The following is a 57,671-nucleotide window of genomic DNA, read 5'->3' as shown; positions in this document are numbered from 1 at the left end:
AAGTTCAATGCAGGTGTAGAGTTATCCATACCATCTACAAGTTGCATAAAACGGGTATTGGCAAAAGAAGCAAAACCTCTAGTGTTTACAGACTTGAACGTTAAACTGTTCGTATTAACGTCAACTCCTTTCAAATTCTCTAACCCTCCATAAAAATCGGCTGCGGTAGTATTCTTAATTTCAGAAATACCAATTCGCTCTACCGTAACAGGAGATTCAAAAATACGCTCAGGGGTTCTAGATGCAGATATTACCACCTCATCTAAAAACGTTTGAGATTCATTCAAGGTTATTGTAATTTTTTGGTTGGCACTTGTAATACTTTCCGTAGTACTTGTATATCCAATACTGGACACCTCTATCTTAAAAGGTGGCACCTCGGATGTAGCCAAATTAAAATTACCATCAAAATCTGTCACTGTTCCAATGGTTTTGCCGACAATAACAATATTCGCACCCGGAATAGGTGCATTGTTTTGATCAACAACATTACCACTGATATTGGTCTGGGAATACCCTAGAGTACCCATAATCATCAATGCTAAAAGAAGTATTGCTCTCATTCTTAATAATAGTTTAAAATTAGTTGAGGGTTAAGATACAGATAATTTCACATGGATAATAATAATATGAAAAAAATTATGCATGCATAGTATTATTTTAATAATTAAACTGTTCATTTATTGGGATATACGTAATTAACTTTTGAATAACATGTTATAACATCATCATCAAAATTTAGCTATTACCGTATAAATTGGAGATTTAACCCTAACCAAAAAAAGGGACATGAAATAAATCATGCCCCTTTTATAACTCTGTAAAAAATTTTTTCTATTCTACCGTAACCGATTTTGCCAAGTTTCTTGGTTGATCCACATTACAGCCTCTCATAACCGCTATATGGTAAGAAAGTAGTTGCAAAGGAATTGTCGTCAACAAAGGAGTTAAACTTTCTAAAGTTTCAGGAACCTCTATCACGTGATCGGCCAAATCTTTTACCTGCTCATCACCTTCGGTAACGATCGCTATAATTTTACCTTTCCTAGATTTAATTTCTTGAATGTTGCTTACCACCTTTTCATAATGTCCTTTCTTTGTGGCGATAACAAAAACAGGCATTTGTTCATCTATTAATGCAATAGGTCCATGTTTCATTTCTGCCGCCGGATACCCTTCTGCATGAATGTAACTTATTTCCTTTAACTTTAAAGCTCCCTCTAAAGCAACGGGAAAATTATACCCTCTTCCTAAATAAAGGCAATTAGTAGACTCTTTATAAACATCTGCGATAATTTCTATAAGCGCATTTGATTCTAAGGATTTTTCTACTTTATTTGGTATAGTTTCCAATTCAGATAAATACTCTCGATATTTTGTTTCAGAGAATGAACCCTTTGCCTTGGCCAATTTTAAAGCCATTAAAGTAAGAACCGTAATCTGGGTAGTAAACGCTTTTGTAGAAGCCACTCCTATTTCCGGTCCGGCATGGGTATATGCACCTGCATCTGTTTCCCTAGCAATAGAAGAACCCACAACGTTACAAACACCAAATACGAAAGCTCCTTTTTCTTTCGCCAATTTAATAGCTGCCAAAGTATCCGCAGTTTCACCAGATTGTGAAATTGCAATTAGCACGTCCTTATCTGTAATAACAGGATTTCTATATCTAAATTCCGATGCGTATTCTACCTCAACCGGAATTCTTGCCAAATCTTCAAAAATGTATTCAGCAACTAGACCGGCATGCCATGAAGTACCGCACGCTACTATTATAATTCTATTTGCATTCAAGAATTTTTCCATGTTAAGGTCAATTCCCGCCATTCTTATTAAACCTTGATCAGCAAGCAAACGACCTCTATATGTATCCTTTATTGCCCTAGGCTGCTCATAGATTTCTTTCAACATAAAGTGATCGTAACCACCTTTCTCAATTTCCTCAAGGTTCATTTGAAGCTCCAAAATTCTTGGATAAGCAACTGCATCATCCTTAATTTTTCTAAGCTTAATTTCTTTACCCAATCTAATAATTGCCATTTCTTCATCTTCAAGATAAACGGCATTATTGGTAAACTCAATAAAAGGAGAAGCATCTGAAGCTATAAAAAATTCACCTTCACCTATACCTATAGCCAAAGGACTACCTAATTTGGCTACCACAATTTCATCTGGCTTTTCTTTATCAAATACGGCGATTGCATATGCCCCTACTACTTGATTCAATGCAATTTGAACAGCCTTGCCAAGCTTAACATCTTCCGTTTTCTTAACCTCTTCAATCAAATTGATCAAAACCTCGGTATCCGTATCCGATTGAAACGTATACCCACGTTTGGTCAATTCTTGCTTAATAGCCTCATAATTTTCAATGATACCATTATGTATAATAACAAGATTACCTGAGTTTGAGTAATGTGGATGGGAATTAACATCATTTGGCACACCATGGGTTGCCCAACGTGTATGACCAATACCAATACTACCCGCCTGAGATATTTCTTTAGCTTTATTCTTTAAGTCTTCTACCTTACCTTTTGTTTTAGATAGATTGATTTGATTACCATCATAAAGTGCGATACCTGCACTATCATAACCACGGTATTCCAATCTTTGAAGTCCTTTTATAACGATAGGAAATGCCTCCCTATGACCTATGTAACCAACAATTCCGCACATATTTCTATTTCTATTTCTATTTGAAAAATTTAATTTGAAACCTCTTAGTTATTTCAAAGAATAAACTTCAAGATTTATGCCTTTTAGGTTATACAACGCTAATATTAAAGAAGTGGTATGTAAATAACTTGATAAATAACAAAAACCACCACGCTATTACTTATTGTGCCTTCGTATAAGATATTTCCAATTTCAACCTTTTGTCAAAATTAGGATCTGTAGCATTAATATTACCACCAAACAAAATTGTACTTAGCGGGGTTACCGTGGAAGTTATAGGTAGTCTTTCAATACCATCAACTATTTCCGGGTCAGAAACTTTAGCATCTGCAATATTCCAATTTTGAATATTTGTTGCAAGCGTGAGCCCTAAAGTAGCATTTGTAGAATCTCTTAAAATAATATCATTGATGTGATCCGTAATTTTTACCGAATACCTTACCCCTTTATCATTAGATTTTTGAATGATACCGTCATAATTAGGGTAAAACCCGAACAAATCAGGAATACCGGTTTGCGGCGATGCAGGGTCAGTTGCAATATCTATTAATGGAATTTTGTTTTCGGTATTGTATAAAAATAATCTTGGGGGCTCTAAGGTACTACCTGCGGCATCCAACTGATCTCTATCTATATAAAATACCAAATTAGCTTCATTGATAACCCAATTCTCACTTTTAATCTGCTCTATAATTTCCTCGCCACCACCTTCTTCAAATAAATTTATTTCAGCATATGTGCCAGGACCACCTTTTAAATATATTCTAGATGAATTTTCACCACTATCCAAAACATCTAAAATCTGAGGACCATAATTTTCTGTAATAATTGTATTGACGGCATTACCAGAAATAACCCCTGTAGTACTTCTCGACAATAGCGTAAACACGAAATCTTTTTCTAATGTATTGTTCGGGTTATCATCGCTAACATCATCAGAAGTACCATTGGTATCATAACTTGTGTAAGTATAGGTCATGGTAATATTGGCAGCGCTTAAATCTAGCATTAAAAAAACATCATTTGCACTGCTTTCTTGAACCGATAAATGCAGCCCTCTTATAAATTCAGTAAAGTTAGCTTGGCTAATTAATTCAGAACTCCCTTCCTTGTCCAAAATATTAGTTTGAAAAAACTCATTATTCAATTTTACCCTAATACCTGGTTGTAATTTTGTGTTCGTTTCCGCTTCATTTACATCTTCTGTAGATTCATCGTCTTCATTCTGAATTAAAAATTCCTCATCGATTATTTCTACATCTCCCTGAAACAATGGAGTACCTGTAACAAAATCTGGCGAGAAAACCTCATCAGAATAATATTGCTGCGATTCTTGAAAACTGGTATTTGGATCTAAATCGCTTAAAAAGAAAGTAGAACGCTCAACTTTAAGATTAAAAGCAGGAAGCGGTGATTTAGCTACATTGTCATAATTAACACCATCAATATAAATACTATCCAACGCTACCTTTTCCGCAAAATTATTGGCGAATATGGTCTTCCCATTATTATCATTGATGCCATCCCTATCGGCATCAACACTGGTTTCATCACGAGGATCTGTATTGGACGCCGTCTCTACAGAATTCAACACTCCGTCACCATCATTATCATTATCACTGTCAGGAACTTTATCGTATACATCTATTACACCGTCACCATCGCTATCCAAAGAACCGCTACTTGTTAAATAAGGAATATATAAATACACCTCTTTTACCGTTTCGTTTTCTTGAATAGTAGTAATAGACTCATCGGCTGTACCGGTAAGATTTTCCTTTGCTTGAGAAAAAGCCCCAAAGGATGGATTTATAGTGCTTAAAAATATCTGTGAAGTAATTGAAGCCTCTGTTCTACCAAATACCGGATCGTTATAGACACCTAACTGATATATGTTCAATTTATTTGTTTGAACCGCCTCAATATTCTTATTAAAAGCAAAAACATCATATACCTCTTTACCTGTTGTAAAAGGCTCATTACCAACAACACCTGAACCAACAGTAGTTAAATCTTGCTCACAAGAAACCAAAAGACCCAATATCAATAACAACCCTAAAAACTTAGGGATAACGGACTTAGCAATAAAATTCATTCAGATTATTTTAAAACTTCGGTGTTATAAAAATTAGCATACGCCTCTTCAAACTCTTGAACAGGTACATATGACAACACTGGTTTTTCTTGGTTGGTAATATGATCTTCCAATTCTGCCGGAATATCTTCAGAAGCTAAAATAACGGCATCAGAATAATCAACCGCTACCTTTAACAAATTATTATAAGTTGGGTCACCCAATGATGCTATCTCCTCCTCCGGTATACCGTCAAAAGAAATTCTCTTTACCATATCATTATCCAAAGAACCTTCAAAAGTTTTACCGTAAACCGATAATACTATTTTACTGTCCGCAAAAAGTGGCTCATCTGAGTAGTACTTTTTTAAATACAATGGTAATAAACTTGCCATCCAACCATGAACATGAATGATATCCGGTGACCAGTTTAATTTCTTAACTGTCTCCATAACACCCTTTGCAAAGAATATGGCACGCTGATCGTTATCCGGAAAAAGATTTCCTTGTTTATCCGTAAATGTAGCTTTACGCTTAAAGTACTCTTCGTTATCGATAAAGTAAACTTGGATTCTTTCTTTTGGAATAGATGCTACCTTAATGATCAATGGCATATCCATATCATTAATGACCAGGTTCATACCTGAAAGTCTAATTACCTCGTGTAATTGATGCCTTCTCTCATTGATATTCCCATATCTAGGCATGAAAATCCTAATTTGACCACCATTGCTGTTGACCATTCTAGGGGTTTCATAAGACATTAGGGAAACTTCATTTTCGGGTAAGTAAGGAACTAATTCAGAAGATACAAATAATATCTTTTTACCATTCATAAAGGTTATATTTTATTTTTCACTGAAACGCAATTGCAAAATTACAAAAAATATAGAGATTAGCAGTAATTATAGTAAGTTTGCTTGCTAATGAACTTTTCAATGCCGGTAATAAAGACCAAAACCAAGCTAACAGAAGAACTTAATAAATTAAGCCATAAACAAGACCTAGGTCTTGTACCTACTATGGGGGCGCTTCACCAAGGGCACGCATCGCTCATTAAAAAAGCGGTTCAACAAAACCCTAATGTAGTAGTCAGCATTTTTGTCAACCCAACACAGTTTAACAACAAAGAGGATTTAGACAAATACCCAAAAACTCTGGATTCCGATATTGAGTTAATATCCAGTATTTCAGATAAGATTATTGTTTTTGCACCAGATGTAGACGAAATTTATCCTGATACGGTCATTCCAAAAATTTTTGATTTTGAAGGTCTTGACAAGGTTATGGAAGGTGAATTTAGAGATGATCATTTTAACGGTGTAGGTACTATAGTTGAAGAACTGCTAAATATCGTAAAACCAACAAGGGCCTATTTTGGTGAAAAGGATTTTCAACAACTACGCATCATTCAAAAACTTACCGAAATACAGAACATACCCGTAGAAATAATAGGTTGTGAGATTGTTAGGGAAGAACACGGTCTGGCAATGAGCTCAAGAAACGAAAGGTTAAGCAAAAACATTCGACAAAAAGCCGCATTTATTTATACAACCTTAAAAACTGCCAAAGTTAAATTTGGCATGGAAAATGCAATAGCAGTTAAGGAATGGGTTATTAATGAGTTCAAAAAAGTTGATGATTTTGAATTGGAATATTTTGACATTACTGATGTTGAAACTTTGACCCCGGTACAGAATAAAATAAAAAATGTAAAATACAGGGCATTTATTGCCGTTTATGTTGAAGACGTAAGGCTAATAGACAACATAGCCCTAAATTAAATTAAGATATGCAAATAGAAGTAGTTAAATCAAAAATACATCGTGTAAAAGTTACCGGTGCCGATCTTAATTATGTTGGCAGTATTACTATTGATGAAGATTTAATGGATGCCGCAAATTTTATTCGTGGCGAAAAAGTACAAATTGTCAATAACAATAATGGTGAAAGGCTAGAGACCTATATCATTCCCGGCCCACGAAAAAGTGGAGAAATTACATTAAACGGTGCGGCGGCAAGAAAAGTAGCCGTAGGCGATATTCTAATTTTAATTTCTTATACTTGGATGGATATTGAAGATGCCAAGAAATTTAATCCTTCGTTGGTTTTCCCTAATGAAGAAAACAATCTTTTGACCTAAAGTTGACAAATTCACTAAAAAAAAATCTTAAGATCATACTCCCAATTGCATTGGGAGTTTTTTTAGTTTGGTATTCTTACCATTCAACCACTCCTGAAAATAGAAAGCAAATAATTTTTTACATAAAAGAAGCCAATCCGCTCTACGTTTCACTTTCTATTCTTTTAGGTATTTTAGGTCACATTTCTAGAGCGGTAAGATGGAATTATCTACTAGAACCATTGGGGTACAAACCAAAACTCACTAATAATATTTTAATAATACTAACTTCATACTTTGCCAATCTAGGCATACCAAGAACTGGTGAAATACTAAGAGCTACCGCACTTACTACCTATGAAAATGTACCTTTTGAAAAAGGTTTTGGTACCATAGTAACAGAAAGGGTAATTGATGTTATGATGTTGCTCATTGTAGTAACAATTGCATTTTTATTACAAACAGATGTCATTATGGGTATTCTACAAGAACGTGGTTTTAATGCAACCGGACTCATATTTCTTGCATTAGGTGGAATAGCTTTATTCTTTGCTTTTATTTTCTTCATTAAAAAATCTAAAAACGCATTTGCCCAAAAAATAAAGACGTTTGTAAAAGGTCTTCTTGATGGGGTGTTCAGTATTTTTAAAATGAAAAATAAATGGATGTTCATTTTTCATACCCTATTCATTTGGGCATGCTATATTGGTATGCTTTGGATTATAAAATTTACCGTTCCAGAAACCATATCACTTACCCTTAGCCAACTCTTGGTAGCCTTTGTGGCCGGGGCTTTTGCCATGGCAACCACCAACGGTGGCATAGGTCTTTATCCCATTGCCGTAAGTAGCGCTCTTGCCATCTTTGGTATCAGTGCAGTATCGGGTGATGCCTTTGGATGGATAATATGGATAGCCCAGACTCTTATGATAGTTGTTTTTGGTGCAATATCTTTTCTTTTATTACCGTTATTGAACAGTAGTAAGTAGTTCATTTCAACTAACAATTGCCTTTTATGCGTTATATATCTTTATTATTCGCACTTTTATTTGGGATAACCTCCTATGCACAAGTGACACAAGAAATTTTTGAATCGTTTAAACTTCAAGAACGAAGAGATGTAAATTACTACTTTCCAGAGAATATGGATGAAACCAAAAAGTATCCTTTGATCATTGTACTTGATGGTGAATATCTTTTTGAGCAAGTAGTGGCAAATTCTAAATTCTACAGTAGATTTCATGGAATGCCAGAAAGTATAGTGGTTGGCATTAACCAAAGTGAAAATGACCTAAGATATGAAGATTGTGCATTTGACCCAGATAACGGTCTGCCATCTGAAAAAGGAAAAAGTTTTTATGAATTTATTGGTATGGAACTTATTCCTTACCTAGACCTTAATTACAGCACAGCACCTTTTAAAATGATTGTGGGTTATGATATCACCGCCAACTTTATGAACTATTGGTTGTTCAAAGACAATTCTATTTTTGATGGTTATGTTAGTATTTCACCTACTCTAGCCCCGGAAATGGAAAGTAGGGTACCCATGCGTTTGGGTGTCATTGAAGACCAAATATTCTATCAGCTAATTGTTGAAGGTGAAGCCAGCAACGACAAGCAGCGAATTTTAGCAATGGACAAAGACCTTAAAGCCGTCAGCAAAGAATCTTTACACTATTTCTTTGATGAGTATTCTAATGCGGATCATATTTCTGTTGCTACCTATGGCATTGGAAAAGCTTTTGACAATATCTTTGGAATGTTCAAGCCTATTAGCCCAAAGGAATACAAAACTCAAATATTAACTAGCGAAGAGCCGGTTTACGACTATTTAGAAAATAAATACCAAGGTATTGTAGATATGTTCGGTTTTAGCAAGCCGGTTGAATTAAACGATATTATGGCGATTTACGCGGCATCTAGAAAGAAAGAAGATTTTGAGTCGTTAAAACCTCTATCTGACCTTTGCAAAAAAGAATACCCAGAAACCATGTTGGGTTTTTATTTTGAAGCTGAGTACTATGAGCAACTTGGCGAACCCAAGAAAGCCCTGAGAACATTTGAAAAGTCTTTTCAAATGGAAGAAATAGATTTTTTAACTAAAGAAATGGCCCTTGAAAAAATGGATGCACTGAAAGCCGATTTCGGTTTTTAAAGATTATTATATTAAATAAACGGCTAGTCCCAAATTAGCCCAACCTACTTAATTATGATTAAAATTGACGCAATGTACTTCGTGTTCTCCGGAGTGCTTTTTACTTACTTTGGCTTAAAAGGAGAATTCAATTTAGCCTATAATGGTATAGCCCTATTTATGGCGTGGGCATCTTTTTTCCTCGCCTTTAGTGCTTTTAAAAAAGAGAAATCTGGTGAAAATTAAACCATAATTTCTTTCTAAAACCATATCATTTCAAACTTCTTGCTACCTTTAGCTTTCATTGATAAAAGCTAAGGATGGCCAAAACTAAAACTGCATTTTTTTGTCAAAACTGTGGTACTCAATATGCTAAATGGGTAGGACAGTGTTCTGCATGCAAACAATGGAATACCGTTGTTGAAGAGGTGGTTCAAAAAGAAGAAAAAACCAGTTGGAAAACCTCGCCACAAACAGCCAAAAAAATTTCAAAACCTCTTTTGGTAAACGAAATTAGCATTGAGAAAGAAGTGCGCCTAAATACCTTTGACCTAGAATTTAACAGAGTTCTTGGTGGTGGTCTTGTTCCTGGGGCATTAGTTTTGCTGGGCGGGGAACCTGGTGTGGGCAAAAGTACATTACTACTTCAAATTGCATTAAAACTGCCGTACAAAACGCTTTACGTTTCTGGTGAAGAAAGCCAAAAACAAATTAAAATGCGTGCCGATAGAATTCACCCTAGTAGCGAAACTTGCTTTATTCTTACGGAAACAAAAACACAGAACATCTTTAAACAAATTGCAGCTACGGAACCGGATATTGTGGTCATTGATTCTATACAAACACTCCACTCTGATTATATTGAATCTGCTGCAGGTAGTATTTCTCAAATTCGGGAATGCACGGCCGAACTTATAAAATTTGCAAAGGAAACCAACACACCCGTAATTCTTATTGGGCATATCACCAAAGACGGCTCTATTGCCGGTCCAAAGATTTTGGAACATATGGTAGACACCGTTCTACAATTTGAAGGTGACCGTAACTATGTGTACCGCATACTTAGATCTTTAAAAAATAGATTTGGATCAACCGCAGAACTTGGTATTTATGAAATGCAAGGTAGCGGTCTTAGGGAAGTCAATAATCCATCTGAAGTATTGATTTCCAAAAATGATGATGCGCTCAGTGGCACAGCTATAGCATCAACGGTAGAAGGTATGCGACCTTTGCTCATAGAAATTCAAGCATTGGTCAGTACAGCTGTCTATGGAACACCTCAACGCTCTACCACAGGTTATAATGCAAAAAGATTAAATATGTTATTGGCGGTTTTGGAAAAACGTGCAGGTTTTAAACTAGGCGCCAAAGATGTCTTCTTGAATATAACCGGAGGCATTTCCGTAGATGACCCTGCTATTGATTTGGCGGTAATTGCCGCAATTTTGTCCAGTAATGAAGATATACCTATTGACAAGGGTATTTGTTTTGCAGCGGAAGTTGGGCTTGCCGGTGAAATTAGACCAGTACAACGTGTAGAGCAGCGAATTCTAGAAGCGGAAAAACTGGGTTACGACACTATCATTATATCCAAAAGCAATAAAATAGGTCTAAAATCGACCAAAATTAAAATTTTGATGGCATCTAAAATAGAGGAGGTAACCGGAAATTTATTCGGTTAACGCTTATCTCTCATTATTCTGGCCAATACCATTATAACCACTATTACAACTAGTATTAGGACTATTTGTCCAAAACCGACCTTTAAAAATACCAGACTTTCCATTTATGGTGCAGGGTTAGGTATTGTATTATGTATAGCTTCTATTTCTTTAAGTACATCGTCAGATAATGCAACGTCTATACTTTCAATATTCTCTTCTAGCTGCCTTAAATTTGTAGCCCCTATTATAGTACTTGTTACAAATGGTCTTGTATTTACAAATGCCAATGCCATTTGTGCCAATGTAAGACCTTGGGACTGTGCCAAATCATAATATTTTTTCGTTGCCTCTACAGCCGTATCGCCTATATACCTATTATATTGAGGAAACAGACTTAAACGAGAACCTTCTGGCATTCTATCGCCTAAATACTTTCCACTTAAAGCACCAAAACCCATTGGCGAATAGGCCAATAAGCCTATTTGCTCTCTCATTGAAATTTCTGCCATACCCACCTCAAACAACCTATTGAGCAGACTATATGGATTCTGAACGGTTATGGTTCTAGGCAATGTTCCGTGCACTTTACTTTCTTCCAAAAACCGCATAGTACCCCAAGGAGTTTCGTTAGATATACCTACGTGCTTAATTTTACCTTCGCGAATTAAATCGCGCATGGTTTCTAAAACCTGATGGATATTATCCTCCCAATGGTCAGATATGTCATGCTTATACCCTCTTTTACCAAAATAATTGGTACTCCTATCCGGCCAATGAAGCTGATATAGATCTATATAGTCTGTTTGCAAACGCTGCAAACTACCTTCTACGGCATCGATAATAGACTCTCTGGTAAATCCGGTAGTACGGATAAACTTCGTCATATCCGCTTTGCCCGCAATTTTAGAAGCCAAAATAATTTCTTCCCTATTACCATTTTTCTTAAACCAATTACCAATGACTTTCTCGGTAGCCGCATATCTATCCTTATGTGCAGGAACAGGATAAAGCTCTGCCGTATCTAAAAAGTTAACCCCTTTATCTATGGCGTAATTTATTTGTTCATGACCTTCTTCTTCTGTGTTTTGATTTCCCCAGGTCATTGTTCCCAAGCATATTTTACTTACTTCAATATCCGTATGTGGTAATTTGGTATAAATCATTTAGCTTAAAATTTGCAATCTTTAAACGCAAAATTACTAAATATAATCAGGGGGATTGTATCCATTTCGTTAACTCTCTACCTCTATTAAAATAGGACAATGATCACTGTGCCTTGCTTCAGATAAAATTACGGACCTAGACAACCTTTCCTTCAATGTGGTAGAGACCATGGCATAATCTAATCGCCAGCCCTTATTATTATTTCTGGCATTGGCCCTATAGCTCCACCACGTATAATTATCTGGTTCAGCATTAAACTCCCTAAAGCTATCAATGAATCCGCTTTTTATAAAATCTCCGATCCATTCTCTTTCTACCGGTAAAAATCCGGAAACATTCTTAAGTCCTACGGGATTATGTATATCAATAGCCTCATGACAAATGTTATAATCACCAAGAACAATTAAATTAGGATTGGTCTTTTTAAGCTCATTGGCATAATCCTGAAAGTCTGCCATATACGTAAGTTTAAAATCTAAACGCTCCATATTTGTGCCGGAAGGCAAATACATGCTCATTATTGAAATATCGCCAAAATCTGCACGAATATTTCTTCCCTCAAAATCCATATAATCAATACCGGTACCAAATACTACATTATCTGGCTTAGACCTAGAAAGTATTGCTACTCCACTATAGCCTTTCTTTTGTGCGCTATACCAATAATTGTACTTATAACCTGCCTCTTCAAATAACGAAAGATCCAACTGATCCTCCTGTGCTTTAATTTCCTGCAAACAAACAACATCTGGCGACACCGTACTTAACCATTCTAAAAAACCTTTTTTCAACGCTGCCCTTATTCCATTTACATTATAGGATATGATTTTCATCTATTCTCGTTTTGGCTTAAAAATAAAAAAGAGTTGACCATTTAAGGTGCATACTTTCTATTAAAATCATAATTTCACAGCTTTAAAACAATATTTGCACTTTAAAACGCATCTTATGAACAAGTTTATTTTTTTGCTTTTTTTGGTATTCGTAACAACTTCTAGTTTTTCACAAGCCTATTACAACGATGAAAATAGCCATGAAGTAAAATTGAACATTGGCCAGTTTTTAGTAACTACAACTGTTGAATTGGGGTATGAGTATTATATTAACGAAGACACCAGTATTGGTGGCACCCTTTATTTTGATGGAAAGTCTACCGATTATAATGGCAATTTTGGGATAGGTCCAAACTTAAGAGCTTATTTTGGCTACGGACCAAAAAGCGGTCTATTTGCCGAAGTATTCGGGCTATACTATACCGGTGAAGATGATGATGAAGATACCGCTAATTTAGGAAGTAGAAATTATGATTACTCTACCGTAGCACTTGGTCTTGGCGGTGGTTATAAATGGGCAACAAGAAGTCAAAAATTTACCATTGAATTAAATGGTGGCCTGGGCAGAAATATTAATCCAGAAGATTTTCAAGATGACTTTATGTTCAGGGCCGGTTTATCTTTAGGCTATCGCTTTTAATAGCTATTTTTTTAGGCTCGACCATTTATGAAAACAATACTTTCTTTAGTACTAACTACATTATTTAGCTTAAGTTTCTTTGCACAAAACAATGTAAAAAACGACAGCGTTACACGATTAAACGAAGTTATTGTCGTAGATACGCTAACAGCTAAAAATGCTATTGGCATTATACCGTCACAAACTATTGGCGCCACTACATTTGCCAATTATAGTCCCGTAGATTTTATTAGCTCCATTAACCAAATATCCGGTCTTTACGCCTTGTCCGGAGCTCTGAATACTAATAGAATAACTATACGAGGTGTAGGCTCAAGAACTTTATTCGGTACGGATAAATTAAGACTTTATTATAATAATATTCCTATTACCAACGGAACCGGATCTTCAACCATTGAAGCATTTGATCTTGAAAACCTTACGTCAATTGAAGTAATTAAAGGTCCAAAAGGTACTGGTTTTGGAACTAATTTGGGTGGAGCTATTATTTTGAACACGAAACAATTAAGTGACCAACCTACCAAGTTTAGCAACAATACTACTATAGGATCTTACGGATTGTTTAAAAACAGTTTAGGATTTACACACGCGCAAAAAGATTTTTACATGACCTTTCAATATGGCCATATGGAAATAGATGGATACCGCGAAAACAACAGATTTGAACGTGACGGATTTCTTTTGAACACCATTTTCAAAATTTCAGAGAAAAGTGAAATTGGGCTACTAGTAAACCATATTGATTATTCTGCACAAATAGCTAGCTCTTTAAGCCAAGAAGATTTTAACAAAGACCCTACACAGGCGGCATTTACATGGGGCTCCGCAAAAGGATATGAAGATAACAACTATAGTCTCATTGGCCTTTCCCACACTTACCGTGCAAGTTCTAAATTAAAAAATACCACTAGCTTATTTTATACCTACTTAGACCATTATGAGCCGGCACCTTTTAACATACTAGATGAATTTACAAATGGGTACGGTATTAGAACATTATTTTCTGGAAATGTACTTATATCAGACAATGTTTTTAAATACACTTTTGGGGCTGAACTTTATAAAGATGAATATTCTTGGGGAACATTTGAAAACCTGTACCGAGATAATAACGGTAACGGAAGTTTACAAGGCGATAGACTATCTCAAAATAAAGAATTTAGAAATCAAATTAATGGTTTTGCTACGGCAACATATTCTTTTACTCCCAAGTTGACTGCACAATTGGGTCTAAATATTAATAAAACGCAATATGATTTCAGAGACCTATTAAACTCGGGCGAAAACAATACAAGTGCCAATAGAGATTTTAAGACCCTTTTTCTTCCAAGCTTAGATATCAACTACACAATTACACCAACAAACCAACTTTTTGCGAATATTAGCCGTGGATTTTCAAACCCTAGTTTAGAAGAAACACTTACTCCTGACGGTCTCATTAATCCAGATATTGCTCAAGAGACAGGAACAAATTATGAGATTGGCATTAAACATCAAAGTAAAGACAATAGACTAAAATTAGAAGTGGCCGCCTACATTATGCCCATTAAAAACCTATTAGTTGCCAAACGTGTTGGAGACAACCAATATATTGGGCGCAATGCAGGCAAAACGAAGCATCAAGGTGTGGATCTAGATTGGAGCTACCGCATCAACTTAACCAATAAAATAACGATTTCACCATTTATAAGCTATACCTACAGCAACCATAAATTTATTGATTTCACAGATGAGGAAGCTGATGAAGACTATTCTGAAAATGTTTTAACAGGAGTTCCAAAAAACAAAGTAAACTCAGGGATTCAAACTAATTTTGGAAATGGGCTGTTTGCAAATATCACCCATCAATTTGTAGATGAAATACCGTTGACAGATTCGAATTCCCTTTATAGCGACTCTTTCAATTTATTAAATATAAAGGCAGGGTATAAAAAACAAATATCAGAAAAACTACGCATTGGATTAGATTTTGGAATCAACAACCTAACCAATAAAAAGTACGCACAGTCCGTATTAATTAACGCTTCTGGGTTTGGAGGTAATGCCCCAAGGTATTTCTACCCTGGGAACAATATCAACTATTATGGCGGTGTAAAGTTGCATTACACCCTTTAATCTATTCCATTTTCTTTAACCATGTCTTCATATCGACTGCATCATGAATGATACTGTTCAATGCCGATATAGCAACACGTTCCTGCTCCATGGAATCTCTATGTCTTATAGTAACCGTTTGATCTTCTAAAGTTTGGTGGTCTACCGTAATACAGAATGGTGTACCATTGGCATCTTGTCTTCTATAACGTCTACCTACAGCATCCTTTTCATCATAAATAACGTTAAAATCCCATTTAAGGTCGTCTATTATCTGATGTGCGATTTCCGGTAAACCATCTTTTTTAAGCAGGGGTAATATTGCCGCTTTTACAGGTGCCAATACTGCCGGTAACTTAAGCACTGTTCTTGTTGTATTGTTTTCCAATTCTTCCTCTTGAAGCGAGTTGGAGAATACTGCCAAAAACATTCTATCTAGACCAATTGAGGTTTCCAGCACATAAGGAACGTAGTTTTTATTTACTTCGTGATCAAAATACTGTAATTTCTTACCGGAATATTTCTCATGACTACCTAAATCAAAATCTGTTCGAGAATGAATTCCTTCCAATTCCTTAAACCCGAACGGAAAACGAAACTCAATATCCGAGGCTGCGTCTGCATAGTGCGCCAATTTCTCATGATCATGAAAACGGTAATTGTCTTGACCCAGACCAAGAGACAAGTGCCATTTCATTCTTTTTTCTTTCCAAACCTCATACCACTCTTTTTGTGTGCCCGGCTGAATAAAGAATTGCATTTCCATTTGTTCAAACTCACGCATTCTAAATATAAATTGTCTTGCTACAATTTCATTTCTAAATGCTTTACCGGTCTGTGCTATACCAAAAGGAAGCTTCATACGACCAGATTTCTGTACGTTCAAGAAGTTTACAAAGATACCTTGTGCAGTTTCTGGCCTAAGATAAAGATCCATTGCACTGTCCGCATTGGCACCCAATTTGGTACCGAACATTAAATTAAACTGTTTAACATCTGTCCAGTTCTTAGAACCTGACATCGGGCATGCGATGTCCAATTCTTCAATTAAGGCTTTTACATCGGCCAAATCTTCATTCTGTAAAGACTTACCCAATCTGTTCAGAATTGTTTTACCCTGCTCTTGGTAGTCAACTACACGCTGGTTTGTTTGTAGAAATTGTTCCTTATCGAAAGCGTCGCCAAAACGTTTTTCCGCTTTTTTGACTTCCTTTTCAATTTTAGCATCAATTTTAGCTACATAATCTTCTACTAGAACATCTGCTCTATATCTTTTTTTTGAGTCCTTATTATCTATTAATGGATCATTAAAAGCATCAATATGCCCAGAAGCTTTCCATGTTAACGGGTGCATAAAAATTGCAGCATCTAACCCAACAATGTTATCATTGAGCTGCACCATCGCTTTCCACCAGTAGTCACGTATATTCTTTTTCAGTTCAACCCCATTTTGACCGTAATCGTAAATAGCGCTTAAACCATCATAAATTTCACTAGATTGAAATACATATCCGTATTCCTTTGCGTGAGAAATTACACGCTTAAAATCATCTTCTTGCTTTGCCATGTGGCAAAAATAGAACAATAGCCCAAAAAAATAATAATTATTTTAATTCAAATTCAGAAGAAGTAATTAAACGCTCATCTTCAAAGACGTTCAAGGTATAAATACCTTCCTTTAAGGAACCTTCAGGTATGGTAATTGCCTCACATAGCTTCTGATCGATACCTGTAAAAACAAATTCCACTCTTTTACTATATATATTGCCATTTACCGTAATAGTATTGGCATTATCTTCTATAACCTGCTTGTTAGGATCTAAGAACTGAAGATAAATTACCTTTTCATTGTTGGCCTCGCTCTCATCTGCCAAAACTGTTACACAACCTCTAAGCTTTTCAATAATGGAAGCCTTATTGGTCTTAGTAGGTTTTGTACCACGAATTAGCCTAAAACCACTACCCTCGGCATTAACCATTTTTAAATAGCTTTTGGTCTTCAACTTTTGATTAAGCTCTAGGATTTTTCTTCTTTGTAGTGCCTCTGCTTCCGCCAAAGAATTACTGTTTGCCCTTAGGTTTTCTATTTGCTTACGAGACTCGTCATACTTATCCGTAAGTAACATGTTATTGTAGCGTAAGAAGTTATTCTTTAAAAGTAAACTATCGTTTTTAGATTCTAACCTACGTAATTCAGTTTTAAACTCCCTTAATTTTTGGACCGTAAAATTCAATCGCCCTACCGAATCCAAAAGTTCCTGTACCTTAAACTTAGAATCTTGTAATTCAATTTCGTTCATTTCACTTTTTGCGGACAAACGATCTACATCGGCTTTCATAATGGTAAGATCCCTGACCAAAATTTCTTTCTCTTGCTCTAAAAATTCAATTTCAGCGTTTGACTGGGCATAACTGTAATAAAAAGCTATTAACAATGCTAAAAGTACCGCAACAAATGCTGCTAGTATTATCTTATAATTGAATTTATTATCTTGACTGTCCATTTAAAAAGCGGGCTGTAGGTTGTTTAATCTGTAAAATTTGATGAAAAACAGAATTTCAAATATACTAAAGGATGTGACCAACATACTGTTACCCTTATCATGTTTTGGATGTAATGCACGATTATATAGAGGAGAGGTACTTCTCTGTACATCTTGCCGACATCAATTACCACTTACCGAGTATACCTTTAACGACGAAAATGCTGTTGACCGTATTTTTTATGGACGAATTAACATAAAAAAAGCAAATTCCTTCTTATTCTTTACCGAAATTGGAATCGTAAAAAACTTGATTCATTTTTTAAAGTATAAAAATCAGGAAGAAATTGGTAGATTTTTAGGTGATTGGCACGGGCAAATCATAAAAAAGCAAGGCCATTTACCCAAAATTGACTTTGTAATACCCGTACCCCTACACCGAAAAAAACTTAAAAAAAGAGGTTACAACCAGGTAGCACTTTTTGCCAAACAAATTGCATTTCACATTAATGCCGAATACTTGGAAAACGTATTGTTAAAGACCGCCAACACCAAAACGCAAACCAAAAAAAATAGACTAAGTAGATGGTACGATAATAGGTCTTTGTATGAAATTAAAAATGAACGAAAGTTGGTCAACAAAAATATATTATTGGTTGATGATGTAATCACCACTGGTGCCACTATAGAAATATGCGCCAATACTTTTAAAGATATTGAAGGTATTCAGATTTATATTTCTAGCATGGCCGTTGTACCATAGAATTGGGTTTAAAAATATGTTGTTTCTTTGTAGTCGATAAATACACCAATGGGCAGAAAAATTTTAGGTTTTATATTTATTTTTGTCATTGTACTGGTTTCTTACCAATGTGCACAAAGAGGTACACCAACAGGTGGACCTAAAGATATTACCCCTCCAGAATTAACTAGAGCCGAACCGCCTAACCTTACCACTAATTTTACAGGGCAAAAAATAAGATTGTATTTCAATGAACTAGTGAAGTTGAACGACATTCAAAAACAGCTTATCATTTCTCCACCATTAAAAAATTCTCCCGTGCTTTCGCCTATAGGCAATGCCAACAAGTATGTAGAGATCATTATAAAAGATACGTTAGAACCTAATACAACCTACACTTTTAACTTTGGCCAAGGTATTGTAGACAATAACGAGCAAAATCCTAAATCTTTTTTCACCTATGTTTTCTCCACAGGTGATTATATAGACTCTTTAGAACTTACCGGAGTCGTAAAAGATGCTTTCAATAAAAAAGCAGATGATTTTATTAGCGTAATGCTTTATAAAATAGACAGCAGTTATAACGACTCTACAGTTTATAAAAAACCACCTAATTACATTACAAATACTTTAGATAGTGCGGTAATATTTAAACTTAAGAATTTAAAGGAAGGCAAATACGCTTTGTTTGGTGTTAAAGATGCGTCAAGTAACAATTTATTTGATCAAAAAACAGATAAAATTGGTTTTGTAGAAGATACTATTAGCTTACCTACAGACTCTATTTATCTACTAAATCTTTTTAAGGAAGTTCAAGATTATGGTGTTGCCGTACCTAGTATGGAAGCTAGCAATAAAATAAGTTTTGGGTACTATGGTAAAGGAGACGACATTAAAATTGAAACAATTACCGAAATACCGGATACTGTTAGAACTATAATATCGAAAGAAAGAGAAAAAGACACCTTAAATTTTTGGTTTACACCATATGAGATGGATTCATTGCTTTTTACAATTACCAATGAAAATCTAAAAATTAAAGACACTTTTAAGGTTAAAAACAGAAAAGTAGCTTTCGATTCACTTAAGATATCTATGAGCCAAAGTGGTAATATAGAAATGGACAAACCCATCAACCTTTTAAGCAATACGCCGTTAATAAACTATGATAGTACCAAAATAAAATTAATGGATAAAGATTCTATTGAAATAGCCTTTAGGGTAAATTTAGATACTCTTGATAATTCATTAAATTTTGATTTTAAAATTGATGCGGACCAAAGCTATAGAATGGAATTAATACCAGGTGCGGTAACAGATTTTTTTGAAACTACCAACGATTCTGTAGCCTATTCCTTTAGAACTAAAAGTCTTGCAGATTATGGTAATCTTACCTTGAACGTAAATGGTAACACTATCGTTTACCCTATTATAGTGCAGCTAACCAATGAAAAAGGAGATTTACAACGCGAAATTTACTCAACGCAACCACAACCGTACGTTTTTGACAACCTTAATCCTGGAAAGTACCAAGCCCGTGTCATTTTTGACATGAACGGAAATGGCGAATGGGATACCGGTAGTTTTTTAGAAAAAAGACAACCGGAAAAAATAAGTTACTACCCAAATTTAATTGAGTTACGGGCAAATTGGGAAAAAATTGAAACTTTCAACTTGATAGAATAATTATTATAAAACGAAACCGATATGAAACTTATACTTGTACTATCATCATTACTTCTTACCAATCTGGTATTTGGACAAATTAATTATTCTAGCGAAGATTCCGGCACTTTTCAAACCGGAAATATCGATTCGCCTTTTTTACGAGTTTCCACTTCAACTGGAAATAAAATTGAAGGAAGTATCTATTTAGACGAAAACTGGGGTCAGGCCATAATTACTGATAGCCAATCAAATAAAACAACTTCGATGGCTAAATTCAATGCTTACCATAGCGAGATAGAAATTTTAAAAGATGACCAAGTAAGTTCTTTAATACCTGTTGATGGTTTAAAAGTTTTTTTAAATAATAGACAATTTACCCCAATTTCAATTCAAGATAAACCAAAAACTATTTTCGCAGAAATTCTTGTAGATGGCAAAAATGAACTTTACAAAGTTTATGATATAAAAATTAACAAAGCGCCCTCCGATGCCAAATTACTAAGTATAGAAAGTACTGACAAAGTTGTAATTACAAGTACATTATATTACAATAAAGAAAATGAAATCATTAAGTATCCTACCTCTAAAAGAGATATTAAGGAAAACTTATCTGCCGAAACAATTAATGTTGCAAAGAACAATAACTTGTCTTTAAAAAAAGAAGAAGATATCATTAAATTATTTGAATACCTAAATTCACTTTAAGCTTCAAATAGTTTAAATTCATCTCTGTCGTTCAGAAAACGAAACTTATCTCTTATAGAATTTATTTCGTTTTTAATAATCTCAACGACAATTATTTCTTCTGTTTCCGAATTTGCAATTAGCTCACCTAAAGGTCCGTACACACTGGAGTGCCCTGGGTACTTATGCCCTACCTCATCTTCACCAATACGATTTACGCCTATACAATAGGCCATATTTTCAATAGCCCTAGCTTTTAATAATGTATCCCATGCATTTATTCTTGGTGTTGGCCAATTTGCCGTATACAACAATACATCAAAATTTTCTGTGTTTCTACTCCATACCGGAAAACGAAGATCATAGCATATTAACGGGCATATTAAAAATCCTTTATAACTAACTATCACTCTTTTTGTGCCCGCCGTATATTCCTTATCTTCTCCTGCCAGAGTGAATGTATGGCGCTTATCATAACTATCAAAATCTCCATTTGGTCTCACAAAAAAAAGCCTATTATAATAGTTGCCGCTTTCTTGAAACACAACACTTCCAATAATAGCACTATCTTTAGCAGCAGCAATTTCCTTCATCCAATCTAGCGTAATTAATCCTTCCTTTGGACCAATATTCTTAGGTGACATTGTAAAGCCGGTAGTAAACATTTCCGGCAAAACTATAATATCTACAGACTCACCGATCTTCTCAATCTTATCACTGAACATTTTTCTATTTGCCTCAGGATCTTCCCAATGCAATTTAGATTGAACCATTGCGATTTTTAAGCTATAATTTTTATCCTTAGTCATTTTTTTATTCCAACAAATCAATAAAAGCGCTTAAACCTTGGGTTTTAGCATGATCTAAAGCACTATTACCCCTATTGTCCTTAATGGTTTTATCCGCACCATTTGCCATTAACAGTTTTGCTATCTCTAAACGGTTAAATTGTGCTGCATAGATCAAGCAGGTAGCACCCATTGCATTACGCTCATTTAATTGTGCATTTTTATCTATCAACATTTTTGCTATATCGGTGAAACCTTTAAAACAAACGCCCATTAGCGCTGTGTTGCCAGAGGCATCTACAGCATCTATTTTAGCCCCTTTATCCAACAATAAGAGTGCTATTTCCTTTTCATCATAATAGGTAGCCAAAATCAAAGGTGTAGACCCTCTTGTATCTTTACTATTTACAAGTACAGGATTTTTCTCTAACATGGCCTTAACCTCATTAAAGCTACCTTCTCTTATTGCTTTAAAAAAAAACTCGTTCATAGTTTTTATATTTATAATTGTTCTCTTTCCTAAGATTTCAAACCAGCTTAAAATAGAGTGTTTTTTCTTACTTATAATTCCTTTTTTCTTACTTTATATGAAATGCGTACCTTTATATAAAATGTAAGATCTTTTGAAAACATTAGCCGTTGACTTTCTTTTAAAAGAGTCCCCCAATGCAATTGCTATCGTGGATACTAAGTTAAACTTTATTAACTACTCTAACGAGTGGCATGATAGATTTAGTTTAGGCAACACTGATTACGTCAATAAAAATTTATTTGAGAGCATAATTGAAACGCCTGATTTTTTCAAAAAAGCCATAAGCAATGGTATTAATGGGGAAGAACATATTAATACCGGACAAAAATTTATTCTACCGGATGGCACGTTACAATGGCTTAAGTGGAAAATTATACCTTCTAAAGTTGAAAATCAAGGTTTTGACGGAGCCATCATATTCTTAGATGATATTACTGAAGAACAAAAAGAAATAGAATTACTACATAAGGCCGAGGAAGTTGCCAGAATTGGATGTTGGGAACTTGATTTACTGAACAATACCGTATATTGGACAAAGACTACAAAGGAAATCCATGAAGTAGACCAAGACTTTGTTCCAAATTTAGAAGAGGGAATAAATTTTTATAAAGAGGGTGTTCATAGGGATAAAATATCATATTTAGTAAGTAACGCAATTGCAGAAGGCAAATCTTTTGACACCGAGCTTATAATTATTACCGCAAAAGGAAGAGAGGTCTGGGTCTGTGCCAAAGGCGAAGTTGAAATATTAAACGGCAAAGCGGTAAGACTTATTGGTACTTTTCAAGATATTGATGAGCGAAAAAAAATTGAGTTGGCCCATCAAGAAATTTCGGAGCGATTGAAAATGACCTCACAAACCGCACAAATTGGTACATGGAATTATAACTTAACCGAAAACAATTTAGATTGGGACGATGAAATGTATCGCATTTTCGATATAGAAAAGTTCAATTTTTCAGGAGCATTTGAAGCTTGGTCATCAACAATTCATACAGATGATTTAAAAAGGGTTTTAACAGCGACCGAAAATGCTATCAATGGTATAAAGGACTTTGATGAAGAGTACAGAATTATACATAAAAATGGAACTATAAGACATATTAAGGGTCTTTCAAAAACTATTAATGACATTAATGGCACCGCCGTTAAAATGACAGGGGCAAACTGGGACATTACAGAGCTGCGCAGCACTGAAATTAAGCTGGCGGAAAGCACCAAATCCTTTACCGAAACTTTTGAACATTCATCTATTGGGATGGCGCTTGTTAGCCCAGATCTTAATTGGCTAAAAGCAAACAAAAGCTTATGCAAAAGTTTAGGATATTCTGAAAATGAGTTATTAAAAATATCTTCCAATGATATTACCCATCCAGATGATTTACCGGGAAGCCGCTATTTTAAAAAGAAAGTAATTGAAGGTGATACAATAAACTTACAATTTCAAAAAAGATACTTTCATAAAAACGGCAACATTGTCCATGCCATAATAGGCGCAACACCTGTTAAAGATATAAATGGCAATATAAGCCATATCATTATCCAGTTTTTGGATATTACCGAAAGAATTGAGTCACAAAAAAAATTAGAGGCACTGGTAGATGTTACAAAGAGCCAAAACGAAAGCCTTACCAATTTTGCCCATATCGTTTCTCACAACCTTCGCTCGCACTCCACAAACATGGTTATGCTCACCAAATTTTTGAACAAAGAAAAAGATGATGAGGAACGCCAGAACATTCATAGAATGATTACCAGTGCTACCGAAAGCCTTTCTGAAACTATTGCACATTTAAACGATGTTGTTCAGATCAAAACCGGTACGCTAGAAAATCTACAAAGCATAAGTGTAATCAATACAATAAATCATATCACCAAAAGTATCAATGGTCTATTGGAAGACAAAGAGGCACAACTTAAAATTGACATTTGTAAAACACATTTTGTAAATGCAGTACCTGCATATCTGGAAAGTATCTTTTTAAATATTCTAACAAATGCACTGAAATATAGTTCTGAAAAACGAACACCTATAATTAAAATTACATCTCATATTGAAGAACAACTTATGGTAATTTCATTTACCGATAACGGACAAGGTATAGATTTGAAAAGGCATGGCGACAAAATTTTTGGCATGTACAAAACCTTTCATAAGCATAAAGATGCCAAAGGCATTGGTTTATTCATTACGAAGAACCAGATCGAATCAATGAGCGGGAGCATAAATATTGAAAGTAAAGTAGACAAAGGAACCAAAATCATCATTAAACTTAAACAGGGCTAATAAAAATTGAAAATGAAAAAAATTGAAATTTGTTGTATTATAGATGACGACCCAATTTTTGTATATGGCACCAAAAGAATTATAAAAGAAGTAAATTTTGCCAATTCTATTATTGTTTATAACAACGGTAAAGATGCCCTTGACGGACTCATGAAATTATGCATTGCCAACGAACCGTTGCCAGATGTAATCTTTTTGGACCTGAACATGCCTATCTTAAATGGCTGGGAATTTCTAGATGAGTTCAAAAACTGTAAAAGCCCACTATCAAAGAAGATTGTAATCTATATAATTAGTTCATCTGTAGACCCTAGGGATTTAGAAAGGGTCAAAAATTATGAACAAGTAGACACCTATATTTTAAAACCGATTACACCAGATGACCTTGGTAAAATATTAGGAGCTACGGTAGAAAGTTAATGAGAACAAGAAATTATTTAGCCTTTTAAAAAATGCTATTGTTAATAAAAAGGAGTGTAACTTATTTTTATTAAATATCATCACTTAATAATTTATATAATTTAGTCGATTATAATTGCCTACAGACTTAGTAATCTAAAATCTGACAAAGATTTACTTTTATAATAATTAAACATGAGCATATTTTCTAGCTGTTGTATAATTGATGATGATGAATTTTTTTCTATCAGTAGTAAAAACATTTTAAAAAATCATAATTTTAGTGATAATATCTTATACTACACGGGGGGACAAGAGGCTCTAGATGGTCTAATTGGTCTATTAGTTGAAAATATTAAATTACCTGATGTCATTTTTTTGGATTTAAACATGCCAAATAGAGACGGCTGGTCTTTTCTAGAAGAATTTAAAGACCTCCCTGAAGATAAGATAGGGCACATAAAAATCTATATTACCAGTTCCTTTATCAGTCCTAAATTCATGGAAAAAGCAAAAGACTACAAATTGGTAAAAGATTATATTGTAAAACCTTTGACAGAAAGCGCCGTAAAAAAAATCATAGATTCAAAGGAGCTAGCGTAATATCATCTTACACCCGGGTTAAAATCCAATGGTGCATTTTGTGGCATATTAACTGTTCCCGCACCACCGGTGTCATTATAAATAAACCATTCCGCTGAATTGAAAACAGCATTGTTAGCTTCTATTTCCATTTTTCTAACAGCTCTACCATCTTCAAATTCGTGGTTGGTATTACTACCATCTTCACCGATTACTCCAAAAATATCTACAACAGAATCAAAGGGATCCACTAACACAATAGTATCATCACCGTTAGAATCTGCTGGTGAATTGGTACCTACTGACACATTAGCATTAAAACCGTAAATATTATTAAATTCTTCTGCGTTAGGTGATATGATTAAAAATCCTTGACCTGGTATTTCATATTCAGACAAGTCTATACTAGAGCTGACTTCAACATTATCATTGGTGTAACGCTTTAAACTCCAACCTTTTAAAGACATATTTTCTTCTGCTGAATTGTAAAGCTCCACAAATCTTGCGCCTGCATTATTGTTGGGGTCGGCAATCTCAGTTATTAAAATTGAAGGAGACGTAAATTCATCTATATAATCTACACATCGTTGTTGTTCAAATTCAAGGTCTTTTAAGCTACGTATTATTAATTGGTACCTGTTGTTATCCTTAGTTAACAAACCAGTGGCACTACCCATTTTATCAGGTAGAATTTCTGATTGAAAATCGGCATAGCCGCTATTTAACATCAGCAATTCGTTATCAAAACAATCTACCAAGGTTCTAAATGTTTCTACTTCTTTAGTAGCAAAAGTTTCCCCAAGTTCTTCTAATTTTATTTCTACATTGTTCAGTACTATCAATGTATTAAGCATGCCATCGTTCAATTCTGAAATTACGGCTGTTGTAGGCTCTATTCCAAAATTGTCGTTACAAGAGATTAGAATATGGTCAAAAACAACATTTTTAGGCAACCTACCAACACTACGTTTCCCAAAGGAAGTAAATACACCACCAATCTTATATGTGCCATTAGATTCGCCTAAATACAATCCTTTCAATTTAATTACAATTTGCTGACCAACATCAAAGAACAAATGAGAATCCCTTAATTCTAATTCTATCTTCATTCCTTCTGACGGATTGCTTGACTCATCTTGAAAAAATATCGTATTAAAAAAATTACCCTCCTTATCAGAAGAGATTACATAACCTTTCAGGAACAGGTCTTCATAAATTTGTGCGGTCTCTCCATTGTACTTATTCTTTAAATCAGCTATCGAAATAAATGTACCATCAGCATCTAAACATTCTATTTCAGGTGTATCAAATTCTCTATTTTTTACACATGAGAAAAGCACTATGGCAATAGCCATAATCACAAAATATTTATTGACATTATTATTCATTTAAATTACTTGATTTTTAAAAACTAAAAGCAAAATTTAAAAAATAAGTTCTACCGAACCCATACCAATATTTTGGTGCAAAAGACGGGTTACCGCTTAAGTTATCTTGCTTTAATTGACCATAATTGCCGTTTCTACTTTGCTCGTAGCCACCTGTTCTAAAAGTGGTGTCAAAAAGATTGTTAATACTGGCAAATACACTTATGTATTTGCCATTCTTCAGCCATGATTTACCGCCAACCATATTTAATAAATAAAAATTATCAAGTGGCTTTTGTCTTAGAAGTTTCCGCACATTTTCATCTGTTGCATCAGGGAACCTTAATTGCGTTTCTGGATCAATAAAAAAACTTTGGGTTCTGGTTATTGTAGAAATATTAGCATAATTGTTTGCGAGATAGTTTGCAGAAGCACTTATCCACCAATATTTGGGATCTCTGTATTCCACACCTGCCGCAATTGCTTTTTGCGGACCTTGCGCCAATTTGTAACCCTTTACAGCAGATGGTCCTAAAAATTTAGAGCCCGATATATCTATCAAATCTTCGGTAGCGCCCGCAGTATCAAAATTAATAGTCACAAAAGGATTACTGGCATATTCATGTTTTGCCACTGAGGCAACTAATGATAGTTTAACCGCACTAGACAGTTGGTACTCTAAACCAAGTTCGGTACCCATCTGTAATTTGTCTAAATCGGTAATTACTTCTTGCACAAAATCTGAACCCACCCCAGAATCAACAAAAAAGAAATTTACATCGGTGGTATTTTGAAAACGAGTATAAAAACCGGTAAACCTACCGGTTAATTTTGGCATTCTAAAAAAATAATTGGCATCTACACTCGTAATAGTTTCATTTTGCATATTTGGGACGATAGCGTTATTTTCTCTAGGATTAATAAATACGTTTTGTAAAACAGGTGCTTTATTCATTATTGCGGCATGGGCAGAAACCCAATGCCTACCTGTTAAGGTATAAGCCGCTCCTGACTTCACTGACCAATTAGAAAACTTGACTTTTTCACTTTTTCCTATTGAATTATCAATATATCTTTCATTCTGAAATAACCCTTCTCTTTGATAAGAGACCATTTCATACTTGCCTGCTACAAATAACTTTATCTTATTATAATAGGTATTTAATTGAGCGAATAAATCCGTATTGTTGCCGTTTAGATTATACTGATAATTAAAAATTTGCCCCTCCAATTTATTTACTTCGTTAGAAACATCATTCAACGTTTCAGAAAACACGTCTATATCTTTATGATAATCGGCTCCCAAAAGATCATCTATACGAGCATAGTTATTAGAGTATAGTTGGCGATGCGTCAACCCCACATCAAAGTCTGAATGCTTGTTAAAGTTTATGTTTGCGGTTGCCCTAGCGGTTAATTGATTGTCTTTAGTAATATCGTCATATAGTACATATGCGGCTTCACCGTTTTGACTTATACTTGTATTTGCTTCATAAATAGTATTCCAATCAAATTGTGGCCACTTAAGAAAACCTTCTTCCGCCTGTATAGCACTTTCATAATTTGCCCCAATTGGACTATTTAAATAAAAACTGGGTAAATAACGGTAATATGTAGGGTCTGGATTTGGAGCATTGTAATATCCTAAACGACTTCTTTTATAAACACCTGTTTGATAACCGACACCAACATTTAATTGAAGATTTTCCGATTCACGAAGGTAGTTGATCAAGAACAGTGGTTCATTAATATGCCTTTCCCTAGAGTTTCTAATTTTCCCGTTCTGTATACCTGCATAAGGGTTATACCTGTTGCCCTGTATTTCTTGTACTTCCTCTGTAATTGCGGACGAGCGCCCTCTCCTGTTAGATGCTACTATTGCCGTAGCGGAAATTGTATTGTTTTCATTTAATAAGTATTCAATGGAACCATAGGCCGAATAGGAATCGTACAATGTGCCATCTATATACCCTTGCTTTGCCCAACGCCGAGAAGCAGAAATAATATAAGCCACTTTTTCATCTTTGACCCCAGAGTTATAAGTTGCCATAACTCTACCGTTGTAAGTTCTATTAGACATAGAAGAAGATAATCTTGTTCCAGGCCGTAATCCCGAAGGCCGTAAATCTATGTTAGTATTCCCTAAAATACCCCCAAAAGTAAAATCTGAAGCCTCTAAACCATTAGTATATTGTTGATTTCTTATTACATCGTTCAATCCTCCCCAGTTGTTCCATTGTGGCCTACCGTTTAGCATTTTATTCATGGGCAATCCATTTAGGTGAACTTCTCCATATTGAGAATCATATCCTCTTACCCTAAAAAACGCCTGACCAAAATCAAACGCCGCCCTGTTTAAAAAAATGTCTCTCGTAGATTGCAGTAACGCAAGCGCGTTAGAATTTACCTCTTCATCTAACAACTCTTCATCAGTGATATTGATAAGGTTGATGGATTTCTCTATGGTCATATCTCTATCTAAAAAGATACTACCAAGATCAATATTATTTTCACCTAGAAATATTGGTATTCTTTTAGTATTAAAATCAGCAGAAGAAATTTGTAATATAAATTCTCCTTTATATGCAGTAATAAGCTGAAACTCTCCTAAGTTATTTGTTGCCGTTTCTATAGAGCTCCTTTCTAATCTAATAGTTGCGTCTATAATTACCTCTTTTCCTATCTTATTTTTTACTTCTCCAGATATTGTTATGGTCCTTTGAGCATTTAAGAAACATATTTTTAGAAATAACAAGAAACAAAGTGTATGCTTAATCATTTTAAAACTTAATGCCTTAACATTGAGCCATTAAGATAGTATTTAAGAAATAATTAACGCGGAAATTCCGTATACTCGCTTATAATTAAGACAAAATACCCTTTAACATGCGATTACCATTTGTCCTCTTCCTACTTCTCCACATAAATTTATTAGCCCAAAATTCTGATACTTATCAAATTAGAACAGTAGCTTTTTACAATCTTGAGAATCTTTTTGACACTAAAAATGATTCTTTAATATACGATGACGATAGAACACCCGACGGAAAAGACAATTGGACAAAAGAACGCTATTTACAAAAAATAGAAAATATGTCCAGGATAATTTCTGAAATTGGTTCGACCGATAATAAAACAGCCCCGGACATTATTGGTGTTTGTGAAGTAGAAAACTTAAATGTACTGGAAGATTTAATACAACATACTAATTTAGCCACATACAACTACGGCATCATTCATTTTGACTCTCCCGATGAAAGAGGTATAGACGTTGCCTTACTTTATAAGAAAAGTGCCTTTGTGCCTGTTAATTTTAACAGCCATAGATTACTTCTGTTTAATCTTGATGGCAAACGAGATTACACAAGGGATCAACTAATTGTAGAGGGCTTATTGGATAATGAAAAAATATATTTTATGGTGAACCATTGGCCATCTAGAAGTGGTGGCGAAGCCAGAAGTAGGCCGTTTAGATTAGAAGCCGCCAAGTTAAACAAGCGAATAATAGATTCTGTTCAAAAGTTAGATACCTACGCTAAAATTATAAGCATGGGAGATTTTAACGATGATCCTATAGACCCCAGTTTTAAAAAAATACTACAAGTTAAGAAGCACTATAAAAATTTGGATTCTACAAATCTTTACGGACCAATGGAAAAGCTTTATAGAAAAGGAAGAGGTTCATTGGCTTATCGTGATAAGTGGAATTTATTCGACCAACTATATATGACATCATCTCTTACGGACAAGGCAATACAAGGTTATATTTACTGGAAAGTAGGTATTTTCACCCCAGAATATTTAATGGACCCCAAAGGAAAATATAAAGGCTACCCTTTAAGAACATATGCCGGAGGGAGTTATATTGGTGGTTATAGCGACCATTTTCCCGTATACCTTCACCTAATTAAAAAAGTCCAGAAACAATAAAGAACCTAACATAATTATGCTAGGTTCTTTATCGTATTAAAATTCCAAAATTCTAGTTAAACCATTGCCCCCATGGAATTCTACTTAATATAAGCAGTAAACCAATGGTGTAAAAAATAGCAATACTTTTAAATTTTTTATCTCCTTCAACAAATTTCTTATGTCTTGACCAACCTATGGTTATAGAGGCGATGGCTAAAATATTGATAAAAGGATGTTCAACTGCCAATAAACGTGCCGCAGAAGTTAAACCGCCCATACCAAATTCTTGTATTGCACTTAAACCACTAGGTGAAACAAAGTATAAAATTAATCCTACCAATAATTGAATATGGCACAAAATAAGTGCAAAAAGACTAAGTCTAAGGTCTTTTCCCATATTAAAAATTCGCTTTCCAACAAGTCCTGAGATAGCATTAATAACTGCTAAAATCAATACTGCCAAAACAATATAGGCAAGGTAGGAATGTAGCATGTGAATAGTTTCGTACATAGTTCTATTATTTAGGCTTTAAAAATACTGAATTTTGGTCATAAAAAAACCCTGACCATTAGATCAGGGTTTTTATTTATTAAGATTAATCTCTTAAAAATTGTAACGTGCACTTACGTTGAAAGTTCTTCCAAATCCAAAGAATACTTTATTGTCCGTAGAAATTCCTCTAAATACATCATCTCCTTGTTCCGCAAAAGTATTTGTTAATGATTCAGCTATATATTCTGTATCAAAAAGGTTGTTTACGTTAGCTGCGATACTTAGCTTATTATTTCCTCCAAAACCAAAAGTGTAATAAGCTCCTAAGTCAAAAAGAGTATAACTTGGTAAACGTAATGATCCTTGATTGTCAGCAGAATCAAAATCTTCAGCATTTAAGAATGCATATAATCTTGATGCGTTGTAAAGGTTACCGCTAATTTTCAAACCTTCCAATGGTCTTACTATCATTTCCAAGTTTGTAGTAAATTGTGCAGCATCACCAACTTTTACACCATCTAAGAATAAGGTTACATCTGGATCGATAACATTTCTGTCATCATCAAGAGCTTGACCAGTTGCATTACCAGCATACTCCCAATCACCTAAAGATATCATACCTCTAAACTGTACAATCTCTGATGCACGATAATCCGCTTCAATTTCAATACCTTGATGAATTTGCTCAACACCGTTGATATTTGCACTACCTTCATCACCTGTTGGTGTTTCAATACCTATACGAACAAATCTATCTTTCCAAGATGTTCTATACAAATTTAATTTAGCTCTAAAGTCTCCTAAATTAAGACCGTAACCCATTTCTAAACCTAGTATTTTCTCATTTGCTAAATCTGGGTTCAATTCATTGACAAAGTTTAAATATACTGCATCAAAAAGTGGTTGTTTTGAATAATAGCCTGCATTAAAGAAAACGTTATTTGCTTCGCTCAAGTTAAAGTTAGCACCACCTTTAATATTACCTCCTAAAATATTTTCCCAGTCAGTTTCTTGTAAAGGATCAGAATCTAAATAATTGAAATAATCAATTCTTTTAAACCCTTGATTTGAAATACCACCTTGCACAAAGGCGGAAACAACACCGTCAGTATATTCCACTTGACCAAATGCACCGGCCCATCTAACTAGACCATCATTGTAGTAATCAATTTTTTCTTCGTCGTCTATACTTTTAAATACATTCACTATTGAACTAAAATCAGAATCTATTGTATCTTCTGCACGTATAACATGATTAGGATTGTTAATATCATCATCGTCAAAATAGCCATCTGCACCAAGCAAATTATCCATTCTTCTATAATGTATACCCTTATAGCTTCTTAAATCCAATCCTACGTCGTAGTTCCATTTTTCGTTTATTTGAGTATTCAAATTAGCAATTACGCCAAACCAGTTATGTGAATTAATCGATGCTCTTCTTGCAAGACCATCGCCAAAACTTGTAGTAATATACTCTCCATCGGCATTAGCAGACAATTGGTAATCGTTACCATCATAAAAAGTAACTGCCTCACCACCATTAAAACGTGAAATTAAATCATAATCAACTTGACCTGTTGCAGGTATTCTATATCTACTAGAACTAGCAAAACCAAAACTTGGACCAGCACCAATATCACCTGTTCCACCTCCACGACCAAAGGAAGCATAGGCAGAAGTAGACAATGTAGATTTTTCAGAAGCTTTCCATTCCCATGTCAATGAAGTTATTGGTTTATGGTAAAAATTTCTTCTCCATCCAAATTCCTCACCGTTTAGCGTACCACCATTATAGTTATATCTAGCTCCATACTCTAAATGATCTTCCAATGTTGCCACATTGAAGAAACTTGATGTTCTTTGGTTGTGTACCTGAGGAGCACCAGTTAACACAAACTGGAAATTATGCTTCTCATTTGGCTCATATCCTAAACCAACAAAATAATTATACCCTTCAAACTCTGTTCCTTGAATATAACCATCACCAGCAGTTCTACCAAATAGGAAAGAGGCTGCAAAGCCTTTATCAGATTTACCAGTATTATAAGCAACCGATGTTTTCAAATAACCATCGTTACCTCCACCAAGAATAACAGTACCTCCTTGTTCCTTTTCAGTAGATTTTGTAATAACATTAATAGTACCACCTACAGAAGAGATTGCCAATTTTGAAGATCCTAAACCTCTTTGTACTTGCATTGCAGTGGTAACATCACCTAAACCTGCCCAGTTACTCCAATAAACTATACCGTTCTCCATATCATTGACCGGTATTCCATTAACCATAACTGCAGTATTTCTAGAATCAAAACCTCTAACATTAACTCTTCCATCACCAAAACCACCACCTGTTTTGGTAGCGTAAATAGAAGGAGTAGATTTTAAAATCTCAGGTAATTCTTGAGAACCTAATTTTTCCTGAATTTCAGCAGCTCTAATAGTTGATACAGCCACCGGAGTTTCTCTATCCTTTGCAATATCCAAAATTCCAGTTACAACAACACCTTCTAACTCTTCCGCATTAGACTCCAATACAATAGAACCTACACTACCTGTTGAAGTGAAAGTAATTTGTTTTGAATTAAACCCAATGTAAGAAATCACTAAAGTTCCGGATTCAGAACTTGCATTAATTGTAAAATTTCCATCAAAATCAGTTGATGTTCCATTAGTAGTACCTTTTACCATTACTGTAGCACCTGGCAACGGAGTATTAGTATCGCCATCTAATACAGTACCAGAAATTGGTCCTTGTGAAAAAGCAGTCACGGTCATTAAAAATGCCGCTAACGCAAAATACATTTTTTTCATTTTCTTCGAGTATTTGTTAGTTTTTAACTTGCTGCAAAAGTCCTTTATTTTTACACCTTCAACGTTAAGAGAACGTTAAATCAGCAATTCAAAAATACCCAAAAACTTTACACAAATTACTTGAAAATGAAATAGTTATCGTTTTTAAAGAATCTTTATCGTATTAAAAATTATTTCTTAAAATATTGCAAAAGTCGCAATGTAGAACTATCGTGATCAGAAATATCCGAATTCTTAATATCGTTAAGTATAGTCCCTGCCAGCTGTTTACCTAGTTCTACACCCCATTGATCATAACTAAAGATGTTCCAAACAATACCCTGTACAAATATTTTATGCTCATACAACGCAATCAATGAACCAAGGCTTTTAGGCGTTAGCTTATCGATTAGAATTGTATTTGTAGGCTTGTTACCGGTAAATACCTTAAACGGTGCAAGCTTGTTTATTTCTGCTTCCGATAAATCTTTTTCTTTTAATTCTTTAACAACTTCTTCTTTGGTTTTACCGTTCATCAAAGCTTCGGTCTGGGCAAAATAATTTGCCATCAACTTATCATGATGATCTTTATCTCCATGTAAAGAATGTTTGAAACCTATGAAATCTGTCGGTATTAATTTCGTTCCTTGGTGTATTAATTGAAAAAAGGCATGCTGAGAATTTGTACCTGGTTCTCCCCAAATAATAGTCCCTGTTTCATAACCAACGGTATTACCAGCTCTATCCACGCTCTTACCATTACTCTCCATAATACCTTGCTGCAAATAAGCAGAAAATCTACTTAAATACTGTGCGTAAGGAATGATAGCTTCTGTTTCGGCTTCATAAAAATTATTATACCAAACACTGACCAATGCCATAATTACAGGAATATTCTCGGAAAAATCAGTTTCCTTAAAATGTATGTCGGTTTCATTTGCTCCTTTCAATAAAGCATCAAAGTTTTCATAACCGACCGCCAAGGCAATTGTTAAACCTACTGCGCTCCACAGTGAAAATCTTCCACCTACCCAATCCCACATAGGGAATACGTTTGCAGCATCAATGCCGAATTCTGCTATTTTTTCACTGTTAGTTGATACTGCGGCAAAATGCTTTGCAATATCCTCCTGTGTTCCATGCTTTAAAAACCACTTCTTGATCGTAGTGGCATTACTAAGTGTTTCTTGTGTTGTGAAGGTTTTAGAAACTACTACGAACAATGTAGTCTCAGGATTTAAAGTCTTTAGTATTTCATGCACATGATCACCGTCTACATTACTAACAAAATGGATAGACAAATGATTTTTATAAAACTTTAATGCCTCGGTCACCATTGCAGGACCCAAATCTGAACCTCCAATACCTATATTTACTACATCTGTAAAAGCTTTACCTGTATATCCTTTTAAATCTCCGTTAATTACCCTATCTGTAAATTCCTTTATATGTTCTTTTACCTCATAAACTTCTGGCATTACATTTTTACCGTCTACCAGAACAACATCATCTTTCTTAGCACGTAATGCGGTATGTAGTACCGCCCTACCTTCTGTCTCATTAATCAATCCACCACCAAAATAATCTTTGATCGCACCTTTTAAATTCACCTCATCAGCTAGCTTGAACAACAGTTGCATTGTCTCTTCAGAGATTCTGTTCTTAGAATAATCGAACAAGAAATCATTCCACTGTAGCGTAAACTTTTCGGCTCTTTTTGTATCCGACGAAAATAAACTTCTAAGATGCTCGCCCTTAGTTTCTTCGTAATGTGCCGTTAACTTATTCCAAATTTCGGTTTGCTGTGGGTTTATTTTATCTAGTGCCATTTTATTGATTAAGTGTTATTAGATCGTTGTCTTCTTCAATTAAGACTTTAGGATATATTATACAGTCTAACTGTTCTTTATATGTTGCTATGTATGCAAAATATTCTTCTTTTAATGAATCGTGCAATGGTTCTGCCTGTGGCAATTCTTCTTTTAAAGGATCAACCTGCCTGCCATTTTTCCAAAAACGATAGCACACATGAGGACCTCCCGTATTGCCGGTCATACCGATCCAACCAATAACATCTCCTTGACGTACAAAATCTCCTTTTTTTACATTTTGGGCCTTCATATGCAAATACTGCGTAGAATAGGTTCCATTATGTCTAATCTTAACATATTTACCGTTGCCACCTCTTCTGGTAGACTCTACCACGGTACCATCGGCCGTTGCCATAATTGGTGTTCCAATAGGTGCCGCGTAATCCGTACCCTTGTGCGGGCGTAATTTATAACCGTAATATTTTATTCTTCGTTTAAGATTGTACCTAGAAGATAACCTACCGTACTCTACAGGCATTCTTAAAAAAGTTCTTCTTAGATTATTTGCATTTTCATCAAAATAATCGACCAAACTTCTTAACGAATCATTTTCGTAGGCAAAGGCATAAATTGGTTTGCCGTTATGCTCAAAAAATGCAGCTTCGATCGGTTCGGCACCTGCATATACCGTATCATTTATAAACTTCTCATTATAGATGATCTTGAACTTATCATTTTTTTGTAATCTTGAAAAATCTATTGTCCACGCATAAACATTTGCCAGGTTGTGCGTAACATTATAATCAACCCCTTGTTCCAATATTGCTTCAGACAAACTAGATTCTATAACCCCCGAAACTTCTCGTTGAACAAACTTAACCTTGTTTTTATCCCTGTAGACTTTTACACTATCCCGCAAATCTATTACGGTATAGTTTATTGGATCGTTCTCGTAAATAAACACCTGAGCTTGCGCAGTAGTATCTTTAGATTGTAAAATAGCATATGGCTTGCCCACGCGTATTTTACGTACATCAAAACTATCCTTAAAATTTTCCGAAACAGCTAAAACTTTTGGATAATCTACTTTATTATCCTGCATTAATTCACCAAAACTATCCCCGTACCTTACAGTATCTAACTTTACGTTAAATTCATCTAAATTGAAACCAAATCTCTCATTGACTTCAGGTGCCTCTATAACCTTGAAATCTTGAGCTATATCCTTCTTCTCACTACCGGCGTCCTTGCATGATGCAATTACTGTCAATGCCAATAATACCCCCCAATACTTCTGCATTATTCTACTCTTGATTTATCTGGATTCAACATATGGTCTACCCACTGTTTACCCCAATTATTTAATTCCTGTTCTGTATACAATTCTGGAAAGAATACAATTTTTTGAAAACTAGGCGGCAGGTATTCTTTCCAATTGGTACCACCTGTTGCCTCTATATCACCGGTTTCTTTTCTTAAGTATCTATGAGCCGAACCCATGTGCATCAATTGCCAATTTATATTAGCATTTACATCTAAAGTCTTCAACGCATCCACTAGTGCAGAATCCTCTCTCTGCTCTTTGGGTAAACTTAAGTATTTATGATATATTGTAGCGTTCTCTACCTGTTTTGCTATTCTTATAAGCCTAGGCGTATAACGGTACTCAAACTGTTTCAATGTCAATGTTTTTTCGCCCGTTTCTTTATCTGTAGCACCCTTTTTCCAATAAATGTGTTCGTATAACTCTTCGATCGTAGATTCTGATGAGAATTGAGCCCTTTCCGATACATGAACCAAATTTTCTAAGGGCGTGGCATACAGCTCGATCATCCTAAACTGTGCAGACTGAAAACCACTAGCAGGCAACAATGCCATACGGTATTGCAAAAACTGCTCTCGCTCCATACCTTTGATCATTACACTAAATGAAGATATTAGAACTTTATAGTAACTATTTATTCTTCTGACCTTTTCTATAAAAAAATCTAAATTGTCACTTTTATCATCTACCAATTGCTTTTGCTCGTGCAAAATCAATTTAAAGTATAATTCGGTAATTTGATGATACATGATGAATATTTCTTCATCAGGAAAATGAGTTCTTGGTACTTGTAGACTTAATAGGGTGTCTAAATGTATATAATCCCAATAGGTAAGATAACGCTGGTGCAATAGACCATCTAAATAAGAGCTAAGATCTTGCCCTGAATCTTTATATTTTTCTTCTAGTTTAGATATTTGGGATTTGATCTTCTCTCTATCTTCCATTTAGGGTCTAATCCATTATAATTTTAAACTGATGTTTAAGACCATTATACCCATCAATATCTGCTTTTATAGCACCTACGGCTAAATCTGCTTTAATTCTAATTGGAATTCGATTGTCATCGTTCGAAACCCATAATGATAAACTTTCTTGCTCTTTAAATACACGCCCCGATTGTACCAAAGGCCTAAATTTTAAGCATTCTACTTTACCATATTTTGTATTTAAAACCTCTAAACCTAAATACTTAAGTTTAAAATTGAAAATACCGTCATCGTCATAAAGCATTTTCAGGGTAATTGCTTTTCCTACTTCAAGGTCTTCTGTTTTATAGTTGTTCCTCAAATAATAAAAAGCGGATATTAGATCCTGTATATTGTTCTCTAATGTAAAATTAAGCTTTTTCTTGTTTTTCTTATCATTAAGTTCTGCATTAGATGCATTATGGTCAAAGTTTATCTCTACATCTTTTTTATAACCCCCTTCGTTAATTTTACGAACAAACTTATATGGCTTACCATCTTGCTTGTCAAAATAACTTTCATAGGTATCATCTACTTTAAAAAACCAACTGGCCACACCGGTAGTTTCACCATGACCCACTACATGGTAGACAGACTTATTGTTTAAAATGGTAGAATTAACTTGCAGTGTAGCATAGCTTGCATTTAAAAAACCGTAATGCATTCTAAACTTCAACCATTCTCCTGTCTTAAAAGCTGACTTAGTATTTTGACCTTGTACACCAAAATATGTTAAGGACAGGGCAAGTAAAAAATATTTTTTCATAGTCAGTAGTTTATTGTAAAAATAGCAATAGATAGTTCTCTATAACTTTCATTACAATATCTTAAACAAAATTTATTCCAAAGTATTGTTGTATAAAAAAAGCCCAGTTTAAAAACTGGGCTTTTCCTAAATAACCAACCAAACTTTAAATTATGAAAAACCACTACTTAAAGTTGTAAGGGAACCACCCCTTAGCTGGTGTAAATTTAAGGCACATTATTATACCAACAGTACGGTTTAACTTACTTTAATGATAACCTTAACAGTTATTCACACTTGAATTCGATATTTGGGAAACTATTAAGAAAATCTATATCCCAATACTTTTTTCCCACTCGCTTTGCACATAAAAATCAGAACCAATAACCTATGCTTACAAAGAATTGTGATTTATCTATTTCTGGTGTCCAGGAATACATAAGGTTTATAGGTCCCAAAAATGATTCTAGGCCGTAACCTATTCCATACCCAGAATATGACGGCGCCTTAAACCAATCTCCCGTTCTAAAAAGATCATCATCTACATTGGCAAAATTTGCACTAAAAAGCATGTGGTTCTTTTCCGCAAATTCATAATCTAATCTACCGTAAGCTTTAACAAAACTGTTACCCGGCAAACTTATAAAGTCATAGCCCACGAAGGGTATAAAATTATTTATAAAATCTGTACCATAACCGCCCAAAAGAAAATCAAAGCTGGTAACGCCGGATGTACCCAACTTAAAACCTCCTTCCGTTTCTATATTAATGGACAAATTTTTGATTAGGGGCATTGCCATACCCATACGAGCTTTTGATATAGAAAAATCCTTGAAATTGTTGTTAAAATCCGATGATAGAACGTAATAGTGCATATCACCATTAAAATACAACCCTCTAGAGGGAAAATATTTGTCATCATAAGTATCCAACTTCAACGATCCAAAGGCACTTACATAATTACTCCTGTCAAAATATGTTCTACCATTGCTGGAGGTTGTACCAGGGGTAGTAACATTGGGCGTATCACCAAACGTTCTGGTACTATATTGTAAGTGTTTAAATTCTCCGCCAAGTGTAAAAGCAAATTCTTCTTTAACTACTGTTTGTACGTATAACTGATGGGTAAAATCAGATACGTTTAAATTTATTCTATTCAATGCCGTACCCGCACCTACTTCAAAATTACCCTCAATTAAATCAAAATCAATTTCCTGTTCAAAATCATTGAACCTTGAGTTAATTCCAAAACTCCAATACGTTCCTTTATCCAAATAATATTCAAAGTTATACCTTATATTATCACCTAAAATAAAATCAAAAGAGGCCACATCATCTTTTGACAATATCCTCTTCTTGGTAATATTGATTAACGCGGCACTCTTATACAAATCATCAAAATGAGCACCTAAACGTAAAAACGAGGTATTTTCGGTTTCATCTAACGGAAGAATTAAATCTTCACCACCGTTCATATTATCCAACAATTTGTATTTGATCGTTCTAAAATTGCCCGTTGCGGACAGATTACTGATTCCCTGCTGAAGCCTTTTAAAGTTTGTAGGCTCATCAAGACTAAATCGCAATTTACCTTTTACATAACCCCTGGTATGATCGGTATTTCCTTCTATTAACAACCTATTAATGGTCAACTGCTCATTTTCTTGTATTACCGAAATTGAATTTTTATCTTTTTTATATCCCGTTGTAAGTTGCTTGAGTTCTTGTATTTTTAATTTTGCGGCATCTTCACCTGTTTTAACAATTTCCCCCAATCTATTAAAATCTATTACCGAGTATTCCTCAATGTTCGGTTTAATATAAATATCTGTCTTGGCAGACTTCACTTCCATATCGGCCACCGTTCTATAATTATTGATCTGCAACAAAATTTCAGTTGCAGACAACAAGGCATCTCGATCGGACAGATCGTGTTGAACATCTACACCAATTATAATATCAGCTCCCATTGCCCTGACTTCATCTATAGGATAATTGTTGACCACACCACCATCTATCAACACTCTATCATTTATGACAGTAGGCTCAAAAAGCGAAGGCAGTGTTCCGCTGGCCAAAATAGCTTCCGGTAAATAGCCCGAATTTAAAATTACTTGTTTACCTGTTTCAATATCGGTAGCTATACAAACAAAAGGAGTAGGTAGCTTATTAAAATCATCTATATCCTTTACATGATACAATAACCTTACAAATTCATTGTAAATGTTTTGACCTCCCGATATAGCTGGCGGCACCGTTACTTTAAAATTTTTGAACGGTAGTGTTAGTGCATAACGTTCAGAATCGTCCTTTTCATAAAAGGTTTTAGCACTTCTAGGTAAATTATCTTGAATTAACGAACCAATATTGGTTGCTTTAAAGATAGAATCCAACTCGTTTGCAGAATACCCAGCAGCATACATTGCACCTACAATTGCACCCATACTAGAACCACCAATGTAGTCAATTTCAACACCGGCTTCTTCAATGATCTTCAATGCGCCAATATGTGCCATACCTTTTGCACCGCCACCACTTAGTACCAACCCAACTTTAGGCTTAATCTTTTCCTCATGATCTTGAGCAACCAAAGTACCGATACCTAAAAAAAGTACCGACAACACCAATGGCATTATACCCAATCTATTTTTTACGAAAAGATTCATATATTTTTTTTGCTTTGGACGCTCCTACCTCTAAACTTAAACTTTCAACGGAAGCTTCTTTTATGCGTTTTACCGATTTGAATTTTTTTAATAACTGCTGCGCTGTCTTTTCACCTACACCGTCTATACCTTCCAATTCAGAATTAATAGCCCCCTTGCTTCTTTTATTTCTATGAAACGTTATACCAAATCTATGGGCTTCATTTCGTAAATACTGAATTATTTTAAGACTTTCAGATTTCTTATCCAGATATAAAGGTATAGGGTCTTCAGGAAAATATATCTCCTCTAACCTTTTAGCTATACCCACTATAGCAATTTTACCTCTTAAACCTAAAAGGTCCAAACTCTTTAAAGCCGATGATAATTGGCCCTTACCCCCATCAATAACAACTAATTGCGGTAATGGCCGTAGTTCTTCTTGTAGTCTTTTATACCTACGATACACCACTTCTTCCATTGAAGCAAAATCATCCGGACCGGTAACCGTCTTTATATTATAATGTCTGTACTCTTTTTTTGAAGGTTTACCGTCCTTAAAAACAACACATGCCGCTACAGGATTGCTACCTTGAATATTACTATTATCAAAACATTCAATATGTCTAGGTTCAGCCGATAAACGAAGATCTTTTTTCATTTGGGCCATTATTCTATTGGTATGACGATCGGGATCAATAATCTTAATCTGATTAAAACGCTCCTGCCTAAAGAATTTGGCATTTCGCTCAGACAAATCAAGAATTCGTTTCTTATCCCCCAACTTGGGCACTGTTACTTTTAACCCTGGTGACACGGCTATATCAAAGGGTACATAAAGTTCTTTTGAATCTGATTTAAACCTTTCCCTAATCTCTACAATAGCCAGCTCAAGCAAATCTTCATCTTTCTCTTCAAGTTTCTTCTTGATTTCCATTGTATGGGACCTTATTATAGACCCATGTGCCAATTGAAGAAAATTAACATATGCAAAAGAATTATCCGAGATTATACTGAACACATCTACATTACTGATCTTAGGATTTACAATGGTAGATTTTACCTGGTAGTTCTCTAAAACATCAATTTTATCCTTTACCTTTTGCGCTTCTTCAAATTTCATTTCTTCTGCCAGAGCTTTCATCTGGCTTTTAAAATAGGCTATTGACGACTTAAAATTACCTTTTACAATTTCCCGAATGTCTTCTATTTGACGATCATATTCCGATATTGACTGATGCCCTTCACATGGTCCTTTACAGTTACCCAAATGATATTCTAGGCATACCTTAAATTTACCTGCATTGATTTTCTCGGCAGATAGATCATAATTGCATGTTCTTAACGGATAAACACTTTTAATCAAATCCAATAAAACCCGAACCGTTTTCATACTGGTGTACGGTCCAAAATATTCAGATCCATCTTTAATTACCCTTCTTGTTGGAAATAACCTTGGAAATCTTTCGTTTTTAAGACATAACCAAGGATAAGATTTGTCATCTTTCAACAAAACGTTATATCTGGGCCTTAACTCCTTGATCAAATTATTTTCCAATAAAAGAGCATCAGATTCCGTTGGCACGACTATGTGCTTTATGGAACGAATCTTCTTTACCAGAACCCTAGTTTTACCATACTCGTGGTTCTTGGTAAAGTATGAGGAAACACGCTTTTTTAAATTTTTTGCCTTACCTACATATAATATACCGTCACTGCTATCATAGAATTGGTAAACTCCCGGACTATTAGGTAATGCACTTAACTGTATTTTTATAGGAATCTCTGTCATAATTCAATACTACTAAATTAGTGTTTATATGCCATTTTAGATTGTACCTCAAAGTTATTTTGTTAGCACAAAACACTTTTTAACCGTTTATCAATTCGATATTTTAGACACCCTTATATTTTGATATAAATAATTTTACTATTCTTAATTTATGGCATTCATAATCCAATAAAAATTACATATATTTAAAACTTTGATTTTCAGGCAATTAATTGATATTTTGTTTCGTTATATGAATGAAAGTGTTAATTTTATTTTAAAAAAATGCATTTCAACGATAAAAAAGTGCATTTCAAGGATGTTATATTAATTATTTTACCTATTTTTAACACAACAACAACAATTATTAGCCCATTTACAAATTTTAGATTATGGATAGTTACATCATCACTTTAGGAACTTACCTTATTTTAATGTTATTTTTTAAAGTATTTTTTGCTGTTGCAGGTAAAGAATAATTTAAAATATAAGTATGTTAAATTCACTTCACTATGTTGAAGAAAGATTTACGTATAAAATATATTAAACTTCGTAGTTCCCTAAAACCCTCTCAAATATCTTCTGAAAGTATAGTAATCGCAAATTCAGTTTTGCAATTACCAATATGGAATTATCTATATTTTCATATTTACCTTCCTATAAAACAAAAATCTGAAATAGATACAGAAGGTATTATTTCAGTACTTTTAGGTTTGGATAAAAATGTTATAGTTCCCAAAATTATTTCAGACACTGCCTTAGAACATTATTTACTTACAGATAATACCAAATTCATCAACAACAGTCTAAATATACCTGAACCTGTAGATGGTATTACAATAGAACCGCATAAAATAGATGTTGTTTTTATTCCTCTTTTAGCTTTTGACAAGCAAGGAAATAGAATAGGATATGGAAAAGGTTATTATGACCGTTTTTTAAACGAATGTAAAGATGACGTAATAAAAATAGGTCTTTCTTTTTTTGAAGCTGAAGATAGCATAGAAGACGTAGATAGTACAGACATACCATTAGACTACTGTATTACCCCTAAAAAAATCTATTCTTTTAAAACTTCTTGATTCTCTAAAATCTCATTGTCATTAGTTGACAACTCTTCTTCTTTGTTGAAAGCTCTTTTATTAAAAACCAACAATATACCAACACCTGTACTTATTGCCGTATCGGCAATATTGAATACAGGTTCAAAAAATCTAAAATTTTGACCGCCCACCATAGGCATCCAAGTTGGCCATGTAGAGTCTACCATAGGAAAATATAACATATCCACTACTTTACCATAAAACAACTTACCATAAGGCTCATCAGAAAATAACGTTGCTACTTCATTATAACTTTCATTGAATATTGCCCCGTAAAAAACAGAATCTAGAATATTTCCCAAGGCTCCGGCAAAAATTAGGGACACTGCCCAAATTAAGGTATTTGATGCTTTCTTTTTAATAACATCAAAAAGCCAATACCCAATACCAAAAATTGCAAACAACCTAAATACGGTCAATACCAACTTTCCTATATCATCGGATATAGGTAATACGTCGCTTAGTTTTGCACCCCAAGCAGCACCTTCATTTTCAATAAATAAAATTTTAAACCAGCTAAATACCTCAACCGACTCACCCAATACGAAATTGGTTTTTATATAAATCTTACTCCATTGATCAATTATTAAAATCAATAAAATAAATAGGACAGACTTTTTAATGTTCATGGGCTTTCATCAATGAGCGCAAAAATATAAATATTATTCGGTTTTAAAGAGATCAATATTTCCGGTTACGGTCTGTAGTTTTAAAGATGAATTTCCTTTCGGTATTTTATTGGAGGAAACTACCCCATATTTACTTATGGCATCAATAGTAGCCCCTGTGGAATACACCTTAATATTACCACTTTGCGTTTTTATCTCCGCGTTGGCAATTATGTTGTTCAGCATACAGTTGCCATCTGCTAGAGATACCTGCAAATCTTTATACGTACCATCTAAAACTACTCTGGTATTTGTGCCAAAAATTTCTAAATTCTTATAAGATGGCAAGGTTAATCGTAGCGCAATAGAAATTACCTTATGGGCACTAAGTTTATCATTGGGGTTTTTAAAATTTGGTGCAAAGACCGTATCCACAATAAGTGTATTACCGTTCGTTGAAACTTCTAGCTCCAAATCTTTGCTATACTCCCCTTCCATTTCAGCCTCAATGCTAACCCTGTTACTATTGCCCGTATGAATCTCTACTATGAAGCAATTAGTAGCATCTACCTGAATTAGACCAATGTTATCCGCCAATACATTTTTATACACCTTCTTTTGGGCACATAACCCAAAAGAAAGCAGAAGCATAAAATATAATAGGGAACCTTTCAATTAAAGACTATTAAAAAACGCCCCTAGAGGCGTTTTAATTATGATTGCATATTCTTAGCTTCAATACTTAAAGTAGCATGTGGAACAAGTTTCAATCGCTCTTTATTAATCAACTTTCCTGTTACACGACATATACCAAAGGTCTTGTTTTCTATACGTAACATTGCATTTTTAAGATCACGAATAAACTTTTCTTGCCTAATAGCCAATTGGGTATTTGCCTCTTTGCTCATAGTTTCAGAACCTTCTTCAAAAGCTTTAAAGGTAGGAGACGTATCATCCGTACCATTATTACCGTCGTTCATATAAGCACTTTTCAAAAGCTCTAAATGACTTTTGGCCTTTTCTATCTTTTCTTCTATCAATACTTTGAATTCTGCCAAATCTTTGTCAGAATACCTCACTTTTAAATCTTCTGCCATACTTTAATATTTTTCAATAAACAATTTAGTCTTTACCTCATCAAAAGCAATATCCATGCCCTTATTCAAGTTTTCTACAAAATTTAGTTTAGCCGTTAATGTTTCTGTTTTAATATAATCTAAATTGTTTTCTACAGCAACTTCAACAAAACCATCTTTCAATATTTCAATTGCAATTTTATCCGTTACTTCAAAACCAGAATCTTTTCTAATGTTCTGAATTCTATTTACCAGCTCTCTTGCAACACCTTCATTTCTTAACTCTTCATTAATCGTAACATCTAAAGCAACGGTTAATTTACCAGAGGTAGCAACCATCCAACCTTCAATATCCTGAGAAGAGATCTCTACATCCTGTAACTGTAAAGTAATACTTTTATTTTCTAATTGGATTGTTAATTCGCCATCCTGCTCAATTTTTTGGATATCATTCTGATCAAAACCATTGACAACTTGAGCAATCTGCTTCATTTCTTTACCAAATTTAGGACCTAAAGTCTTGAAATTAGGCTTAATACGTTTTACCAATATACCAGAAGCATCATCTAACAATTGAATTTCCTTAACGTTAACTTCAGATTTAATTAATTCTGAAACCGCTTCAATTTCTTCCCTATCCTTATCATCAAATACAGGAATCATAATTTTCTGTAATGGTTGACGCACTTTTATCTTCTCTTTCTGACGAATAGATAATACCAAAGATGATATTACCTGCGCTTTGTGCATTTTTACCTCAAGACCTTCATCTATAAGTGATTCATCTGCAACGGGAAAGTTTGCCAAGTGTACACTTTCAAAACCATCTTTTACGGTAGCTTTATTTAAATCTAAATATAAACGATCCATAAAAAACGGTGCAATAGGCGCTGAAAGTTTAGCCACTACATCTAAACAGGTATAGAGGGTTTGATATGCCGCTATTTTATCTGTAGCATACTCTCCTTTCCAAAAACGTCTTCTACACAAACGTACATACCAGTTACTAAGGTTCTCTTGAACGAATTCTGAAATTGCCCTAGCAGCACGTGTAGGCTCATATTCCTCATATGCGGTATCTACAATTTTTATCAACGAATTCAACTCGGAAAGAATCCAGCGATCAATCTCTGTACGCTCTGCCATTGGCACATCTGCCTCTGTATATGTAAATTTATCCAAGTTGGCATATAGACCAAAGAAAGAATACGTATTATATAAAGTTCCGAAGAACTTACGCTTGACCTCCACTATACCTTCAGTATCAAATTTCAGGTTATCCCAAGGGTTGGCATTACTGATCATGTACCATCTTGTAGCATCGGCCCCATGCTCGTTCATCGTTTCAAAAGGATCTACGGCATTACCTAATCGCTTAGACATTTTTTTACCTTCCTTATCTAACACCAGCCCGTTAGATACTACATTTTTATAAGCAACAGAATCAAAAACCATAGTTGCAATTGCATGCAAGGTATAGAACCAACCACGAGTTTGATCAACCCCTTCTGCAATGAAATCGGCAGGAAACGTTTTCCCTTCATCTATTAAATCTTTATTCTCAAATGGATAATGCCATTGTGCATAGGGCATAGAACCACTATCAAACCAAACATCAATTAAATCGCTTTCACGTTTCATTGGTTTTCCTGATGCGGATACTAATGTAATCTGATCAACTATATTCTTATGTAAATCTATTTTATCATAGTTATCATCGGACATATCGTTTACAACAAAGTCTGCATATATATCCTTTTCCATAACTCCTGCCTCAACTGCTTTTGCCATTTCTGACTTCAGTTCAGCTACGGAACCTATGATAATTTCTTCTTTACCATCTTCTGTTCTCCAGATCGGCAATGGAATACCCCAATAACGTGACCTAGAAAGGTTCCAATCATTTGCATTTGCCAACCAATTACCAAATCTACCTTCACCAGTTGCTTTTGGCTTCCAGTTGATCGTTTGGTTCAGACCGAACATTTTATCCTTAACATCAGTCACTTTAATGAACCAAGAATCTAAAGGATAATATAATATGGGCTTATCCGTACGCCAGCAGTTAGGGTAACTGTGTACATACTTCTCTACCTTAAAGGCCTTATTTTCTTCTTTTAGTTTAATGGCAATTTCGACATCTATTGAACGTTCGGGCGCTTTACCATCTTCATAATATTCGTTCTTTACGTACTTACCGCCCAATTCTTTCAACTCTGGCCTAAACTTACCTTGTAAGTCAACAAGGGGCACTAAGTTGGCATTTTCATCTAGCACCAACATTGGCGGTATTTCAGGAACCGCCTGCTTTGCTACAAAAGCATCATCTGCACCAAAAGTTGGCGCGGTATGAACAATACCCGTACCATCTTCAGTGGTAACAAAATCTCCTGCAATAATTCTAAAAGCGTTTTCTGCGTTTTCATATGGCAATACATAATCCAATAACTGCTCATATCTTATTTCCAATAGATCTTTTCCCTTAAATTCCTTTACAACGTAGTAAGGTATTTTTTTATCGCCAGATTTATACTCCAACAATGCCGACTTCTCTGTTACCTCCGTGAACTTACCTGAGAATTGTTTACCTACCAAATTCTTGGCAAGCACTACATTCATTGGCTCAAAAGTGTACTGATTATAAGACTCTACAAGCACGTAGTCAATTTTTGGTCCTACGGTCAATGCCGTGTTGGAAGGTAATGTCCAAGGTGTTGTCGTCCAGGCTAAAAAGTATATCGTTCCTTCATTCTGCAAGAAATCCGGCAAGGTTTCTTCTACGGCTTTAAACTGAGCGGTCACCGTAGTATCCGTTACATCTTGGTATGTACCTGGTTGGTTTAGCTCATGCGAGCTTAAACCTGTCCCTGCCTTAGGGGAATATGGTTGTATAGTATACCCTTTATAAATTAGACCTTTAGAATAGATTTGTTTTAACAACCACCATACCGTCTCCATATATTTGGACTTGTAAGTGATATAAGGGTCTTCCATATCTACCCAATAGCCAACTTGTTCGGTCATTGAATTCCAAACATCTGTATATCTCATTACCGCTTTTTTACAGGCGGCATTATATTCTTCTACAGAGATTTTAACTCCAATATCTTCTTTTGTAATACCCAATTCCTTTTCAACACCCAATTCTATTGGAAGACCATGAGTATCCCAACCAGCTTTACGCTTAACTTGATAACCCTTCATGGTTTTATATCTTGGAAAAATATCTTTAATGGTTCTAGCCATTACATGGTGAATACCCGGCATACCATTTGCCGAAGGCGGACCCTCATAGAAAACATAGCTGTCTTTACCCTCACGAGTAGCGATGCTTTTTTCAAAAATGGCATTTTTTGACCAGTAGTCAAGTATTTCTTCTGCGACCTTTGGTAAATTCAATCCTTGATATTCTGTGAACTTCATACGAAATGCTTATGGTACTAGGTTTAAAAGGCTGCAAAATTATAAAATTTTGATCAAAAAGGAGCTTATTGACCGTACTGAAATACCTATAAATCACGTATTAATAAATTTATCATGCTCTTAAACATCCAAAAGTTAAAATTCTACGTATATTACCACGGAACAATTAACCATTTAACGTTTATACAAATGAAAAAAGTAATTTTAGGATCATTAGCAATTTTAGCACTTAGTATGTCTGTTTCTTGTAGAGATGCTGCCGACAAGGCAAAATCTGCAACTGAAGAGGCCGGTGCCGCATTAGAAAATGCAGGTGAAGAGTTAAAAGAAGCTGGTAAAGATTTAGAAGAGGCTGGCGAAGGCGCAATGGACGCTGCTAAAGAAGCAAGCGAAAATGCAATGGATGCTGCTGAAGATGCTGCCGAGACAGTAAAAGAAGCTGGTCAAAATGGTATTGATGCCGCTAAAAAAGCTGGTGAAGATACAATGGACGCTGCCAAGAAAGCTGGCCAAGATGGTGTTGACGCTGCAAAAGAAGCTGGTAACAACGTAAAAGATGCTGCCAATGATGCGGCTGACAAAGCAGCTCAAAAAGCTGAAGACGTAAAAAATGCGGTTAAACACTAACAATAACCTATTTTTATAATTTAAAAGACCCGTTAATAACGGGTCTTTTTTTGTTTAAAATTGATACCCTACCCCAAGAACAACATTTAAACCTGGAGCAACGATACCAGATGAATATGTCCTATAGCGCTGATCTGTTATATTTTCTAAACTAGTGGTTACCTTAAAATTATTGGTAACATCATACTGGGAACGAAAATTTAAGGTGTACCAAGATGGAGAAAAAGGATTCCCATTTTCATCTACTGCATAAATGTATTCTTTTGACTGTTCTGATACTGCCAAGTCTTCATTTGCTATCTCTGCATTATAATTCAAAAACAAATCTGTACGTAAACGCTGATTTTTCCAAATTACGTGAAAATCCCCAAATGTTGGTGCTGCATGACGAGCAGGTGTTTCAGAACCATCATCCTCCTCTTCTACGCCTTCTGTTAATGTTAGGTTAGATGCCAATGACCACTGCTCGGTCAAATATGCCTCAAGCCCAAATTCAAAACCATAAACATAAGCCTTTGCCGCATTTTGAATTGCCTGAACATTACTCAACTCACCACCATATTCTATTTCAGAAATACCATTGTAACTAAAATCCCTTCTTACTAAAGCATCTACCAGATATGTATAGTATGCCGCTCCTTTAAGAATAAACTTATCACTTATATTGCGCTGAACTCCTATTTCCGCATTATAGGCATACTCAGGTTCCAAATCCGGATTCGGTACTACCACAGAACCTGGCTCTGAATCGAAAATTTTACCTACATCATCAATATTGGGAGCCCTAAAGCCAGTTGACCCGTTTAAGGTAACTTGAAGATTTGCTCGTGGAAACCAACTAAAACCTATGCTGCCCGTTAAAGCTCCAGTGCTTAAATCTGCCGTTTTAAATGGAAAATCATAAAAGGTATCCTCAAATGTAGCATTTACCCAAACATGACTATATCTTAATCCGGACATAATCGTGAAATTAGGTTTTGCCTTATATTCACCGTTGGCATAACCGGCCAAACTTTGCCAGGTAGAACCGTCTGGATATCTTGAAGGTGCATTGGTATTTTCTTCAGTTACAATATTAAAATCATTTCCAGTTGACCTTACATTGTTATAAATATATTCGGCACCATAATAAAGTTTAAAGTTCCCTATTTTCTTATTTTCAAAATCAATATTAAAATTTGCAGCATCTACTTTTTCTTTTGTAGAATTCCTGACCTCATCTTGAAAATCCCTATTAATTCTACTTTCCTCAAAATACTGATATGCCATTCCCAATTTTACACCATCAAATACTTTTCCATTACCTTTTTTCTGTACTTGGGCATTTCCCATGAACCATTTTTGAGGACCATAGTACCATTCTGCCGAACGCAACCCTAATCCGTCACTAGTGGGTCTTATCAATCTATCATATCGTGAATAATCTGATGTTTCCGTGTAATATACCCCTAAATTGATATCCCATTTTGCGTTAGGCTTGTACAAGAATTTTTGCATTAAACTTAATTGATCATATCCTGTTGGTACTTGTTTTTTAGGTGACTTATTTTCTATTAGCTCGTCTATACCCCCTACTGTTCGTACATATGAATTTCTCAAATAAGAATCTGGACCATGGGAACCCATTCTTAAATCTTGAAAATTATTATACGTTATGCTCGTTAGAGACGACCATATTTTTTTACCCAAGTTTATATCTGCATGTACGGTATTTTCGGTATTTGCCGTAGCAAATCTATAATTGGCATTACCCTGAACCAAAAGACTATCGTTCTCAGATAACAAGGGATTTTTAGTATAAAAATTCATTACTCCACCTATCGCATCACTTCCATAGATAACGGACCCTGGACCGAATATGACTTCCGTATTCTTGACAGTAAATGGATCGATAGAAATTACATTTTGCACATTGCCGCCTCTAAAAATAGCATTGTTCATGCGCACCCCATCTACGGATAACAGCAATCTATTGGTTGCGAAACCCCTGATCATTGGGCTACCACCACCCATTTGACTTTTTTGAACGAAAACCTTACCACTATTCTGAAGCAAATCTGCCGAAGTTTGCGGAGCTGAAAATGCTATTGACCTGGCATCTAAAGAAATTATTCTATTTGGAATATCTCTCTTTTGCTGTTCCCATTTAGATACAGACATAACAACTTCATCTAATTGTTGCGCCTTCATAATCAAATAAGCTTTTTGACCTTGCCTTTGTAGCTGCACCTTGGTAGTTTTAAATTCCTGATACCCAATATGCTTTAAAGTTATACGCTCCTTATCCAAAAACACCGTAGCATTGAAAACCCCATCAAAATCTGACAGTGCAATCTTGGATTTATCTCTATTATAAACGGCAACATTTGAAATCTCCTCCCCAGTATCGGCATCTAAAACGACAATTTCTTGGCCGTTGCCAAGACAACACCATAAAAAAAACGCTACAATTATATACTTAGACATAGGTATTGAAAACTTCATTTAAAACGGCAAGCGACTTTGGTTTCCTAAAACCCTGTAAATGCAATTCAAAATAAAGTATTAAGGATTTAAGCAATTCTTGACGATTGGTTTTTTTCATCTTTACCGTATGCATTGCATCAAAATTTGTGCCCAATAAGGTCTTGAAATAATAAATATTTTCTCCTCTTAACATAGGGTTCAATGATTCGGTTGCAGTAAACTCCCCTTCTAACAGATCAAAATAGGGCTTATCTATCTGATATACATCTGGGTAAAATCCTAAATAACGAGTCAATGACAACATAAAATGTAGATGAAAATTAGCAACGTCTTTATGAATATCCAACCATTGTAAAGATGCTTCTAGAAACTGATACAAATCTTCGTTCATTTCTTCTTCACGTATACTATTGCCCAATAGCTCTGCCAAAAACAAGGTCATGGCATTTTTGGCCATATCTGCATATAAAGTCTGATAATGATAAAAAACCTTTGCTTCTTTAAGAGTCTCCAGTGTGCCTTTATTTTTATGATTGGCAACGATTTCTAACTGGGTCAACGGCTGAAAATAAGCAGTTTTCAACTTTCCTTTTTTAGAAGACAAAACACCGCGAAGTAAATAGGATTTGATTCCGTCAGATGCAGTAAAGGCTTTTACAATTAGGCTTGTATCGCCATATTTTAGTGCAGAAAATACTATTGCCTTTGTGGTTACCTGCATAATAGAACATCAATTTAAACAAAGATAACGGATTGAAGTTTAGTGACGCAAATGCATAAAAAAATGCGAGGCTCCATTTCAGAACCTCGCATTATAAATTTATCTGCTTTAGCTAATCTAACTTCTAGATCACTCCTTGTGCCAACATTGCATCTGCAACCTTAACAAAACCGGCAATATTGGCTCCTTTAACATAGTTGCAGAAACCGTCTTCTTCCTTACCGAATTCAATACAAGAATCATGTATATCTTCCATAATATCCTTTAAACGCTCATCTACCTCTTCACGTGTCCAGCTAATTCTTAATGAGTTCTGGGACATTTCCAATCCTGATGTTGCTACACCACCTGCATTTGAGGCTTTACCTGGCGCAAACAATATTTTTGCGTTATTGAATTCATGAACCGCATCCGTATTACAAGGCATATTAGCTCCTTCAGCAACACACATACAACCATTACTTAGAAGCGTTTTAGCATCTTGCTGATTTAACTCGTTCTGGGTTGCACATGGCAATGCAATATCACACTTAACTTCCCAAGGTGTTTTACCTGCATAAAATTCTGCAGAAGGATATTTATCCGCATATTCAGAAATACGGCCTCTTCTATTGTTCTTTAGATCCATTACAAAGGCAAGCTTATCATCGTCAATACCGTCTTTATCATAGATATATCCGCTAGAATCTGATAGTGTTACTACCTTGGCACCTAATAAAATTGCCTTTTCGGCAGCGTATTGTGCAACGTTGCCCGATCCAGAAATTACAACTGTTTTACCATCAAAGCTTTCGTTTTTGGTTTTCAACATACTTTGTGCAAAATATACGGTACCGTACCCGGTCGCCTCTGGTCTAATTTTAGAACCGCCCCAAGAAAGTCCCTTACCTGTCAATACACCTGTAAACTCATTTCTGATCTTTTTGTACATACCAAAAAGGAAACCAATTTCACGTGCACCTACACCAATATCACCTGCAGGTACATCTGTATTAGGACCAATATGTCTATTCAATTCTAACATGAAGGCATGGCAAAAACGCATTACCTCATCATCAGATTTTCCTTTTGGATCAAAATCAGACCCGCCCTTACCACCACCCATTGGCAATGTTGTAAGACTATTTTTAAATACTTGCTCAAAAGCCAAGAATTTTAAGATACTTGCATTTACGGTAGGGTGAAAACGCAAACCACCTTTATACGGTCCAATAGCAGAATTCATTTGAATTCTATAACCACGGTTTACATGAATTTCACCATCATCGTCTACCCATGCAACCCTAAACGAAACCAAACGCTCTGGCTCAACCATTCTTAAAAGAATATTCTTACCATTATAGATTTCGTGCTTCGCAATATATGGTATTACTGTTTCAGCAACTTCTTGCACCGCTTGAATGAATTCTGGTTCGTGTCCATTTCTGGAAATAACCTCATCCATAAATGCTTTTATTTTATTCTCCATAAAGCTATTTAAACTTGTTTAAATTATTGATTTCAAAATATAACGTCAAAATTATGCTATTTGTGTAATTTGATTGCTTATTTTTTTAAAATTCGATAAAAATTGTTGTTTTGACAACAAACTACCTATAATTACTACATTTAATTTAACATTTAGCCAATTATCCTATCGCTTGTTCTATGTCCGCAATTAAATCCTCAACATCTTCAATACCAACGCTTAATCTGATCAATGCATCTACAACTCCACTACTAAGTCGTTCTTCTTTTGGAATACTTGCATGGGTCATACTTGCAGGATGACCAGCCAGACTTTCAACACCTCCTAAAGACTCTGCCAAAGTAAATACCTGTAATTTTTCTACAATCTTTATGGCATCTTCATAACTACCTCCTTTTGGAACAAACGAAATCATACCTCCAAAATCTTTCATCTGCTCTTTTGCAATATAATGATTAGGGTGATCCTCAAACCCTGGCCAATACACCTTTTCGATCTTGGGGTTGCTTTTAAGGTATTCGGCTATTGCCTTACCATTCTCACAATGTCGTTGCATACGTACGTGTAAGGTCTTTATTCCTCTTAATACCAAAAAGCTGTCCATAGGGCCACACACGGCACCACTTGCATTTTGTATAAAATAGAGTTGATCTGCCAACTCTTTATCTTTTACCACTAAGGCCCCTACCACAGTATCACTATGGCCTCCTAAATATTTGGTTGCAGAATGCATAACGATATCAGCACCTAATTCTAAAGGCTTTTGAAGATAAGGTGTAGCAAACGTGTTATCTACCGCTAGCAAAATATTTGTATTCGCTTTTAAGGCGGCTATTGCCTTAATATCGATTATATTCATCATTGGGTTCGTTGGTGTTTCTACCCAAATCAACTTTGTTTTCGAGTTAATTTTATTACGAACGGCATCTATTCCCTGCATTCCCACAAAGTGGAATACAATACCAAACTTTTCAAATATTTTTTTGAATATCCTATATGTTCCGCCATAAAGGTCATTCGTAGAAATTACCTCATCGCCCGGCACCAATAATTTAATGACTGCATCTATTGCCGCAATACCACTACCAAAAGCTAAACCATATTCACCATTTTCTATACTGGCCAATGAATTTTCCAATGCTGTTCTTGTAGGGTTGGCACTTCTTGAATATTGATATCCTTTATGACCGCCCGGTGTTGTTTGTGCATAAGTGGTGGTCTGGTAAATTGGTGGCATAACAGCACCAAACGCTTCATCTGGATGCTGACCGCCATGTATGGTCTTAGTATTGAATTTTAAATTTTTAGAAGCCATATTCAAGTATTTATAACACAAATGTATTGTTATCTTTCGGGGAATACAATGAAGCTGTATTTTTACAATAAATCTATTTTCTCGATGAAATCTAAGCTTACCTGCCTACTTATTTGTGTTATACTTATTGGGTGTAACAACAAGAACTCCGTTTCTTTTGAACCGTTGACTATTGCTACGGATTCTTGTGAGAATTGCACATCTGTTCGTATAGAAATTCCGCAAGCTACAGGTAAAACCAAACTTAGTAAAACCATTAACAATGCCTTAGAAGGTGAAATTATAGCTTTGCTGAATTTTTATGAGGAAAGTAACGCGCAAAATCTTGAAGAAGCAAAAGAGACGTTTCTAAATGACTATAAAGAGGTAAACGGAAAATTTTCAGAAGAATCTATGCCTTGGGAAGCTACAGTTGAAGGGAGTATCACTTTTGAAAACGAAAGCATCATCACCATTAAATTAGAATCTTACATTTATACAGGAGGGGCACACGGCTATGGCACTAACCGATTTTTAAATTTTGATAAACTTAACGGGGTAGAATTATATCAAGAAAATTTATTCACCGATTTGGAAGAGTTTAAAACCTTCGCTGAAACACTTTTTAGAAAACAGGAAAATATACCTGCAGAAGGTTCTATCAACAATACGGGCTTTATGTTCGAGACAGAGCGTTTTTATTTGCCCGATAATATGGGGTATACGGAAAATGGACTACTACTTTACTATGAGTCTTACGAAATAGCATCTTTTGCAGATGGACCGATTATCCTAACCGTACCTTACGCAAAAGCAAATGCTTTTTTAAAATACCCGAACAAATTTTAGGAAAGCTGCTTTAACAAAAGTGCGATCTGGCCAATATGAAGCCCTTCATGAAACAAGTTGAAGGCAATGGCATCATCAACATTCTTAAGTGTTACACGCGCACTTGTGGTATATTCGTTAAAAGATTGAAAAAGTGAGGTTTCGTAATCTTCTTTTAACCATTCTGCCGTTGAAATCAGAAAATCTGCCACCATCATCATTTCTTCATCTGTTGCAGTACCATCCGGCACGGTGCCTTTTGCAAATTTTGCTACCAATTCATTTGGTACACGCATTTGTAAACCGCTAAACTTATATATCAACACTTGCTGCGTTACTATGGTATGGGCAATATTCCAATAGGCATTATTATTAAAACCTTCAGGAATTTTAAGTAATTTATCTTTAGGTGTCTTAGTTAATATTGCATGTAAATTTTTGCGGTTTTGCAACATTACTTCATATATATTCTCTGTCATTATTTCATATTTTCTGCTTTGTAAAAATAGCACAATTAATGTTATTTAGGTTTCTTTGTATTTCCAATGCCTTTACCAAAGGTCTATTCTTTTAAAGTATTACCCTTATAATTATACGCATGAAAAAAATATATCATTTAAGTACTTGCTCTACTTGTCAACGTATTATCCAAGAAT

At 34.9% G+C, this 57,671-nt stretch carries 48 protein-coding genes (2 of these 48 cut by a window edge); 19 read left to right on the top strand and 29 right to left on the bottom strand.

The features are described from left to right. From PXC01_RS02765 to PXC01_RS02750, 4 genes are all read right to left on the bottom strand, one after another. A protein-coding gene (locus PXC01_RS02765; RefSeq protein WP_276470850.1) for a TonB-dependent receptor crosses the window boundary here: on the bottom strand, positions 1-563 show its start. Its footprint begins 2,221 nt before the window's first position; only the first 563 of its 2,784 coding nucleotides appear in the window; its start codon is at positions 561-563; its stop codon lies beyond the left edge, outside the window. A 271-nt stretch (positions 564-834) separates the two neighbouring features. After that, complete coding sequence (gene glmS, locus PXC01_RS02760; protein WP_276470849.1) at positions 835-2,679, bottom strand: glutamine--fructose-6-phosphate transaminase (isomerizing); 1,845 nt, start codon at positions 2,677-2,679, stop codon at positions 835-837. Between the two features lie 160 nt (positions 2,680-2,839). Further along, the gene (locus PXC01_RS02755) at positions 2,840-4,774 is read right to left on the bottom strand and encodes a DUF4270 domain-containing protein (RefSeq protein ID WP_276470848.1); all 1,935 of its coding nucleotides are present in this window, start codon (positions 4,772-4,774) and stop codon (positions 2,840-2,842) included. Positions 4,775-4,779: 5 nt separating this feature from the next. Continuing rightward, positions 4,780-5,589, bottom strand: coding sequence for a glycogen/starch synthase (locus tag PXC01_RS02750; protein ID WP_276470847.1), 810 nt, complete (start codon positions 5,587-5,589; stop codon positions 4,780-4,782). Between the two features lie 90 nt (positions 5,590-5,679). On the opposite strand from PXC01_RS02750, the gene panC reads away from it, so the two are divergent. From panC to radA, 6 genes are all read left to right on the top strand, one after another. Then, positions 5,680-6,537, top strand: a complete 858-nt coding sequence (panC, locus tag PXC01_RS02745) for a pantoate--beta-alanine ligase (protein ID WP_276470846.1) — start codon at positions 5,680-5,682, stop codon at positions 6,535-6,537. Between the two features lie 8 nt (positions 6,538-6,545). Next, positions 6,546-6,896 carry an aspartate 1-decarboxylase gene (gene panD, locus PXC01_RS02740; protein WP_276470845.1) on the top strand — a complete coding sequence of 117 codons (351 nt, stop codon included), beginning with the start codon at positions 6,546-6,548 and terminating at the stop codon, positions 6,894-6,896. A 2-nt stretch (positions 6,897-6,898) separates the two neighbouring features. Then, a complete protein-coding gene (locus PXC01_RS02735; RefSeq protein WP_276470844.1) occupies positions 6,899-7,864 on the top strand; it encodes a lysylphosphatidylglycerol synthase transmembrane domain-containing protein in 966 nt (321 codons plus the stop codon). A 26-nt stretch (positions 7,865-7,890) separates the two neighbouring features. After that, on the top strand, positions 7,891-9,033 hold the full coding sequence (locus PXC01_RS02730; protein ID WP_276470843.1) for an alpha/beta hydrolase: 1,143 nt from the start codon (positions 7,891-7,893) through the stop codon (positions 9,031-9,033). 54 nt (positions 9,034-9,087) lie between these two features. Next, the gene (locus PXC01_RS02725; protein WP_276470842.1) at positions 9,088-9,258 is read left to right on the top strand and encodes a hypothetical protein; all 171 of its coding nucleotides are present in this window, start codon (positions 9,088-9,090) and stop codon (positions 9,256-9,258) included. Between the two features lie 74 nt (positions 9,259-9,332). Further along, positions 9,333-10,694 carry a DNA repair protein RadA gene (gene radA, locus PXC01_RS02720; RefSeq protein ID WP_276470841.1) on the top strand — a complete coding sequence of 454 codons (1,362 nt, stop codon included), beginning with the start codon at positions 9,333-9,335 and terminating at the stop codon, positions 10,692-10,694. Between the two features lie 104 nt (positions 10,695-10,798). Here the strand turns inward: radA and PXC01_RS02715 are convergent, their stop codons facing one another. Next, positions 10,799-11,839, bottom strand: a complete 1,041-nt coding sequence (locus PXC01_RS02715) for an aldo/keto reductase (RefSeq protein ID WP_276470840.1) — start codon at positions 11,837-11,839, stop codon at positions 10,799-10,801. A gap of 69 nt (positions 11,840-11,908) precedes the next feature. Then, a complete protein-coding gene (locus PXC01_RS02710) occupies positions 11,909-12,673 on the bottom strand; it encodes an exodeoxyribonuclease III (RefSeq protein WP_276470839.1) in 765 nt (254 codons plus the stop codon). 115 nt (positions 12,674-12,788) lie between these two features. Between PXC01_RS02710 and PXC01_RS02705 the strand changes: the two genes are divergently transcribed. Further along, a complete protein-coding gene (locus tag PXC01_RS02705; protein ID WP_276470838.1) occupies positions 12,789-13,313 on the top strand; it encodes a DUF3575 domain-containing protein in 525 nt (174 codons plus the stop codon). Between the two features lie 27 nt (positions 13,314-13,340). After that, positions 13,341-15,428: a TonB-dependent receptor family protein gene (locus PXC01_RS02700; protein WP_276470837.1), complete on the top strand. Its 2,088-nt coding sequence runs from the start codon at positions 13,341-13,343 to the stop codon at positions 15,426-15,428. Between the two features lies 1 nt (position 15,429). On the opposite strand, the gene PXC01_RS02695 is transcribed toward PXC01_RS02700, so the two are convergent. Both PXC01_RS02695 and PXC01_RS02690 read right to left on the bottom strand, forming a co-directional pair. Beyond that, positions 15,430-16,974, bottom strand: a complete 1,545-nt coding sequence (locus tag PXC01_RS02695; RefSeq protein WP_276470836.1) for a glycine--tRNA ligase — start codon at positions 16,972-16,974, stop codon at positions 15,430-15,432. 37 nt (positions 16,975-17,011) lie between these two features. Next, positions 17,012-17,911 carry a coiled-coil domain-containing protein gene (locus PXC01_RS02690; RefSeq protein WP_276470835.1) on the bottom strand — a complete coding sequence of 300 codons (900 nt, stop codon included), beginning with the start codon at positions 17,909-17,911 and terminating at the stop codon, positions 17,012-17,014. A gap of 40 nt (positions 17,912-17,951) precedes the next feature. On the opposite strand from PXC01_RS02690, the gene PXC01_RS02685 reads away from it, so the two are divergent. Genes PXC01_RS02685 through PXC01_RS02675 form a run of 3 tightly spaced genes read left to right on the top strand, consistent with a single transcriptional unit; the run spans position 17,952 to position 21,005 of the window. Continuing rightward, positions 17,952-18,653 (top strand): ComF family protein, encoded by a 702-nt coding sequence (locus PXC01_RS02685; protein WP_276470834.1) that lies wholly within the window; start codon positions 17,952-17,954, stop codon positions 18,651-18,653. A gap of 48 nt (positions 18,654-18,701) precedes the next feature. Beyond that, positions 18,702-20,318, top strand: coding sequence for an Ig-like domain-containing domain (locus PXC01_RS02680; protein ID WP_276470833.1), 1,617 nt, complete (start codon positions 18,702-18,704; stop codon positions 20,316-20,318). Between the two features lie 21 nt (positions 20,319-20,339). Next, positions 20,340-21,005: a hypothetical protein gene (locus tag PXC01_RS02675; protein ID WP_276470832.1), complete on the top strand. Its 666-nt coding sequence runs from the start codon at positions 20,340-20,342 to the stop codon at positions 21,003-21,005. Here the strand turns inward: PXC01_RS02675 and PXC01_RS02670 are convergent. Then, positions 21,002-21,793: an amidohydrolase gene (locus PXC01_RS02670; protein ID WP_276470831.1), complete on the bottom strand. Its 792-nt coding sequence runs from the start codon at positions 21,791-21,793 to the stop codon at positions 21,002-21,004. The two genes, PXC01_RS02675 and PXC01_RS02670, sit on opposite strands and share 4 nt — an antisense overlap. Before the next feature lie 4 nt (positions 21,794-21,797). Beyond that, the gene (locus PXC01_RS02665) at positions 21,798-22,262 is read right to left on the bottom strand and encodes an ankyrin repeat domain-containing protein (protein WP_276470830.1); all 465 of its coding nucleotides are present in this window, start codon (positions 22,260-22,262) and stop codon (positions 21,798-21,800) included. A 133-nt stretch (positions 22,263-22,395) separates the two neighbouring features. Here PXC01_RS02665 and PXC01_RS02660 point away from each other — a divergent pair, with 133 nt between their 5' ends. The 3 genes from PXC01_RS02660 to PXC01_RS02650 all read left to right on the top strand — a co-directional run bounded on the left by PXC01_RS02660 (position 22,396) and on the right by PXC01_RS02650 (position 25,593). After that, positions 22,396-24,591, top strand: a complete 2,196-nt coding sequence (locus PXC01_RS02660; protein ID WP_276470829.1) for a PAS domain-containing sensor histidine kinase — start codon at positions 22,396-22,398, stop codon at positions 24,589-24,591. Positions 24,592-24,603: 12 nt separating this feature from the next. After that, the gene (locus tag PXC01_RS02655) at positions 24,604-25,011 is read left to right on the top strand and encodes a response regulator (protein ID WP_276470828.1); all 408 of its coding nucleotides are present in this window, start codon (positions 24,604-24,606) and stop codon (positions 25,009-25,011) included. A gap of 174 nt (positions 25,012-25,185) precedes the next feature. Beyond that, positions 25,186-25,593 carry a response regulator gene (locus PXC01_RS02650; protein ID WP_276470827.1) on the top strand — a complete coding sequence of 136 codons (408 nt, stop codon included), beginning with the start codon at positions 25,186-25,188 and terminating at the stop codon, positions 25,591-25,593. 2 nt (positions 25,594-25,595) lie between these two features. Here the strand turns inward: PXC01_RS02650 and PXC01_RS02645 are convergent, their stop codons facing one another. Together PXC01_RS02645 and PXC01_RS02640 are read right to left on the bottom strand one after the other, a co-directional pair. After that, a complete protein-coding gene (locus PXC01_RS02645) occupies positions 25,596-26,960 on the bottom strand; it encodes a DUF5689 domain-containing protein (RefSeq protein WP_276470826.1) in 1,365 nt (454 codons plus the stop codon). 16 nt (positions 26,961-26,976) lie between these two features. Next, entirely contained in the window at positions 26,977-29,718 is a 2,742-nt protein-coding gene (locus PXC01_RS02640) for a carboxypeptidase-like regulatory domain-containing protein (RefSeq protein WP_276470825.1), read from the bottom strand. A 107-nt stretch (positions 29,719-29,825) separates the two neighbouring features. On the opposite strand from PXC01_RS02640, the gene PXC01_RS02635 reads away from it, so the two are divergent. After that, positions 29,826-30,869: an endonuclease/exonuclease/phosphatase family protein gene (locus PXC01_RS02635; protein WP_276470824.1), complete on the top strand. Its 1,044-nt coding sequence runs from the start codon at positions 29,826-29,828 to the stop codon at positions 30,867-30,869. A 52-nt stretch (positions 30,870-30,921) separates the two neighbouring features. On the opposite strand, the gene PXC01_RS02630 is transcribed toward PXC01_RS02635, so the two are convergent. The 8 genes from PXC01_RS02630 to uvrC form a co-directional block, all read right to left on the bottom strand. Continuing rightward, on the bottom strand, positions 30,922-31,362 hold the full coding sequence (locus PXC01_RS02630) for a hypothetical protein (RefSeq protein ID WP_276470823.1): 441 nt from the start codon (positions 31,360-31,362) through the stop codon (positions 30,922-30,924). Positions 31,363-31,455: 93 nt separating this feature from the next. Further along, positions 31,456-34,158: a TonB-dependent receptor gene (locus PXC01_RS02625; RefSeq protein ID WP_276470822.1), complete on the bottom strand. Its 2,703-nt coding sequence runs from the start codon at positions 34,156-34,158 to the stop codon at positions 31,456-31,458. A gap of 170 nt (positions 34,159-34,328) precedes the next feature. After that, positions 34,329-35,966 carry a glucose-6-phosphate isomerase gene (gene pgi / locus PXC01_RS02620; RefSeq protein WP_276470821.1) on the bottom strand — a complete coding sequence of 546 codons (1,638 nt, stop codon included), beginning with the start codon at positions 35,964-35,966 and terminating at the stop codon, positions 34,329-34,331. Position 35,967: 1 nt separating this feature from the next. Further along, entirely contained in the window at positions 35,968-37,248 is a 1,281-nt protein-coding gene (locus tag PXC01_RS02615) for a peptidoglycan DD-metalloendopeptidase family protein (RefSeq protein ID WP_276470820.1), read from the bottom strand. Beyond that, positions 37,248-38,219, bottom strand: a complete 972-nt coding sequence (locus PXC01_RS02610) for a tryptophan 2,3-dioxygenase family protein (protein ID WP_276470819.1) — start codon at positions 38,217-38,219, stop codon at positions 37,248-37,250. Before PXC01_RS02610 ends, PXC01_RS02615 begins: the two co-directional genes overlap by 1 nt. Before the next feature lie 7 nt (positions 38,220-38,226). Beyond that, positions 38,227-39,006, bottom strand: coding sequence for a DUF3108 domain-containing protein (locus tag PXC01_RS02605; RefSeq protein ID WP_276470818.1), 780 nt, complete (start codon positions 39,004-39,006; stop codon positions 38,227-38,229). Between the two features lie 353 nt (positions 39,007-39,359). After that, entirely contained in the window at positions 39,360-41,651 is a 2,292-nt protein-coding gene (locus PXC01_RS02600; protein ID WP_276470817.1) for a patatin-like phospholipase family protein, read from the bottom strand. After that, positions 41,629-43,422, bottom strand: a complete 1,794-nt coding sequence (gene uvrC, locus PXC01_RS02595; protein WP_276470816.1) for an excinuclease ABC subunit UvrC — start codon at positions 43,420-43,422, stop codon at positions 41,629-41,631. Before uvrC ends, PXC01_RS02600 begins: the two co-directional genes overlap by 23 nt. Before the next feature lie 491 nt (positions 43,423-43,913). On the opposite strand from uvrC, the gene PXC01_RS02590 reads away from it, so the two are divergent. Then, on the top strand, positions 43,914-44,483 hold the full coding sequence (locus PXC01_RS02590) for a 5-formyltetrahydrofolate cyclo-ligase (RefSeq protein WP_276470815.1): 570 nt from the start codon (positions 43,914-43,916) through the stop codon (positions 44,481-44,483). Here the strand turns inward: PXC01_RS02590 and PXC01_RS02585 are convergent. The 4 genes from PXC01_RS02585 to ileS all read right to left on the bottom strand — a co-directional run bounded on the left by PXC01_RS02585 (position 44,462) and on the right by ileS (position 49,611). Further along, the gene (locus PXC01_RS02585) at positions 44,462-45,133 is read right to left on the bottom strand and encodes a lipoprotein signal peptidase (protein WP_276470814.1); all 672 of its coding nucleotides are present in this window, start codon (positions 45,131-45,133) and stop codon (positions 44,462-44,464) included. The genes PXC01_RS02590 and PXC01_RS02585 overlap by 22 nt on opposite strands. Positions 45,134-45,166: 33 nt before the next feature. Continuing rightward, positions 45,167-45,763: a hypothetical protein gene (locus PXC01_RS02580; protein WP_276470813.1), complete on the bottom strand. Its 597-nt coding sequence runs from the start codon at positions 45,761-45,763 to the stop codon at positions 45,167-45,169. 62 nt (positions 45,764-45,825) lie between these two features. Continuing rightward, a complete protein-coding gene (locus tag PXC01_RS02575; RefSeq protein ID WP_036157281.1) occupies positions 45,826-46,209 on the bottom strand; it encodes a TraR/DksA family transcriptional regulator in 384 nt (127 codons plus the stop codon). A 3-nt stretch (positions 46,210-46,212) separates the two neighbouring features. After that, positions 46,213-49,611 carry an isoleucine--tRNA ligase gene (ileS, locus tag PXC01_RS02570; RefSeq protein ID WP_276470812.1) on the bottom strand — a complete coding sequence of 1,133 codons (3,399 nt, stop codon included), beginning with the start codon at positions 49,609-49,611 and terminating at the stop codon, positions 46,213-46,215. Positions 49,612-49,800: 189 nt separating this feature from the next. Here ileS and PXC01_RS02565 point away from each other — a divergent pair, with 189 nt between their 5' ends. After that, positions 49,801-50,238 carry a hypothetical protein gene (locus PXC01_RS02565; RefSeq protein ID WP_276470811.1) on the top strand — a complete coding sequence of 146 codons (438 nt, stop codon included), beginning with the start codon at positions 49,801-49,803 and terminating at the stop codon, positions 50,236-50,238. 54 nt (positions 50,239-50,292) lie between these two features. On the opposite strand, the gene PXC01_RS02560 is transcribed toward PXC01_RS02565, so the two are convergent. The 4 genes from PXC01_RS02560 to PXC01_RS02545 all read right to left on the bottom strand — a co-directional run bounded on the left by PXC01_RS02560 (position 50,293) and on the right by PXC01_RS02545 (position 56,208). Beyond that, complete coding sequence (locus PXC01_RS02560; protein ID WP_276470810.1) at positions 50,293-52,704, bottom strand: TonB-dependent receptor; 2,412 nt, start codon at positions 52,702-52,704, stop codon at positions 50,293-50,295. Next, positions 52,697-53,425 carry a DNA repair protein RecO gene (recO, locus tag PXC01_RS02555; RefSeq protein WP_276470809.1) on the bottom strand — a complete coding sequence of 243 codons (729 nt, stop codon included), beginning with the start codon at positions 53,423-53,425 and terminating at the stop codon, positions 52,697-52,699. The genes PXC01_RS02560 and recO overlap by 8 nt, the downstream gene beginning before the upstream one ends. 124 nt (positions 53,426-53,549) lie before the next feature. After that, positions 53,550-54,893, bottom strand: a complete 1,344-nt coding sequence (gdhA, locus tag PXC01_RS02550; protein ID WP_276470808.1) for an NADP-specific glutamate dehydrogenase — start codon at positions 54,891-54,893, stop codon at positions 53,550-53,552. A 160-nt stretch (positions 54,894-55,053) separates the two neighbouring features. Continuing rightward, entirely contained in the window at positions 55,054-56,208 is a 1,155-nt protein-coding gene (locus PXC01_RS02545) for a cystathionine gamma-synthase (RefSeq protein WP_276470807.1), read from the bottom strand. Between the two features lie 84 nt (positions 56,209-56,292). On the opposite strand from PXC01_RS02545, the gene PXC01_RS02540 reads away from it, so the two are divergent. Continuing rightward, a complete protein-coding gene (locus PXC01_RS02540; RefSeq protein WP_276470806.1) occupies positions 56,293-57,036 on the top strand; it encodes a DUF3298 and DUF4163 domain-containing protein in 744 nt (247 codons plus the stop codon). Here PXC01_RS02540 and PXC01_RS02535 read toward each other — a convergent pair. Further along, the gene (locus tag PXC01_RS02535) at positions 57,033-57,494 is read right to left on the bottom strand and encodes a DinB family protein (protein ID WP_276470805.1); all 462 of its coding nucleotides are present in this window, start codon (positions 57,492-57,494) and stop codon (positions 57,033-57,035) included. The two genes, PXC01_RS02540 and PXC01_RS02535, sit on opposite strands and share 4 nt — an antisense overlap. A gap of 119 nt (positions 57,495-57,613) precedes the next feature. Between PXC01_RS02535 and PXC01_RS02530 the strand changes: the two genes are divergently transcribed. Beyond that, positions 57,614-57,671: the beginning of an arsenate reductase family protein gene (locus PXC01_RS02530; protein ID WP_276470804.1), read on the top strand. 296 nt of this gene lie beyond the right edge of the window; only the first 58 of its 354 coding nucleotides appear in the window; its start codon is at positions 57,614-57,616; the stop codon falls past the right edge of the window.

Origin of the sequence: Maribacter huludaoensis, from assembly GCF_029350945.1 — a bacterium.
Classification (GTDB): Bacteria; Bacteroidota; Bacteroidia; order Flavobacteriales; family Flavobacteriaceae; genus Maribacter; species Maribacter huludaoensis.
The sequence above is the reverse complement of the archived record's forward strand: the minus strand, read 5'-3'. Positions and strand labels throughout refer to the sequence as shown.

Bases quoted from the DNA above. Each gene is read 5' to 3' on its own strand.
- PXC01_RS02575 (WP_036157281.1), bottom strand. From the start codon at position 46,209: ATGGCAGAAGATTTAAAAGTGAGGTATTCTGACAAAGATTTGGCAGAA.
- PXC01_RS02605 (WP_276470818.1), bottom strand. From the start codon at position 39,006: ATGAAAAAATATTTTTTACTTGCCCTGTCCTTAACATATTTTGGTGTA.
- PXC01_RS02680 (WP_276470833.1), top strand. From the start codon at position 18,702: ATGGGCAGAAAAATTTTAGGTTTTATATTTATTTTTGTCATTGTACTG.
- PXC01_RS02670 (WP_276470831.1), bottom strand. From the start codon at position 21,793: ATGACTAAGGATAAAAATTATAGCTTAAAAATCGCAATGGTTCAATCT.
- PXC01_RS02710 (WP_276470839.1), bottom strand. From the start codon at position 12,673: ATGAAAATCATATCCTATAATGTAAATGGAATAAGGGCAGCGTTGAAA.
- PXC01_RS02730 (WP_276470843.1), top strand. From the start codon at position 7,891: ATGCGTTATATATCTTTATTATTCGCACTTTTATTTGGGATAACCTCC.
- PXC01_RS02650 (WP_276470827.1), top strand. From the start codon at position 25,186: ATGAGCATATTTTCTAGCTGTTGTATAATTGATGATGATGAATTTTTT.
- PXC01_RS02585 (WP_276470814.1), bottom strand. From the start codon at position 45,133: ATGAACATTAAAAAGTCTGTCCTATTTATTTTATTGATTTTAATAATT.
- uvrC (WP_276470816.1), bottom strand. From the start codon at position 43,422: ATGACAGAGATTCCTATAAAAATACAGTTAAGTGCATTACCTAATAGT.
- panD (WP_276470845.1), top strand. From the start codon at position 6,546: ATGCAAATAGAAGTAGTTAAATCAAAAATACATCGTGTAAAAGTTACC.
- PXC01_RS02600 (WP_276470817.1), bottom strand. From the start codon at position 41,651: ATGAATCTTTTCGTAAAAAATAGATTGGGTATAATGCCATTGGTGTTG.
- PXC01_RS02565 (WP_276470811.1), top strand. From the start codon at position 49,801: ATGAAAAAAGTAATTTTAGGATCATTAGCAATTTTAGCACTTAGTATG.
- PXC01_RS02560 (WP_276470810.1), bottom strand. From the start codon at position 52,704: ATGTCTAAGTATATAATTGTAGCGTTTTTTTTATGGTGTTGTCTTGGC.
- gdhA (WP_276470808.1), bottom strand. From the start codon at position 54,893: ATGGAGAATAAAATAAAAGCATTTATGGATGAGGTTATTTCCAGAAAT.
- radA (WP_276470841.1), top strand. From the start codon at position 9,333: ATGGCCAAAACTAAAACTGCATTTTTTTGTCAAAACTGTGGTACTCAA.
- PXC01_RS02590 (WP_276470815.1), top strand. From the start codon at position 43,914: ATGTTGAAGAAAGATTTACGTATAAAATATATTAAACTTCGTAGTTCC.
- PXC01_RS02690 (WP_276470835.1), bottom strand. From the start codon at position 17,911: ATGGACAGTCAAGATAATAAATTCAATTATAAGATAATACTAGCAGCA.
- PXC01_RS02625 (WP_276470822.1), bottom strand. From the start codon at position 34,158: ATGAAAAAAATGTATTTTGCGTTAGCGGCATTTTTAATGACCGTGACT.
- PXC01_RS02725 (WP_276470842.1), top strand. From the start codon at position 9,088: ATGATTAAAATTGACGCAATGTACTTCGTGTTCTCCGGAGTGCTTTTT.
- panC (WP_276470846.1), top strand. From the start codon at position 5,680: ATGAACTTTTCAATGCCGGTAATAAAGACCAAAACCAAGCTAACAGAA.
- PXC01_RS02535 (WP_276470805.1), bottom strand. From the start codon at position 57,494: ATGACAGAGAATATATATGAAGTAATGTTGCAAAACCGCAAAAATTTA.
- PXC01_RS02750 (WP_276470847.1), bottom strand. From the start codon at position 5,589: ATGAATGGTAAAAAGATATTATTTGTATCTTCTGAATTAGTTCCTTAC.
- PXC01_RS02615 (WP_276470820.1), bottom strand. From the start codon at position 37,248: ATGCAGAAGTATTGGGGGGTATTATTGGCATTGACAGTAATTGCATCA.
- PXC01_RS02705 (WP_276470838.1), top strand. From the start codon at position 12,789: ATGAACAAGTTTATTTTTTTGCTTTTTTTGGTATTCGTAACAACTTCT.
- pgi (WP_276470821.1), bottom strand. From the start codon at position 35,966: ATGGCACTAGATAAAATAAACCCACAGCAAACCGAAATTTGGAATAAG.
- PXC01_RS02640 (WP_276470825.1), bottom strand. From the start codon at position 29,718: ATGATTAAGCATACACTTTGTTTCTTGTTATTTCTAAAAATATGTTTC.
- PXC01_RS02655 (WP_276470828.1), top strand. From the start codon at position 24,604: ATGAAAAAAATTGAAATTTGTTGTATTATAGATGACGACCCAATTTTT.
- PXC01_RS02695 (WP_276470836.1), bottom strand. From the start codon at position 16,974: ATGGCAAAGCAAGAAGATGATTTTAAGCGTGTAATTTCTCACGCAAAG.
- PXC01_RS02630 (WP_276470823.1), bottom strand. From the start codon at position 31,362: ATGTACGAAACTATTCACATGCTACATTCCTACCTTGCCTATATTGTT.
- PXC01_RS02700 (WP_276470837.1), top strand. From the start codon at position 13,341: ATGAAAACAATACTTTCTTTAGTACTAACTACATTATTTAGCTTAAGT.
- PXC01_RS02645 (WP_276470826.1), bottom strand. From the start codon at position 26,960: ATGAATAATAATGTCAATAAATATTTTGTGATTATGGCTATTGCCATA.
- recO (WP_276470809.1), bottom strand. From the start codon at position 53,425: ATGCAGGTAACCACAAAGGCAATAGTATTTTCTGCACTAAAATATGGC.
- PXC01_RS02675 (WP_276470832.1), top strand. From the start codon at position 20,340: ATGAAACTTATACTTGTACTATCATCATTACTTCTTACCAATCTGGTA.
- PXC01_RS02715 (WP_276470840.1), bottom strand. From the start codon at position 11,839: ATGATTTATACCAAATTACCACATACGGATATTGAAGTAAGTAAAATA.
- PXC01_RS02635 (WP_276470824.1), top strand. From the start codon at position 29,826: ATGCGATTACCATTTGTCCTCTTCCTACTTCTCCACATAAATTTATTA.
- PXC01_RS02545 (WP_276470807.1), bottom strand. From the start codon at position 56,208: ATGGCTTCTAAAAATTTAAAATTCAATACTAAGACCATACATGGCGGT.
- PXC01_RS02755 (WP_276470848.1), bottom strand. From the start codon at position 4,774: ATGAATTTTATTGCTAAGTCCGTTATCCCTAAGTTTTTAGGGTTGTTA.
- glmS (WP_276470849.1), bottom strand. From the start codon at position 2,679: ATGTGCGGAATTGTTGGTTACATAGGTCATAGGGAGGCATTTCCTATC.
- PXC01_RS02540 (WP_276470806.1), top strand. From the start codon at position 56,293: ATGAAATCTAAGCTTACCTGCCTACTTATTTGTGTTATACTTATTGGG.
- PXC01_RS02665 (WP_276470830.1), bottom strand. From the start codon at position 22,262: ATGAACGAGTTTTTTTTTAAAGCAATAAGAGAAGGTAGCTTTAATGAG.
- PXC01_RS02685 (WP_276470834.1), top strand. From the start codon at position 17,952: ATGAAAAACAGAATTTCAAATATACTAAAGGATGTGACCAACATACTG.
- PXC01_RS02610 (WP_276470819.1), bottom strand. From the start codon at position 38,219: ATGGAAGATAGAGAGAAGATCAAATCCCAAATATCTAAACTAGAAGAA.
- PXC01_RS02580 (WP_276470813.1), bottom strand. From the start codon at position 45,763: ATGCTTCTGCTTTCTTTTGGGTTATGTGCCCAAAAGAAGGTGTATAAA.
- ileS (WP_276470812.1), bottom strand. From the start codon at position 49,611: ATGAAGTTCACAGAATATCAAGGATTGAATTTACCAAAGGTCGCAGAA.